The sequence below is a fragment of the Clostridium sp. JN-1 genome, assembly GCF_003718715.1.
Lineage (GTDB): Bacteria > Bacillota > Clostridia > Clostridiales > Clostridiaceae > Clostridium_AV.
Map to the genome: position 1 here is coordinate 1,499,460 of NZ_CP033465.1, position 57,671 is coordinate 1,557,130.

Annotated in this window: 46 protein-coding genes, 3 rRNA genes and 1 riboswitch (2 of these 50 cut by a window edge); of the genes, 11 read left to right on the plus strand and 38 right to left on the minus strand. The window is 30.5% G+C overall.

Annotation, left to right across the window (positions count from 1 at the left end):
• From EBB51_RS07150 to glpX, 6 genes are all read right to left on the minus strand, one after another.
• Positions 1–835 carry the 5' portion of an aminopeptidase gene (locus EBB51_RS07150; RefSeq protein WP_123053832.1) on the minus strand. The gene continues 566 nt to the left of window position 1, outside the view, so 835 of the gene's 1,401 nt are visible here — the first part of the coding sequence; the start codon lies at positions 833–835; its stop codon lies off the left edge, out of view.
• A 25-nt stretch (positions 836–860) separates the two neighbouring features.
• The gene (locus EBB51_RS07155; RefSeq protein ID WP_123053833.1) at positions 861–1,799 is read right to left on the minus strand and encodes a magnesium transporter CorA family protein; all 939 of its coding nucleotides are present in this window, start codon (positions 1,797–1,799) and stop codon (positions 861–863) included.
• A 45-nt stretch (positions 1,800–1,844) separates the two neighbouring features.
• On the minus strand, positions 1,845–2,393 hold the full coding sequence (locus tag EBB51_RS07160; RefSeq protein WP_123053834.1) for a 5-formyltetrahydrofolate cyclo-ligase: 549 nt from the start codon (positions 2,391–2,393) through the stop codon (positions 1,845–1,847).
• Positions 2,383–3,312, minus strand: coding sequence for an HPr(Ser) kinase/phosphatase (gene hprK / locus EBB51_RS07165; protein WP_123053835.1), 930 nt, complete (start codon positions 3,310–3,312; stop codon positions 2,383–2,385). The genes EBB51_RS07160 and hprK overlap by 11 nt, the downstream gene beginning before the upstream one ends.
• A 27-nt stretch (positions 3,313–3,339) precedes the next feature.
• A complete protein-coding gene (locus EBB51_RS07170; RefSeq protein WP_123055007.1) occupies positions 3,340–3,513 on the minus strand; it encodes a DUF896 domain-containing protein in 174 nt (57 codons plus the stop codon).
• Between the two features lie 165 nt (positions 3,514–3,678).
• Positions 3,679–4,650, minus strand: coding sequence for a class II fructose-bisphosphatase (gene glpX / locus EBB51_RS07175; protein WP_123053836.1), 972 nt, complete (start codon positions 4,648–4,650; stop codon positions 3,679–3,681).
• A gap of 451 nt (positions 4,651–5,101) precedes the next feature.
• On the opposite strand from glpX, the gene EBB51_RS07185 reads away from it, so the two are divergent.
• Positions 5,102–5,260, plus strand: a complete 159-nt coding sequence (locus tag EBB51_RS07185) for an aspartyl-phosphate phosphatase Spo0E family protein (protein ID WP_123053838.1) — start codon at positions 5,102–5,104, stop codon at positions 5,258–5,260.
• Between the two features lie 323 nt (positions 5,261–5,583).
• Positions 5,584–6,480, plus strand: coding sequence for an arginase (rocF, locus tag EBB51_RS07190; RefSeq protein WP_123053839.1), 897 nt, complete (start codon positions 5,584–5,586; stop codon positions 6,478–6,480).
• A gap of 51 nt (positions 6,481–6,531) precedes the next feature.
• On the opposite strand, the gene helD is transcribed toward rocF, so the two are convergent.
• The gene (helD, locus tag EBB51_RS07195; RefSeq protein ID WP_123053840.1) at positions 6,532–8,826 is read right to left on the minus strand and encodes an RNA polymerase recycling motor HelD; all 2,295 of its coding nucleotides are present in this window, start codon (positions 8,824–8,826) and stop codon (positions 6,532–6,534) included.
• 142 nt (positions 8,827–8,968) lie between these two features.
• Entirely contained in the window at positions 8,969–9,466 is a 498-nt protein-coding gene (locus tag EBB51_RS07200; protein ID WP_123053841.1) for an ECF transporter S component, read from the minus strand.
• A 176-nt stretch (positions 9,467–9,642) separates the two neighbouring features.
• Here EBB51_RS07200 and EBB51_RS07205 point away from each other — a divergent pair, with 176 nt between their 5' ends.
• Positions 9,643–9,942, plus strand: coding sequence for a hypothetical protein (locus tag EBB51_RS07205; protein WP_123053842.1), 300 nt, complete (start codon positions 9,643–9,645; stop codon positions 9,940–9,942).
• A 64-nt stretch (positions 9,943–10,006) separates the two neighbouring features.
• On the opposite strand, the gene def is transcribed toward EBB51_RS07205, so the two are convergent.
• Both def and EBB51_RS07215 read right to left on the minus strand, forming a co-directional pair.
• Positions 10,007–10,471: a peptide deformylase gene (gene def / locus EBB51_RS07210; RefSeq protein WP_123053843.1), complete on the minus strand. Its 465-nt coding sequence runs from the start codon at positions 10,469–10,471 to the stop codon at positions 10,007–10,009.
• A gap of 91 nt (positions 10,472–10,562) precedes the next feature.
• The gene (locus EBB51_RS07215) at positions 10,563–12,314 is read right to left on the minus strand and encodes a B12-binding domain-containing radical SAM protein (protein ID WP_123055008.1); all 1,752 of its coding nucleotides are present in this window, start codon (positions 12,312–12,314) and stop codon (positions 10,563–10,565) included.
• 152 nt (positions 12,315–12,466) lie between these two features.
• Between EBB51_RS07215 and ytaF the strand changes: the two genes are divergently transcribed.
• Positions 12,467–13,081 carry a sporulation membrane protein YtaF gene (ytaF, locus tag EBB51_RS07220; protein ID WP_123053844.1) on the plus strand — a complete coding sequence of 205 codons (615 nt, stop codon included), beginning with the start codon at positions 12,467–12,469 and terminating at the stop codon, positions 13,079–13,081.
• Between the two features lie 84 nt (positions 13,082–13,165).
• On the opposite strand, the gene EBB51_RS07225 is transcribed toward ytaF, so the two are convergent.
• The 3 genes from EBB51_RS07225 to EBB51_RS07235 all read right to left on the minus strand — a co-directional run bounded on the left by EBB51_RS07225 (position 13,166) and on the right by EBB51_RS07235 (position 15,864).
• Positions 13,166–13,717, minus strand: coding sequence for a class I SAM-dependent methyltransferase (locus EBB51_RS07225; protein ID WP_123053845.1), 552 nt, complete (start codon positions 13,715–13,717; stop codon positions 13,166–13,168).
• A gap of 103 nt (positions 13,718–13,820) precedes the next feature.
• Entirely contained in the window at positions 13,821–14,522 is a 702-nt protein-coding gene (locus EBB51_RS07230) for a zinc dependent phospholipase C family protein (protein ID WP_123053846.1), read from the minus strand.
• A 34-nt stretch (positions 14,523–14,556) separates the two neighbouring features.
• Entirely contained in the window at positions 14,557–15,864 is a 1,308-nt protein-coding gene (locus EBB51_RS07235) for a PQQ-dependent sugar dehydrogenase (RefSeq protein WP_123053847.1), read from the minus strand.
• Positions 15,865–16,034: 170 nt separating this feature from the next.
• On the opposite strand from EBB51_RS07235, the gene spoVB reads away from it, so the two are divergent.
• Positions 16,035–17,543: a stage V sporulation protein B gene (gene spoVB, locus EBB51_RS07240; protein WP_123053848.1), complete on the plus strand. Its 1,509-nt coding sequence runs from the start codon at positions 16,035–16,037 to the stop codon at positions 17,541–17,543.
• Between the two features lie 8 nt (positions 17,544–17,551).
• Here spoVB and EBB51_RS07245 read toward each other — a convergent pair whose 3' ends face one another.
• The 4 genes from EBB51_RS07245 to EBB51_RS07260 form a co-directional block, all read right to left on the minus strand.
• Positions 17,552–19,159 carry a polysaccharide biosynthesis protein gene (locus EBB51_RS07245; RefSeq protein WP_123053849.1) on the minus strand — a complete coding sequence of 536 codons (1,608 nt, stop codon included), beginning with the start codon at positions 19,157–19,159 and terminating at the stop codon, positions 17,552–17,554.
• A 31-nt stretch (positions 19,160–19,190) separates the two neighbouring features.
• Entirely contained in the window at positions 19,191–20,150 is a 960-nt protein-coding gene (locus EBB51_RS07250; protein ID WP_123053850.1) for an RluA family pseudouridine synthase, read from the minus strand.
• A gap of 297 nt (positions 20,151–20,447) precedes the next feature.
• A complete protein-coding gene (locus EBB51_RS07255; protein ID WP_190285355.1) occupies positions 20,448–21,623 on the minus strand; it encodes a M20 family metallopeptidase in 1,176 nt (391 codons plus the stop codon).
• 14 nt (positions 21,624–21,637) lie between these two features.
• Entirely contained in the window at positions 21,638–23,671 is a 2,034-nt protein-coding gene (locus EBB51_RS07260; protein ID WP_123055009.1) for a cell division FtsA domain-containing protein, read from the minus strand.
• 172 nt (positions 23,672–23,843) lie between these two features.
• On the opposite strand from EBB51_RS07260, the gene EBB51_RS07265 reads away from it, so the two are divergent.
• Positions 23,844–24,179 (plus strand): cupin domain-containing protein, encoded by a 336-nt coding sequence (locus EBB51_RS07265; RefSeq protein WP_123053852.1) that lies wholly within the window; start codon positions 23,844–23,846, stop codon positions 24,177–24,179.
• A 71-nt stretch (positions 24,180–24,250) separates the two neighbouring features.
• Here EBB51_RS07265 and EBB51_RS07270 read toward each other — a convergent pair whose 3' ends face one another.
• The 3 genes from EBB51_RS07270 to EBB51_RS07280 all read right to left on the minus strand — a co-directional run bounded on the left by EBB51_RS07270 (position 24,251) and on the right by EBB51_RS07280 (position 28,201).
• A complete protein-coding gene (locus EBB51_RS07270; RefSeq protein WP_123053853.1) occupies positions 24,251–24,544 on the minus strand; it encodes a hypothetical protein in 294 nt (97 codons plus the stop codon).
• A gap of 382 nt (positions 24,545–24,926) precedes the next feature.
• Positions 24,927–27,044 (minus strand): heavy metal translocating P-type ATPase, encoded by a 2,118-nt coding sequence (locus tag EBB51_RS07275; RefSeq protein ID WP_347560929.1) that lies wholly within the window; start codon positions 27,042–27,044, stop codon positions 24,927–24,929.
• Positions 27,045–27,238: 194 nt separating this feature from the next.
• A complete protein-coding gene (locus EBB51_RS07280; protein ID WP_123053855.1) occupies positions 27,239–28,201 on the minus strand; it encodes an NAD(P)H-dependent glycerol-3-phosphate dehydrogenase in 963 nt (320 codons plus the stop codon).
• Positions 28,202–28,498: 297 nt separating this feature from the next.
• On the opposite strand from EBB51_RS07280, the gene mltG reads away from it, so the two are divergent.
• Positions 28,499–29,503 carry an endolytic transglycosylase MltG gene (gene mltG / locus EBB51_RS07285; protein WP_123053856.1) on the plus strand — a complete coding sequence of 335 codons (1,005 nt, stop codon included), beginning with the start codon at positions 28,499–28,501 and terminating at the stop codon, positions 29,501–29,503.
• Between the two features lie 591 nt (positions 29,504–30,094).
• Here mltG and EBB51_RS07290 read toward each other — a convergent pair.
• Positions 30,095–31,513, minus strand: a complete 1,419-nt coding sequence (locus tag EBB51_RS07290; RefSeq protein ID WP_123053857.1) for an MFS transporter — start codon at positions 31,511–31,513, stop codon at positions 30,095–30,097.
• Between the two features lie 129 nt (positions 31,514–31,642).
• The gene (locus tag EBB51_RS07295) at positions 31,643–32,140 is read right to left on the minus strand and encodes a dihydrofolate reductase (protein ID WP_123053858.1); all 498 of its coding nucleotides are present in this window, start codon (positions 32,138–32,140) and stop codon (positions 31,643–31,645) included.
• 191 nt (positions 32,141–32,331) lie between these two features.
• On the opposite strand from EBB51_RS07295, the gene EBB51_RS07300 reads away from it, so the two are divergent.
• Positions 32,332–33,777: a DEAD/DEAH box helicase gene (locus EBB51_RS07300; RefSeq protein WP_123053859.1), complete on the plus strand. Its 1,446-nt coding sequence runs from the start codon at positions 32,332–32,334 to the stop codon at positions 33,775–33,777.
• 120 nt (positions 33,778–33,897) lie between these two features.
• Here EBB51_RS07300 and EBB51_RS07305 read toward each other — a convergent pair whose 3' ends face one another.
• Both EBB51_RS07305 and EBB51_RS07310 read right to left on the minus strand, forming a co-directional pair.
• Positions 33,898–35,109, minus strand: coding sequence for a right-handed parallel beta-helix repeat-containing protein (locus EBB51_RS07305; RefSeq protein WP_123053860.1), 1,212 nt, complete (start codon positions 35,107–35,109; stop codon positions 33,898–33,900).
• Positions 35,110–35,127: 18 nt separating this feature from the next.
• Positions 35,128–36,633 (minus strand): hypothetical protein, encoded by a 1,506-nt coding sequence (locus EBB51_RS07310; protein WP_123053861.1) that lies wholly within the window; start codon positions 36,631–36,633, stop codon positions 35,128–35,130.
• A 156-nt stretch (positions 36,634–36,789) separates the two neighbouring features.
• On the opposite strand from EBB51_RS07310, the gene EBB51_RS07315 reads away from it, so the two are divergent.
• Positions 36,790–37,335 carry a flavodoxin family protein gene (locus tag EBB51_RS07315; RefSeq protein WP_123053862.1) on the plus strand — a complete coding sequence of 182 codons (546 nt, stop codon included), beginning with the start codon at positions 36,790–36,792 and terminating at the stop codon, positions 37,333–37,335.
• A 114-nt stretch (positions 37,336–37,449) separates the two neighbouring features.
• Here the strand turns inward: EBB51_RS07315 and folK are convergent, their stop codons facing one another.
• The 6 genes from folK to EBB51_RS07345 all read right to left on the minus strand — a co-directional run bounded on the left by folK (position 37,450) and on the right by EBB51_RS07345 (position 44,075).
• On the minus strand, positions 37,450–38,265 hold the full coding sequence (gene folK / locus EBB51_RS07320) for a 2-amino-4-hydroxy-6-hydroxymethyldihydropteridine diphosphokinase (RefSeq protein ID WP_123055010.1): 816 nt from the start codon (positions 38,263–38,265) through the stop codon (positions 37,450–37,452).
• A gap of 6 nt (positions 38,266–38,271) precedes the next feature.
• A complete protein-coding gene (gene folP, locus EBB51_RS07325) occupies positions 38,272–39,081 on the minus strand; it encodes a dihydropteroate synthase (protein ID WP_123053863.1) in 810 nt (269 codons plus the stop codon).
• A gap of 36 nt (positions 39,082–39,117) precedes the next feature.
• The gene (folE, locus tag EBB51_RS07330; RefSeq protein ID WP_123053864.1) at positions 39,118–39,675 is read right to left on the minus strand and encodes a GTP cyclohydrolase I FolE; all 558 of its coding nucleotides are present in this window, start codon (positions 39,673–39,675) and stop codon (positions 39,118–39,120) included.
• A 57-nt stretch (positions 39,676–39,732) separates the two neighbouring features.
• Entirely contained in the window at positions 39,733–41,058 is a 1,326-nt protein-coding gene (locus EBB51_RS07335; protein WP_123053865.1) for a folylpolyglutamate synthase/dihydrofolate synthase family protein, read from the minus strand.
• Positions 41,059–41,224: 166 nt separating this feature from the next.
• Positions 41,225–41,986 carry a 5'/3'-nucleotidase SurE gene (gene surE, locus EBB51_RS07340; protein ID WP_123053866.1) on the minus strand — a complete coding sequence of 254 codons (762 nt, stop codon included), beginning with the start codon at positions 41,984–41,986 and terminating at the stop codon, positions 41,225–41,227.
• A gap of 85 nt (positions 41,987–42,071) precedes the next feature.
• Positions 42,072–44,075, minus strand: a complete 2,004-nt coding sequence (locus tag EBB51_RS07345) for an FAD-dependent oxidoreductase (protein ID WP_123053867.1) — start codon at positions 44,073–44,075, stop codon at positions 42,072–42,074.
• A gap of 115 nt (positions 44,076–44,190) precedes the next feature.
• On the opposite strand from EBB51_RS07345, the gene EBB51_RS13960 reads away from it, so the two are divergent.
• Complete coding sequence (locus EBB51_RS13960; RefSeq protein WP_279221768.1) at positions 44,191–44,316, plus strand: hypothetical protein; 126 nt, start codon at positions 44,191–44,193, stop codon at positions 44,314–44,316.
• A 136-nt stretch (positions 44,317–44,452) separates the two neighbouring features.
• Here EBB51_RS13960 and EBB51_RS07355 read toward each other — a convergent pair whose 3' ends face one another.
• From EBB51_RS07355 to EBB51_RS07385, 7 genes are all read right to left on the minus strand, one after another.
• On the minus strand, positions 44,453–45,451 hold the full coding sequence (locus tag EBB51_RS07355) for a lipoate--protein ligase (RefSeq protein WP_347560930.1): 999 nt from the start codon (positions 45,449–45,451) through the stop codon (positions 44,453–44,455).
• Complete coding sequence (gene lpdA, locus EBB51_RS07360) at positions 45,441–47,153, minus strand: dihydrolipoyl dehydrogenase (RefSeq protein ID WP_190285242.1); 1,713 nt, start codon at positions 47,151–47,153, stop codon at positions 45,441–45,443. The genes EBB51_RS07355 and lpdA overlap by 11 nt, the downstream gene beginning before the upstream one ends.
• A gap of 283 nt (positions 47,154–47,436) precedes the next feature.
• The gene (locus EBB51_RS07365; RefSeq protein WP_123053868.1) at positions 47,437–47,790 is read right to left on the minus strand and encodes a carboxymuconolactone decarboxylase family protein; all 354 of its coding nucleotides are present in this window, start codon (positions 47,788–47,790) and stop codon (positions 47,437–47,439) included.
• A 157-nt stretch (positions 47,791–47,947) separates the two neighbouring features.
• The gene (locus EBB51_RS07370; RefSeq protein WP_123053869.1) at positions 47,948–48,382 is read right to left on the minus strand and encodes a MarR family transcriptional regulator; all 435 of its coding nucleotides are present in this window, start codon (positions 48,380–48,382) and stop codon (positions 47,948–47,950) included.
• A gap of 197 nt (positions 48,383–48,579) precedes the next feature.
• Positions 48,580–48,696: ribosomal RNA gene (rrf, locus tag EBB51_RS07375) — 5S ribosomal RNA — on the minus strand.
• A gap of 294 nt (positions 48,697–48,990) precedes the next feature.
• A 23S ribosomal RNA gene (locus EBB51_RS07380) occupies positions 48,991–51,890 on the minus strand.
• Between the two features lie 547 nt (positions 51,891–52,437).
• Positions 52,438–53,950, minus strand: a 16S ribosomal RNA gene (locus EBB51_RS07385).
• The 16S, 23S and 5S rRNA genes sit together here, the layout of an rRNA operon.
• Before the next feature lie 634 nt (positions 53,951–54,584).
• Between EBB51_RS07385 and EBB51_RS07390 the strand changes: the two genes are divergently transcribed.
• Complete coding sequence (locus tag EBB51_RS07390; protein WP_190285243.1) at positions 54,585–55,457, plus strand: glycerophosphodiester phosphodiesterase family protein; 873 nt, start codon at positions 54,585–54,587, stop codon at positions 55,455–55,457.
• Positions 55,458–56,053: 596 nt separating this feature from the next.
• On the opposite strand, the gene EBB51_RS07395 is transcribed toward EBB51_RS07390, so the two are convergent.
• Positions 56,054–57,511, minus strand: coding sequence for an amino acid permease (locus EBB51_RS07395; RefSeq protein ID WP_123053871.1), 1,458 nt, complete (start codon positions 57,509–57,511; stop codon positions 56,054–56,056).
• Between the two features lie 129 nt (positions 57,512–57,640).
• A riboswitch (Lysine riboswitch) is annotated at positions 57,641–57,671 on the minus strand (it continues 146 nt past the right edge of the window).

Below are 57,671 nucleotides of genomic sequence, written 5' to 3' on the forward strand. Positions count from 1 at the left end.
TCATTATAGCTTCAAAGGAAGTGTATGCACAAACTTTATCATCATGACCATAAGCCATTACCATACTCTTATCAAGTCCATAATCTCTAGCCTTTCCAGCTGGTACTACCTCAAACTCAGATGATACAAAATCTTCTTCTACAATATCATATTTTTCATTTAATAATTTTAAAATATTTTTCTTTACTCTTTGTTTTGTATCCTTATCTTTAACAGGTATGCTGCCAATTAAAATATTTAAATCTTCGCCTTCAACTAACTTATCACCTTTCTTTTCCATTTGGTCATGTGCAAGGTGGATTAAAAGATCAGAAACTCCAAATACAGGATCATTTTCATCTTCTCCAATTGAGACTTTAATTTTACTACCATCCTTCTTTACTATAACCCCATGAATTGCAAGAGGAAGAGTAACCCACTGATACTTTTTTATTCCTCCATAATAATGAGTTTCAAACATAGCTAAATCTGTATCTTCATATAGAGGATTTTGTTTTAAGTCAAGTCTTGGTGAATCAATATGAGCACCTAATATACACATGCCTTCTTCTAGGCTCTTTTCACCTATTACAAACATTGCTAAAGATTTACCTTTGTTATTTACATATACTTTGTCTCCAGGTTTTAAGGATCTATTTTGTTTTATAGCATCATTTAAATCCTTGTATCCATTTGATTTTGCCCTTGATATAAATTCATCTACACATTCTCTTTCAGTTTTGCATTTTGACATGAAATTCTTGTACTTTTCTGAAAACTCAAATAATTCCTTCATATCATCCTTTGAATATTTGTTCCATGCGTATTCATACTTTTTTGTTAGATCTTTACTCATAATTAATTACTCCTTGTCATTTATTTTATATCCATTTCTTTTTTTTAAAAATGTAAATAAGAATTAAAGATATTGATATCATTGCTATAACTATATAATAATACCCATTGTCTAATTTTTCAAATGGCATACCTTTTAAATTCATACCATGCATACTTGTAAGTAAATTAAGAGGTAAGAATATAGTAGCAATTATAGTAAATATTTTCATTAATTCATTAGTTCTATTAGCAATTTCAGATTCAAAGGCTTCACGTACTAAGGCCAAATCTTGTACAAGACTTTCTAATGTAAGCATAAGCTTTTCTACTTTTTTATTCAAATTTATAAAAAGTATTATATTATCCTTTTCAATAATTAAGTTTTCATTGCCTACTAAACTGTCACCAATGTATCTTAAAGGACTTAAGTACTTTCTAATTTTATAAACTTCTCTTCTTAAATTTATTACACCGTTTATCTGATCACGTTTTAAATTTTTCAAAATACTTATTTCAATTTCATCTGCTTTAGTTTCTAGAGAAGCTATTATATCGTAATTATTAATTATTATTCTATCCAGAATGTAGTAAAGTAGTATTGAGACCTTTGGGGTTTTCCTTAAAGCAAAACAATTTTTAAAATTTCTTATATCATTAATCAAATCATCTAGAATATCTATATTTTCCTTATATACAGTAACTATATAATCTCCAGCCAAAAATATATTAAGCTCTTTGGAATTTACAGTTTCTTTATTATAATCCAATATATTTAAAACCATAAAGGTATATTTGTTAAAAAAACTTATTTTTGAAGATTGATTAAAGTTTTTACATTCAAGTACACTTTCTTCATCTATCAAAATAAGTTTTTTTAATTGATCTATTTCTTTAACATTTATATGTATCCAATAATGACTTTTACCCAACTCAAATTCATGTTTAACTTCCTTAAAGTTATTTACTATATCAAATATTTTCATAAATTACACCACCAGTGAATACAAATCCACTATTAGTGTTTACACTTAATTTGTAATTATTCCATCCATCCATACATCATACTTTTCCATGGGAACTTCATCAAATATTTGAAAATCATACGCTAATGCTATCTTTTTACACCATTCATTAGTATTTTTTAAAAATCTGTCGTAAAATCCACCGCCGTATCCTACTCTTCCACAGCTTTTACTAAAAGCAGCACCTGGTACAAATACCATATCTATATTACATGCATTTATTGTGCTTGAAGTATCAGTTGGTTCTAATATACCATATGTTCCAGGTTTTAAATCTTCAAATTTATCTATCTTTACTGAAATCATCCCTTCTTTTTTTGATATTACTTTTGGAACACACACTATTTTTTTATCTTTTAGTGCATATTTTATAATTCTATGTGTATCAACTTCTCCATTATAACTTACGAATATGAATATACACCTTGATGCTTTATAATAGTTATCATTTATAATTTTATTGAATACTATACCATCTAACTTTTCTTTATCACTATAACTCAATATACTTTTCCTTTTACTCACTATTTTTCTCAGCTCAAGTTTACTTTTCAAGGTGCCCCTTCTTCCTAGCTTCTTCATCTATTCTCTTGCTTATGATATCAACTGGGTTAGTATTTGAAATAAAACTATATCTGTAATTTGCTGCTGCAGCTTCAATTATGACAGCTAAATTTCTGCCGGGTCTTATTGGAATAGTAAGTTTTCTTACAGGTACGTTTAATATTTCTACGTACTCTTTATCTATACCCAATCTATCATAATTTTCGTCTGTCTTCCATTGTTCTATGTATATAACAAGGTTTATTATCTTTTTCTTTAATATTGAACTTAAACCATAAAGTGCTGGAATATCAATTATACCCATACCGCGAACTTCTATCATTCCAGATGTAATATATGGAGAAGTACCATATAGATTTCCTTCTATTTCTTTAATATCAACTGCATCATCAGCAACCAATCTGTGACCTCGCTTTATTAATTCAAGAGCAGTTTCACTTTTACCTATTCCACTTTCACCTATTATGAGAATACCAATTCCATATACATCTACAAGGACACCGTGCAGCCTTGTTTCAGGTGCCAGTTTAGAATCTAGATATCGCATAACCTTACTTATGAATCTTGTAGAAATGCTATTTGTTCTAAGTATCCATCTATCGTTTTCGATAGCACTTTCCATAAGTTCCTTATGCGGTTCTAATTTTCGCGTTATAATTGTAGCAGGATTATAAAATTCAAAGTATTTTTTTAATCGTTTGCGTCTTAAATCTGGCTGCATTGCATTTAAAAAACTCCATTCAGCTTTTCCAACAAGTTGTATTCTTGTATTAGCATAATAATTGTAAAATCCAGAAAACTGAAGTCCCGGTCTATTTATGTCACTTACCGTTATTTCATTATTTTCTTTACCTTCATTTAAGACCTCTAAGTTTAAGTCGTGTATTAGTTCTTTAACTTTTACAGCCATTTTTTTACCCCCTTCAACTTAATTAATTTAATTGGAACTTTTTTTTATAGTTTTTAATTGACTTTTTAAATTTCCCTTTATAAGATTTATATATTCATCTCTTAATTTTTTTTGTTCGTGAATTTCATCATTACTCAGTCCAGTTTCCTTACTTTTTTTATATAAAAAGTTTATTCTTTGTATTAATTTATCAATATTCATTTTATATACTCCTAATTTATTAAATATAAATTTATATTCGTTTACTATTATACTAAAATTTATATTAATTGTGAATGCTTCTTTTTTATATGACAAAAAAAGAAGGAGATATTGCAAAATTTTCATTTTACAATATCCCCTTTATATGAGATTTATAAATTATAACTAAATTATTAGACTGCTTTTTTTAATATTATGATGAGCTTCTATAAATCGTATAGTACCAGTTTTAGCTCTCATAACTATTGAATTAGTAACAGCCCAATCGTTTTGTGAAAATACAACTCCTTTTAAAAGATCACAATTGCTTATACCTGTAGCAGCGAAATAAACATCATCACCTTTAACTAAGTCATCAATTAATAAAGTTTTAGATACATCGGAAATTCCCATGAGTGCACATCTATCTATCTCCTCTTGAGTATGAGGTTCCAGCTTTGCTTGCATGTCTCCACCCATACATTTTATAGCTGCTGCTGCAATAACTCCTTCAGGTGCACCACCAGTTCCCATAAACAAATCAATACCTGTATTTTCAAAGCCACATGCTAATACAGCTGCTACATCGCCTTCACTAAATAGATTAACTCTTGCTCCTACTTCTCTGGCTGCATCAATTATATAATTATGTCTGTCTCTTTCCTGTACAATAACAATAAGTTCAGATACATCTTTTTTTAGAGCATGTGCTGTACTTAATATATTTTCCTTTGGTGACTTATTTATATCTATAGCACCTTTTGCCTTTGGACCAACTGCTATTTTTTTCATATACATATCTGGTGCATGAAATAAACTGCCCCTAGTACCCATAGCAACTACAGCTATAGCATTAGGTAATCCTTTTGCAACTAAAACAGTACCATCTACTGGATCAACTGCTATATCCATTTCAGGCATGTCATCGCTGCCAATTCCAACTTTTTGACCTATGTATAACATGGGAGCTTGGTCTAATTCTCCTTCACCAATTACAACAGTCCCATTAATTGGCATCATGCTAAAAGCTTTGTTCATGCCATCAACAGCTGCTTGATCTGCTGCAATTTTGTCGCCCTTTCCCATATATTTTGCACTACAAAGTGCTGCAGCTTCTGTAACTCTTGCTAATCCCATAGCTATATCTATATTGAGCATAAATTTTTCCTCCATTTATAATATATTATTACTAGATATTTTTTGATATAGTACAAATAATTATCAATTAGTATACTCTTTATTTGTATTAAAGCTCATTACAAGTAATTATTATATCACATTTATTAAATAAAACAAGCTTTAACAATATAAAATTAGTATTTATCAAATTAATTAATTTAATTATATATTTTTTTAAAGTCAAAAAACTTTTTGACAAAATTTTTTTAAAAGACTTTTTTTCAAACTGTTTTGTATCAACAGACAAAAATGCATTTTTGTAGTTTATCACATTTTTTCCACACAATAATTAACAATTTATCTACAGAAGTTATGTTTATTTCTGTAGTAAAGTGTATCTATTTGGATAAAAAAAGTTCTGCAAATTTAAAAAAACTCTGCTAAAATATAAGAGTATTGTTAAAATGTAACTACAGATGAGGTAATAAGTATGAATTTGGAATTAAAAAGTATAGACAAAAGAATTAATGATCTTAGGGAAAGTCTCTATATTTTATTAACTAACAATGATATTACAAATGACGTAGTTGTGAATTGCAGTCAAAAGTTAGACAAGCTTATTTTAGAGTACCAAAAACTTGTTAGCTAAATTAAAATTTATGGTTAAAACTAAATAAAATATATAATTTTATTTAGTTTACCAAACTATTTTTTATTATTAATGAAATTATAATTAAGATACCTTTAACTAATACTAACTATTAACATATTAATATAGTACATAAGTTTTATAAATTGAATAATAAATTTATATTTTAATATAATTTTGCATATTAAGCTGCAAAGTGAATATTTATAAAGTTTACGAATATTTAAAATTAAGTATTTTTTTAAAAACTACTTTTTATTTTTTACAATTGGTATATAATCAAATATCATATAGATAATTGATATATAATGGAGGTAATGACAATGAATATTAGTCTAATAGGCGTACCAATATTTTTTGGCTGTGATAAGAGAGGCGTCGAATATGGTCCCCAAAAACTTCGTGAAAAAAATATAATAGAAGTTTTATCTAAAAATCATACTGTATATGACTGTGGAGACATTTATGTCAAAGACATATTAGAAGAGGAAAAATATAAATGTCATCCTAGTTTAAAATATTTAAGTCCCATAACAAATATAAATACAAATTTAGCTCACCTAGTTTATAGTTCACTTACTGCTGGAAGCTTTCCACTCGTAATAGGTGGAGATCATTCATTAGGTCTTGGAAGTATATCTGGTGCTAGTAAATACTTTAATAATCTTGCTGTTATTTGGGTAGATGCTCATGGTGATATAAATACTGATAAAACTACTCCAACAGGTAACATACACGGTATGCCGCTTGCTTCTGCTATGGGAGTAGGATTTGATAAACTAACAAACCTATATTATAAAGGCAAAAAAATAGACTGTAAAAATGTATTTATAATAGGTGCAAGAGATTTAGATGAAGGAGAAAAAGTACTTATAAAAGAAAATAATTTAAATGTATATTCTACAGAAGATGTACACAATATGGGAATGAGTAGAGTATTAGAAGAAGTTCTTCACAAAGTTAAATTAAATAATGTGGATTCCATTCATTTGAGTTTTGACATAGATTGTTTGGATCCATCATTAGTTCCAGGAACAGGAACACCTGTAGAAAATGGATTATATTTAGAGGATGCAAAATATATTTTGAAATATTTGATGCAAACTAAACTTGTAAAGTCAATGGACTTTGTTGAGTTTAATCCAAAGTTAGATAAAGATGATATAACAGCAGATATGTGTATTGATTTACTTGACTGGACATTTAAATATCTTGAATAATAAAAAATTAAGCCGTGCGATAATTTTTGCACGGTTTAATTTTTTATATTATTATTTCAATAGAATTGGTGATATACTGCCTTGGAAAAATACATATTCTAAGTGTAATGCTCTGGTAAGTACAACATATAATATTTTCTTATCCAATTCACTATCCTTATAATCTTCATCATTACAGTTATATATTACAGTACAGTCAAATTCCAATCCTTTTGTCATATAAGATGGAATGATAATCCTATCTAGCTTAAAGTTTTTATCTGTTTCCTTTATAAGTTCCCATTTATAGCTGCTGTATTTTTTCAAATAATCTTTTATCCTTTTACATTCAGTATAAGTTTTTCCTATAATAGCCATACTATTTCTGCCCATCTTTTCTAACTTTTGAAGGATATCGTCAACATTTTTACAAAATTCCCTATTGTTTTTATATTTTATAATAGAAACTTCTTCACCGTGTCTTAATACAGGTTTAGTTGGGTTTATATCTGAAGCTTGTTTTTTAAGTACCTTATTTGAAAATTCCATTATTTCTACTGTAGAACGATAACTTTGAGTAAGTTCTACATAGTTACTTCTTGTCTTAAAAATTTGATCTATGAGTTTTTGCCACTTGTCTATGCCCTTATAATAGTAAATCCCCTGTCCTATATCTCCAACTATAGTTAGTGAATTATTTGATACCATATAATTTAATACGTATATTTGAAATATACTGTAATCTTGAGCTTCATCTATAACTATATGTTTATATTCACAATTTTGTGGGACACCTTCTATTTTAAATTTCAAATATAGAATAGATGCTAAGTCATCACTGTCTATCATCCCATTCTTAGAATTATAATTTAAGTCTTCCCTAATATAATTAGCTAAATCATGATCAATATGTTTATTTACAATTTTATTGAATATTTCTTCATCATTAAACAAGTTTAAATATATTTTATCTGTTTTAACTTGTTTCCATTCATTAAAATAATTTTCAAAATTAGATTTCGAATCAAGCTTAATTTGAGATTTTTTAGTATCCCTTTCGTCATATAATTGTATGAGCTTTTTTCTTCTTTCAATACTGTCTTCCATTGACTTCTTAATTCTTGCAACCATGTACTCATAGCAAAAATCTACTTTATCTAAGATTGATCTTATTTTATCATTTATTTTTAAACTTAAATATCTTTTTATTTCATCTTTTCTTTTATTTAATGATAAATTGGATAAATCCTTAGTATAAAGTCTTTTTATTTCTTCCTTATCAAACAATATATATTCCCTTACACTTATATCTTTAACGTTAGAGTCTTTAATCTCAATGAATTTTATATACTCATCAATGATGTCTCTATAAATCATGCTGCCCTTTAATTTACTGCTGCTTAATATGTATCTTAAATTTTCATCATCTGGATTTTCTAATATATAGGTTAACTTCTTGTCCTTTGTAATTATTTTATCCTTTAAACATAATATCTTGTGAGCCATTTCCTCAAATGTAGTTTGTTTAATATCATTTATTCCCAAGTCAGGTAGTACTTCTGATATATAATCTAAAAACAACTTATTAGGACCTATAACTAAGATTTCTTTACTATTTAATTTAGTTTTATATTTATATAAAAGGTATGCTAATCTATGGAGGGCAACTGTAGTTTTTCCTGAACCTGCTGACCCTTGTACTATAAGAGCTGTATTTTTTTCTGATCGTATAATATTATTTTGTTCTTTTTGAATAGTTGCTACTATGTCCTTTAATTTGCTGCTTACATTTTTTTCTAGATTTATTTGAAGAAATTTATCAGTTAATACATTTTCACTATCACTAGAAGATTTTAAAATTACTTCATTTACAGTATCGTCAAAAGCATCTTCTAGTTTGCCATTATTTATTAAAAACTTTCTTTTTAAACTCAGTTCTCCATTTATAACACCAATAGGTGCCTTATAATAGACCTCACCTATAGCTCCACTATAATATAAATCTGCTATAGGTGATCTCCAATCAATTACCTTTTCATCACCTGTAGTCATATCACCAAGTCCAAATTTTCCTATATAAAATGTCTCTTTTTCTCGTCTGTATTCTCTAAAATCTATCCTTCCAAAGTATGGTTGAGACTTAGATTCAGTATACTTTTCTAAATTTTTATGAGTTATTTCATATAACTTTTCTTTTGTCTCCAATTCTTCATTGTATTTACCTTTTGATTGTTTTCTTAAAACTTCAATTTTATTTTTTAACTTTGTATCGTCCTTTGTAATCTTTATTAGTGTATTTTTTATCCAAGATTCAGTTTCTTCTAAATTATTTATTTCTAATTGCATTTCGCTTGAATTTAAAGCCATAAAGGTACCTCCAATCTGTATACAAATTTTAATTTTATAATTAAGAATGAATGATGTCAAGTTAATTTTATATTCAAAAAAATAAAAACCCCTATTATCTATAGGAATTTTTATTTTTACTGAAGAAAATAAAGTATTTAATTTAAACTGATGCTTTTAAATGTATTTTTAAACTCTTTTCGAGTGCTTTAACTAGCGAAATTGCTATTGCTGCATCTACCATATGATGCAATAGAGATCCAGCTCCAACAACGACCAATACTTTATACATTGTAAATCCAAATGGTATTACAGCTATAGCTTCTAAGATTGCATGTATAGGAGCAGTTATTAAAGCAACCTTACCAAAAGAAACACCTTTTTTTAACAAGTATCCACCAGCAAATCCGACAAAAGTATGCATAAAAGCTCTAGCTGCTACTACAGCAGGAGATGTTACTAGAAATCCAAGTGCAGAACCAAGTCCAACAACAGCTGCAGAAAACGGTCCTAAAAACATTGCTATAAATAATGGAACATGTGAGGCGAGAGTAGCACTAAATGGTCCTATTTGTACTTTCAAAAATCCAAAAGCTAATGGAATTACAATTGCTAACGCAGTTAATAATCCACAATAAGTAAGTTTTTTTATGTTTTTCATAAAGTATACCTCCAAGTTCAATGTATATACACCAGTATACATTAAGTATATGCATTTGTAAATAGTTTATTGTCCTTATAAAAAATCATATTGCCTATGTTAAAATGTGTAAGTATAATATAATAAAAAGTAAGAATAATTGTGCAGGCAAAGTTTGATATAAGGAGGACTTATATATGTTAAAAATTGAAGATAAGGCTTTAAATTATGCAAAACAAAATAAAAAAGATTTTATTGTAAAAACGGTCTCGGCATCTGGCGGCTGCTGTGATATGCCAGTTTCAAGTATAGTTATTGAATTAGTTGATAATCTTAAAAATACTTGTAATTATAAAATCTATGAATATAACGGCGTGAAAGTATTTATTGATAAGTATTTAAAAACAGAAGAAAATATATTAATATATCAAAAAGCTAAATTACCTTTAATAGGAATATTGTTTGGAAGTAAAGGAATATATGTAAAATATATTTAAAAAAATAGCCGCCTTTAACAAACCTTGGCGGCTATTTCAAAATCAAATTAATAGTTTATTACGATTAATCTTCAATTTTATATACTTTTTTAGCTTTATCAGTATATAAAATACCATTTAAATGATCAATTTCATGACATAACGCTTTAGCAAGAATACCATCTGCTTCAAGCTCTACATCTTCTAGATTTTCATTTTTATAGGTTACCTTGACTCTTTTAGGTCTTACAACAACGCCTTCATAGCCAGGATAACTTAAACACCCTTCTACACTATCTTCTCTACCAATTTTTTTAGTTATTTTAGGATTTATGAGTAAAAGTGGTTTGTATTCATTATCTATATCTATGAATATAACTTTTTTTAAAACTCCTATTTGTGGAGCAGCTAATCCTATTCCTGAAGAGCTGTGAAGTGTATCTTTTAAATCTTCAATTAATTGTAAAACATCTTCATCAATAGATTCTATGTTTCTACTTATCCTTTTTAGTTTTTTATCCCCAAATTGTAATATTTTTTTTACTGACATTTTACGTTATAAATTTAAATCTCTATTAATAAGTTTAAATTTTTCTCCTTTCTTAAAACAATACTAATATAGTACAATTATACATTTAATTTTATATGACATCAACTAAATCAAATGATTGATTTACATAAAGCTGTTTATCACTTTTTTCATCAAATATGACATAACATACCTTCTTGTTTAATTTTCCACTTAATATTAAAGTCCTTATATCTATAAAAAATTTTTCAATATGATAATTTGCTGAAACTTGAATATTGTTTTTCTCTATACAAGTCTTTACTTGTTTTTCTTCATTTTTATTTCTCTCCCTAATTAAAAATTCAGGAATCCATTTTTTCTTGTTATACTTCAAATAATCAAATTTAATTACTTCCTTTAATTCCAATTTACTGCTGTCATCTATTTTAATTTCTTCTGATATTTTAATTTCTTCTGAAAATTCCAAGAAAACCTTATAATAATCAGCGGAGGATATACTTCTTCCTAAATATCCTTTTTTATAAAAAAACATGCCAAGAGAATAATAAAAGTCATAAGGTGAATCAAACTTTGGTAAAAAGTAGTTTAGTATGTTATTGAATTTTCTAGAATTATAATATTTATCAAGTACTTTTTCTATCCTTTTTAATACTATGATTTCCTTATAACTCATATTCCTTGTCTTTAAAATTTCATAAGGTGGATATGGAGAGTATACCATTCCCCATTTTGGAGCTTCATATCTCATTGAAGATCCTTTTAAAAGCTTTAAAAAACCAAGCTGTATTTCTTCAGGTTTAATTGAATAAACATCATTAAATGACTTCTTAAAAGAAGCCATATCTTCTCCTGGAAGTCCTGCTATAAGATCTAAATGCTGTTTTACATTTCCTATACTTTCAAGCTCATCTACCTTTTGTTTTATATCTTTAAAATTGACATGCCTATTTATATTACTTAATATAATGTTATTTGTAGTTTGAACTCCTACTTCAAATTGAAATCTTCCATTTGGTGCTTTTGATATAAGCTTTATTTCATCTTCAGTTAATATATCAGCAGATATCTCAAAGTGAAAGGTTGTTTTTGTATTTAATTCAATAAGATACTTCCATATTTCCATTGTAAATTTAGGGTTACAATTAAAAGTCCTATCTACAAATTTTATTAATTCAACCCCTTTATCAACTAAAAATTTAAGTTCCCTTTTTACTCTGTCTATATTTAGAAATCTCACCCCATGTATGGTTGATGATAAACAGTATTTACAGTTAAAAGGACATCCTCTTGAAGCTTCATAATATACTATTTTATTGCTTAAATCATCATTTTTATCATATGGAAATACTATGTTATTCATGTTCATGAAATGTCTTTCAGGATTGCAAATTACATTGTTATTATCTTTAAAACACAGTCCTTTTATATTTTTTAGTTTAGATAAAAATTCATCATTTAAATTATGTATATGATTGTAATCCAGCATCCAATTTATAAGTTCACTGTATGTTTCCTCTCCTTCACCAAATATTACGAATTCACCTGGGTTTTCCTCAAGAAAGGTTTTACTATCATATGATACTTCAGGTCCTCCATAGACAATAATTATGTTTTGATTTATTAATTTAATTAAGTTAGATATACGTTTAATATAGTCTATATTCCATATATAACATGAAAATGCCACTACATCAGGATCTTTATTTACAATTTCTTCAACTATTCTTTCAATTCTATCGTTTATAGTAAATTCTACTATACTACAATCGTAATCTAAATTTTGTGTATATGCTTTTAAGTATCTAACAGCTAAATTACTGTGAATGTACTTAGAGTTTACTGCTGTCAAAATTACTTTCATTTTATCATTTCCCTTCAATTATGCTAATTACTTTCCTCCATTTATATAGTATATATTATTAAAGGCATTTAAATCAATTAAATTATAATATCATTTTCAAGAGTCCTTTAATATATTAATAGTACGTAAAAATATATAAGGGGTAATATTTAATGCATTTTATTTACACTTTTTTTATTGCTTTAGCAAATAATGTTGACAATATAAGTGTTAGAATTGCTTATAGTGTAAGAGGAATAAAAATATCAACTTTAAAAAATATATGGATTTCCCTAATTACTTTTTTAATTTCTTCTCTTGCCGCATTTTCAGGAACTATAATTACTAATTTTTTTAGTGCAAGGATATCTTCTATATTAAGTATGGTTATCCTAGTATGTATAGGATTATGGATCATATTTGAACCTTATTTGAATAAAAAGAAAAATGTTGAAAAATATAGTGAAGTTAAAAAAGATAATTCAATATATGATATTTTAAAAAATCCAGAGAAAGCAGATAAAGATGATTCTAAAGACATAGATTTTAAAGAAGCAACTTGTCTTGGTGTTGCACTATCACTTAACAATGTAGGTGGTGGAATAAGTGCAGGTATGATTGGTTTAAGTTCACCTTTAGTGGGTTTTTTTTCAGCTGTAATAAGTTTCTTATCACTTTGGGCTGGAAATTATGTAACTGATTTTTTAAGCAAGCGGAACTTAAATGAAAAAGCTGCAATATTAGCTGGAGTGTTACTGATTGCTATAGGTTTAAAACAAGTAGTGTAAAAAAAGCTGACATTACTATATGTCAACTTTTTTACTTGAATTTAAGAGAATTCTATATATGAGGAAGTTAAATTTGCACTAAATCTATGCTGTATTAACAGCATTTTGACTATCTTTAAACTCTTTATTTACCTCATTAACTTTTTTTGCTTTTATGCAGTAAATTCCACCATAGGCTTTTATATCAATTATGCTAAAATACTTTTCTAAAGCTTTAATAGTGTTTTCTTTTGAATTGTTCTTTAGTAAATTAAAATCTCTCATTTTAATTCTTCTCATTTCTCTTTTAGGCATAATTATTTTCAAAGTACAATTAACTATTTTACTGTATCCTTTATCCATATCCCAAACATATATAACTCCATCTTCCTTTAAATACTTTTTTATATTTGATAGAAATTTTCTTTTCCTTATATTAGGCCAAAAGTTATTAAGGCAAAAAAATAATATACAGGTATCATAAAAATTTTCTTTTATTTGAACTTTATCTTCTTTCCCTATAAGGTATTCTACATTTATATTTTTATTATTTTTTTTATATATATTATATATTACTCCACTATTTTCAAAACCAATGTCAAGTACATTTCCGTCAAAAGTTACATTTTCCATATTAACAAGTATCTCTTTACTCACTCTTTATTTTCCCCCCATTGTATAGACATTTGTGTAATATACATATATATTATTTCTTCATTGTATGAAAAATTCCTCCATGACTGGAAATGCTTCCTTGAATTTACTTTTGAATTTCTTTGTAATATTTAACCATAAGACCTGCTGTTGTCCTTTCAGCTTCTTTTAATATGGTACTTGCAATTTTATTATATCTTTCATCTTTATCTTTTAGATTAATATGCTTTATATACGTACTATTTGCCATAATTGCGTTATTATTTATATAGTCTTCCAAGTTTTCATATATTACAGCACCTTCTTTTGCTATAAAAGAATAATCAGTCATGAGTCTGCTTATTATCCAGAGTTCAAATGATCTATGACTGCTTAACAATCTATTGTTTACATGCTGTGGAACAGTAGAATCTTGTACAAGATGGCAAGCAGCTCCAAAGTAAAATAATGCTTTTGGAAGATTATTTGCTTCAAGATAATCTAATGATTTATTATAATATCTTTTACATTCGGTAAGTGCATCTGAAAAACCATACAATCCTCTTCCCTTACTTACACTGTAAAAGTGATTAGAACTTTTAAAATCCTGATCTGCCCACATTACTCCATCATTTAAATTTTTTACATGTTCAGTATAAAATTTGTATTCTTCATCATAACCATCATTTTTCAATATGTCAATGGCTTGAATTATTATGAACTTATGCACAGTACAATATGTCTTTAAAAGTTTCTTTTTGAGAGGATTGACAGCAAACATTATTCCCCTTAAAGCATTTCCATAAGTAACTTCAAATTTATTTTTCATCTACAAATCTATTCCTTTCTAGGCTAAAATATCATTATTTTTTCTGTATAACTAGCATCATAACTATGCCTGAAATACATATTATAATTAAGTATAAATATACTTTCTTATCTATATTAAAGCTAGTATATTTATGCTTATTTATACTATATATATATCCATGATTTGAATCAAGTACTAAAAGAGAATTATCGTAAAACTTCATATCAGCTGCATATGCATTTTTTGAAAGTTTAATTTCCTCCTTACCTGAGCCAACACCATTAAAAGCGTATATTATATTATTTGATCTATCATAAAAGTACATACAATCTTTAGTGCCAAGTACGCCATTTTTATCTATAGCTAAAGATCTCATGGAATTCACTTTATTATATTGATATATTGGTGCAGGTGGATTAGTTGTAGGATGGTTTTCAAGTACAAATTGTAAATTAGAATTATAATTTAATCTAAATCTTGGAGAAATAATAGGATCTCCACCACTGTAGTCGGGCCAGCCATACCAATTTCCCTTTTTTATTTCATATATGTAATCACTATCACCTTTAACTGGTCTTAATCCCCTATTCTCCATACCACCAATTACAGTAAAAAGTTTTCCCTGACTATTAAAATCCATACCTGTTACATTTCTAATACCCCATGCAAATGTTTCACTATTACCTGTTTTAGTATTATATAACATTATAGAAGCATTTCCTGGGAAGTGTCCTGAAATTATCTGACCATTTGTACTTCTTGTATTATAACTTTGAAAAGCTCCTGTTTTATGCTCACCAAAGTTTATTCCCTTTAAGACTATGTCTTTAGGCGATATATCATGAGTAAAAGGATTATCTTTAAGATACTTATTATCTTCTCCAACTACTCCTGAATTAGTAGCAGCTCCTAATGTTATATAAATATATTCTCCTTCTACTCTTACAATACTATTTTTATAATCACCATAGTTTGGTAAGTTACTTACTATTTCTGTCATCTTTTTATTTTTTAAATCATAAGAATATACTTTAGTATCAGATGCAAAATACAACTTATTATCATTAAAATCTATACTAGAAATATTCAAATTCTTATTCTTAAATAAATAATAACTCTTTCCACTATTCTCTATTACTTGTATTTTATCTTTGTAAGCTATGTAATAGTTATTTAAGTTGTCTACTGTAAAATCAACTGCACCTTTCATTCCTTTATACTTTATGCTATAATCAAGATCTTTATCCTTATTTTGTAAGCTTAGTTTGCTTTGCGATAAATTCCCAATATATTTACTTATTAAGATTACTATACAAATGATTCCCACAATTAGCAGCAAGATCTTAAAAATTTTTTTCATATTATACTCTCCTTATACAGTATTCTTAAAATATATATATTTTAAAACATTGTCTTATATGATTATATAAGTCCATTTACTTGTAAGTTATATTAGAATATAATACGCTTGTCTTTCATAATTTTATATATAGCTTATAAAATAAACTATTAAGTGGGGTTTCGTATGATATGAAAAGAGATAGATTTTTAAAAAATTCTCTAATTATGATTTTTTCAAATTTAATTACAGGAATTTTTGGTTTTACATTTTCAATAATTCTCTCTAGAGAAATGGGTGCAGAAGGTATTGGACTCTATGGACTTATAATGCCAGTTTATGATTTGTTTATTTGTCTTATATGCGGAGGTATAATTCCTGCAATATCTAGAACGGCAGCAATTTATTACAGTAAAAATGATTTTAGAAATTTAAATAGATCAATAGATGTTTCATTGTTATTTGATTGCATATGGGCAATTATAGTAGCAGTATGTGTATTTTCACTTGCACCATTTATAAGTACATATATGATTAAAGATGTCAGGACAATACATGCAATACAAGTAACATGTCCTGCTATGATATGCATATCACTTTCATCAATATTTAAAGGGTACTTTTATGGTGTTTCAGATATAAAAACACCTGCTTTTATAGATATAAGTGAGAAGTTTTTTAGAATAATTATATTTGTTAGCTTGATAACTGTGTTTAACTTAAAAACCGTAAAAAATACTGTAACTGGTGCATATATAACTTTAACCATAGGTGAATGTATAAGTTTGACACTTTTATATACATTTTATAAAAAGAAAAAATCAAAGTTAGGTTTTAGTTATTCTCCAGCTGAAGACAAGCTTCAATTGTTATTTGATGTATTAGTTATTTCGTTTCCATTATGTATAACCGACTTTTTAACTATGCTTATTTCTACGACTTCAACTTTAATAGTTCCAAGAAGGCTATTGAGTTCTGGTATTGAATATGATACTGTACTATCTATGATTGGCAAATTCAATGGTATGGCAATGAATATAATTTTTTTCCCCATGATAATAGTGAATTCAATATCTACAATACTCATACCTGACTTATCTGAAAAGTTGAGTAAAAAAAATTACTGGCAAGTTGAAAACAGAATTTCTCAAGTTATAAAAATTTCGCTTTCATTAGGTATGACCACACTAATAATATGCACAATCATACCAAATGTTTTAGGAAAGCTATTGTATAATAGGAATGACCTTGGTAATTACATACTTTTTTGCTCTGTAGGAGCACCTTTAGCTTATGTAGATACTGCAACTTATGCAGTATTAAATGGATTAGACAAACAAAATTTTATGTTGAAAAATTCTCTAATAGTTTCAATTGAACAATTACTAATTTTGTATCTACTAACTCCTATAAAACAAATAAATGTCTATTCCTATGGTATATCCTTAATTTTAACTTCATTAACAAGTTTACTTATGGATTTACATGAAATAAAAAAAACATATACAATAGATTTTTCAAAATATGAATTTGCCTTATATATATTGGGCTCACTTTTACTGTATTTTTTACTTTCTTCTTTGAGCCATTTAATTCCAGATAACTTAATTGCATTTCAAAGTATTATAGTGGTATTTACAGGTTTTTTATTTACATTATTTTTTTTAATATTAGTAATCAAGAAGAAGAGCTTTTCTTGATTGCAGGTTTAAACTACTTTATTTAGCACAAATTTAGGGATAAGTCTTGTGATTTTATGAGGCATTGATTCCAAGTCTCCTTTTTTTATACCGCCAATTAATATTAATGCAATTGAATATGTAATAGCTCCAATACCAATTGAGATTACTGTTGAAAATGTATCTGCAAAATATCCTCTATGTACAATGTTAAAAATAAAATTCAAACTATAATGTGCTGCAAAAACTATTACTCCCATAACCCCTGATGCTAAAGCAGGTTTTATTGCATGAGATAAAAGATCTAATCTTATTTTTAATGATTTCTTTATTACCATGTGGTTTAACAGTATAGGTATCATAAATCCAATTGCACTTCCAACAATCGCACCCAATATGTTTATACGCGGAATAGCTATTAAAAAGTAATTTGCCATTATCTTGAAACATATACCAAGCACTGAATATATCGTTGCTATAAATAGTTTACCTATACTTTGAAGTATAGTGGTCTGTATTTGCATAACTGACATCAAAACAAGTACTATTGAACCATATGCCATGATATATGATCCCCCACCAAACTTCAACATTTTAAATATAGGATCACTTAAAACTGCTAGCCCGACAGCACATGGTACTGAAATTGAAAAGCACAATCTAAAAGAATAATTTATCTTTTGTTTTACAGTAGTTTTATCTTTTACAGCTACTGCTGCTGAAATTGCAGGCAAGATTGCCATGGAAAGTGATGAAATTATAGTTATAGGTACATTCATAAGCTGCTGATATTTAGTTAGAAATCCGTACAAAATAGTAGCTTTAGTATCAGAAATACCACCTGCCATTAATCTTACTTTAGTATTATAAATATCAACTAAATTTCCAGCATTAGTCACACCAACACACATAGTTATTGGAATTCCATACCTTATTATCCTTTTTATCAATTGATTTGTGCTAAGTCTTTTTACGTTTTTTCCTAAATCGCCTTTAGCCACATGAAACTTTCTATTCCTTTGATAATAAAACATTAAAAATACAGCTGATGCAAGTGCACCTAAAGATGTACCTATACTGCCTCCTGCAACTCCTGCTTCCACACCAAATTTTATTAAATAAAAAGCAAATATAATTGAAAATACTATATTTACAGCTTGTTCTATTACTTGAGATATTGCCGTAGGTGTCATATTTCCCCTACCCTGAAAATATCCTCTATATGCAGATGCAATTGAAGTAAATAAAATTGCAGGCGATAAAGTCAATATTGATAAATAAGCTTTTTTATAGTGTATTATATTTGATATTGGACGTGAAAATAAGAGCAAAGCTAAAAACATTATAATTCCCAATATCAGAAGAATAAATCTTGCTATTTTAAACCCCTTTACAGCATCCTTATAATTTTTAACAGCTGTAAGTTCTGATATTAATTTAGATATAGCTACAGGTATACCGGAGTTTGTGAGTACAAATATAAAGGTATATACTTGAAGCGAAACACTGGATATTCCATATCCTTCATCACCAATTATATGTCTAAATAGCGGTATATAAAGTAGTGATAGGACTTTTACTAACATACCTGCAGCTGAAAGTATAACAAAGCCCTTAGTAGTTGATTGTTCCTTCATCGTTAAAACCTCTCATTTTTTATAATATGGTTTAAAATTTTTCAAATATATCATTTTTAATCTTTTTAAGTACAGGTGGTAAACTTTCAGCTATAGTTTTATTTTCTAAATAAGATAATTTATCTGGACAATTTCCAAATATTAGTTTATATGCATATAAAAATTGATAATCAAGTCCGTACTTGTTGTAGAAAAAACTATTTAACTTATTTATCCCATATTTACTATCACCAACAATTGGGTTTTTAAGGTAACTTAAATGAGCTCTTAATTGATGGCTTCTACCTGTAATTAACTCTAATTCTAAAAGAGAATAAATTCCACAAGTTTTAAGAGTCTTTACCTCCATTGCTATTTCTTTAGCACCTTTTCTTGGCGTATCAAATACTTTTGATATATTTTCATCTTCATTTTTCATTATGTATGCTCTATAAATTCCGTCATTTATTTTTCCCCTTACAAGAGCTTGATAGTACTTCTTTATTCTTCTCTCTCTTATCATCTCATTCAACAACTTTAATGATTCAAAGTTTTTGCCATATATGACTACTCCTGAAGTATTTCTGTCAAGCCTATTGCATGGTGATGGAGTAAAAGTAAGCTCTTGTTCTGGTTTATAATCACCTTTATCATATAAATAAGATAATACATAATCTGTCAATGTATTTTCTTCTCTTTTACTATCCGAATGTACTAAAACACCGGGCCACTTTTCAACTATAAGAATATTTTTATCTTCATATGTAATTTTCAAAAAATCATTATCTATTCTGTTAAACTTTTGCTTTTTAGATTCTGTTACTATATACCTAGTTTCTACTATATCTCCTTCTTGTAAAAAGTATTTTTCTTTAACTTTTTTTCCATTTACCTTTATATCACCTTTTCTTATACTCCTATATATACCACTTAAAGGCATATCCTTAAGCCATTTTCTTAAAAACTTATCTACTCTCTGTTCTGCTTCGTTAATTCCTATTTCAATTTTCATATCAACACTCCTAATTAATTCTACAATTAATTTCATATATCTATTTATATTTGCAATTTTAGTTAAACAACATCTAATTATATAATATTACTATTTATAAAATCAATACATATAATTATCAACAATTTACAACTTTCGCATTTATATTAGTATTGCTTTCTAAAGTTAATCTATATACCTATTTACAAAAAAAATTAAAATAACTCTTTATGTTACGAAATTAGTTAAAATCTTAAATCATGATATAAAAACCGGCTTAAAATTTTAACTAAAAATTATAACATAAAGAGTCAAAATTTACTTTAAAAGTTCAAAGGCAGTTTTGCATTGAATTGCAGCTCCTATAGAAAGACAATCTTCATCAATATCAAAAAGACTTCCATGTGCTGGATTAACTATTCCCTTTGATTTATTTCCACATCCAAGGTAATAAAATGCTGATGGTCTAGCCATTGAAAAGTATGCAAAGCTTTCAACCCCCATACTTGGGCTTTCAAGCATTTCAACATTTTCCTTTTTTATTATTGAAGAAGCACATTTTACAATCATTTGGGCAGTATCATTGTCATTATATAAACATGGATAACTTTCTTCTATATTTATTTCACACTTACCTCTCATTGAATTAACTATACCTTCTGTAATTTCTATCAATCTATTTCTTACATAAGCTCTATGCTCTGTCCTAAGTGTTCTCATTATACCACTTATTGTAACTTCCTCCGGAATTATATTTTGGGCTGTTCCACCATGTATTGAACCAATTGTAATTACTGCTGGATCTGTAGGTGGAATTTCACGACTAACTATACTTTGCAGTGCAACTACAACTGAACTTGCTATTAAAACAGGATCAACTCCAGTATCAGGATGCGCACCATGTGCACCTTTACCTTTTATCTTTATTGTAAATGGATTTGAAGCTGCATTTACAACTCCCATTTTGACTCCTATTTTTCCAACTTCAATTGCAGGTTCTACATGAAGACCTATTATTTTATCTACCCTAGGATTTTCGAGAACTCCTTCCTCTATCATTACTTTAGCTCCGCCTGTAGTTTCTTCAGCAGGTTCAAAAAATAACTTTACATTACCATTGAGTTCACTTTTTAATCTATTTAATATTTTTGCAGCACCTAAAAGTATAGTAGCATGTGCATCATGTCCGCAAGCATGCATTTTTCCATCTACCTTAGAACTATAATCACACTTTTTATTATCCTTAAGTGGAAGAGCATCCATATCTGCACGTATTCCTATTGTCTTATCTCCACTTCCCCTTATTATACCACAAACTCCAGTTTTAGCAGTTTCTATATATTCTATGCCTTCTTTATCTAAGAATTCTTTTATTTTTTTAGAAGTTCTAAATTCTTCATATCCAAGCTCAGGATACATATGAAAGTCCCTTCTCGTGTTTATGAGTTCATCTTTAATATCTTGTGCCATTTTTAAAAAGTCTATTTCCACAATTAATCCTCCTATTGTTATTCCCATCCAATTTCTATTATGTCACCTTCTGAAAGTTTATCATAATAACCAGCATCTTTGTCATTTAATCTCAAGAACAGCTTTCCCTTTGAAATTGACAGATTGAATTCAATATAATTGAATATATCAACAAATACATAATTATCCTTGCCTTTTAATGTAATTCTTTTGCCATTTACAACTACATTCACCTCTACACCTTTAGTTATTTCATTCTCAAGAATTTTGTCACTTTGAGAAGTTTTATTATCTTTATCATTTTTATTTTCAACTTTTTCTTTTTTTATTCTATATAGTTTATTACCTTCCCTTATAACATAATTATTGAATATTTGTTTCCCATCTAAATAATATTCATAACTTTCTTCGTCTTCATTATATCCCAGAAAGTATTTTTTATATTCTTCAAGTGTTTTAGGAAAAAATATTTTAACATCATCATTTTCTTTTATGTCACAATCCAAATTTACTTTTTTATCATTAATAATGGCTACTGGTTCTAAATTTTCTATTATATCATTTACAAAGAAACTTACAGAATACAACTTTTGTATATAGTCTTTAACTTTGGGTTTTGCATCAGTACCATTTATAGCATAGTTTATACGTACTTTATCCCCTTCTTTTACATTATCATCTATATTAGACTTGATATCATCTATCTCTATTTCTGCTGGCTGTGAAAGTGAACCAAATGCTACTCTTTTTATGCCATTTAAAGTAAACCTCAAGCTTTTACCATTTCTGCCCATCAACACTTTTGGATTTATACCTGCTTGCATAATGACATCCATAACTGTATGCTTATGTGAATTAAAAAGGCTAATTACAGAATCATTTAAAAATACATCTATAAAATCATTTCCAAATCTTCTTATAGAAGTTAGTGCTATACCTAAAACTGTTACTCCAATGCTGCCTAATGAATTGTCTTCACATACACAATCTTTTATATCATCTCTTACCTTTATACCTATTCTCTGATTTGGTATATTAAGTTTTTCTGCTAAGAAGTCTTTAAGCTTCGGAGTATATGACCCACCTCCTACCATAAATATGGCATTAGGTGACTTGCCTCCATTTAATTCTATTATCTTGTTTCCTATTTCATCTGCAATCTTTTTAACTGTTGGTGATATAATCTTTATTACTTCATCACATGATACTTCATTTTCAATTCCAAGTACATCTATATATTTGCACTTTTCTTCAGAACCACAAGACCTCTTTATGACTTCAGCTGTATTAAAATCTACTAGACAATTTTGAGCTATTACTTCAGTAACCTCATCACCGGCTAGTGGTACCATTCCATACGAACATATTGTATCATTACTGCTTATAGCTATATCCGAAGTACCTGCTCCAACATCAACTAGTCCCAAATTTAAAATTCTTAAATTTTTAGGTATGGCAGCTTCTATAGCAGCAATTGGCTCTAATGTAAGACTTACAACTTGAAGTCCAACTTTAGCTATAACAGAATAAAGACTATCAACTACAGACTTTGGCAAAAATGTAGCTATAATTTCAGCCTCAATATTGTCTCCCTTATGCGATAACAAATTACTTATCAAATATCCATTTAAATAGTAGCTTTTTACGCTGTATCCAACACAATAAAGCTTTCCAGCCATTTCTCCATTGATCTTTTGTTCCGCCATTCTAACTGCTGTAAGTTCAAGACTTCTTATTGTATCCTTATCAATTTCCTTATTATCATCAATTTCAAGCTTAGCCTTAGATACCGTAGTCTTTAGAAATCTTCCAGCAGCTGCAATAGCAACATTTTTTAATTTTATATTTAATTTTGCTTCAAGATTATTTTTTACGATATTTACCGCATTAGCTACTAACGTGATATCATGAATTTGTCCATCAATCATTGCTCTTTCTTCATGTTCTACAAAATGTTCTGCTATTACATAAAATTTTTTATCTTTTACAATACCAACTGTTCCGATAACAGTACGGGTTCCTATATCTAATGCAAATATTACATCTTGTGGATCAATTTTAATGTTATCCATAATATTTACCTCTTCTTTGCTTTTATAATTTAAACGTTCATATTCTAACAATATGACTATTCTCCTAATGAATATTATAAATAATTGCAGAATGTTTGTAAACTGACGTACAACTAATAACTTTATATAAATAAGCTTATACTAATTGTGAATAAGTTTAAGGAGGTATCATATGAATAAATTGATTAAAAATATAGAGTTTTCAAAAGTACTTGATTTAAAAGAATTAATATCTTATCAGGAAGGTCAAGTAATAAGTAGAACAATTGCACAAATACCTTCTGTAAATATAACTTTATTTTCACTAGATTTAAGCGAAGGTATAAGTACTCATGTAACTTCTGGAGATGCAATAGTACAAATATTAGATGGTACAGCTGAAATAACAATAGGAGACGACGTATTTAATGTAAGAAAAGGTGAAACTATAATAATGCCCTCTAATGTTCCCCATGGACTTGAAGCACGTGAAAGATTTAAAATGCTTCTTACTGTTTTAAAATATTAAATTATTTAAATAAAGTTATGCTAGAAGCTTTACTTATAAAGTCTCCAGCATAACTTTTTATCAAATAAAAATTATTCTGCTATTTTAATTATTCCATTATTTTCACAAACATATGGTAAGTTTCTCATAATCTCATATATATATTTTGATTTACTATTGTTTAAGACTTCTTCTTTTGATACTTTATTAGGATACAACATATTGCACCAAAAATCTATAAAATCATCTTTAGTTATAAAATGAATATCTGCATCATCTTCTACTACAAATCCACTATCAAAATTTTCAATAATTTTTAAGTTCTCAATTGAATTTTTTGAAGTTATTTCACATATATCATCCCATATTTTTTTAAAAGCTATCATTTTTGTAACCTCCATATAAAATATTAATTATTGAAACTGCATTTAGTATATCATAATTAATATATATAAGTCAATTTAGATGTTTTAACGACTTAATAGTATACCCTATTTTATTTATAATTACATGTAAATTTAGATATTTTAACAACTCAAAAAAAATTACATATAATTATAAATAAAATAGGGTATACTATGTTGGTTTAGTTTACATTTAATGTTATTAACATAATATTTAATATGTTAATAACATATTAAAACATAAATACTATTTCAAATAATTTTCTTCCCATAATCAAAACTCCCTTCTTCATACACTTAGTATTTAAAAAAAGGAGCTTAATTATTCTGAATAAATTAAGTTTTTACTTGGGAACCACCTATATTAATTTTTCATATAAAGGATCCTTGTTGCATTTAATACAGCTATAAGTGCAACTCCAACATCTCCAAAAACCGCTTCCCACATTGTAGCAAAACCTATTAATCCAAGTATCATAATGCATAACTTTACTCCTAATGCAAATATGATATTTTGCCAAACAATATTTTTAGTTCTTTTTGCAATTTTCATGGCCGCTGATATTTTGGATGTTTTATCATCCATTATAACAATGTCTGCTGCTTCAATTGCTGCATCAGACCCTACCCCGCCCATTGCAATTCCTATGTCAGCTCTTGCAAGAACTGGTGCATCATTTACACCATCTCCTACAAAAATAAGTTTGCCATCACGTGATTTTTGATCATATAAAGCTTCAAGTTTCTCAACTTTTTGATGAGGTAAGAGTTCAAAATACACTTTATCTAATTCAAGTTCTTGAGCTACTTTTTTACTAGCCAGTTCATTATCACCAGTTAGCATAACAATCTTCTTAACACCAATATCTTTAAGCTCTTTTATTGCAAGTTTAGAATCATCCTTAACTTCATCGTCTATAATAATATACCCTGCATATTTTTTATCTACAGATAAATGAATAATAGTACCTTGATAATTAATGTGTGCATATTCAATCTTCTCCTTGTCCATTAATTTAGTATTTCCAGCAAGTACATTTTTCCCGTATACAGTTGCACTAATTCCAAGTCCTGATATTTCTTCGTAATCTTCAATTTTAGATTCATCAATATCTTTTCCATAAGCCTTACGTATTGAAATTGCAATTGGATGATTTGAATAAGTTTCTGCCATTGCTGCATATTCAATTAATTCTTCTTTTTTGATACCTTGAACTGTACTTACATCAACTACCTTAAATACACCTTTTGTAAGCGTACCTGTTTTATCAAATACTATTGTATCTACTTTATTTAAAGCTTCTAGATAATTTCCACCCTTAACTAAGATTCCATTTTTGGAAGCAGCACCAATTCCACCGAAAAAACTTAATGGAATTGATATAACAAGTGCACATGGACATGAGACAACTAAAAATATCAGAGCTTTGTACACACTTTGTGAAAAAGTTATATTTTTTATAAAAATCGGAGCCAAAAATACAACTGCTAGTGCTGCAAAAACAACAACTGGAGTATAGTACCTTGCAAACTTAGTTATAAAGTTTTCTGTAGGAGCCTTTTTGGAACTTGCATTTTCAACTAATTGTAATATCTTTGATATAGTCGATTCTCCAAATTCCTTGCTTACCTCTATAGTTAAAAGTCCATTTTTATTTATAAATCCGCCAAATACATCGTCATTTACTTCAACTTTTCTAGGTACTGATTCTCCTGTAAGATTTGAAGTATCAACCATTGATTTTCCTTCAATTATTTTTCCATCAAGAGGAATTTTTTCTCCTGGCTTAACGATAATGATGTCACCTATTTTTACATCATCAGGTGAAATTCTCATTATTTCATTTCCACTTTTCACATTTGCAAAATCAGGTCTTATATCCATGAGTGAAGATATTGACCTTCTTGACTTATCTACAGCTAGATCCTGAAAAAATTCACCTACTTGATAAAATAGCATAACCGCAACTCCCTCTGGATATTGCTTTATTGAAAATGCACCCAAAGTTGCAATAAGCATTAAAAAGTTTTCATCAAATATTGATCCTTTTTTAATATTGTTAAATGCCTTAAGTATAACCTCTCCGCCAACTATAATATAACTTATTAAATATAGTATAAATTCAATGTAATATTGGAACTTAAGAATCATAGCTGTGGAAAATAAAATACCACCTATTATTAGTTGGATCAATTTTAGTTTTCTACCATCACTTTCATTCTTAGAATCACCTTTAATCTTAATATTACTTTTAGACACTATATTTACATCTGGTTCTATTTCTTTTACTATACTTTTAATTTCTGTAATAATGCTGCTCTTATCATAACCTTCATCAGTTTCTATAATTAGCTTTTTAGAAACAAAATTTAAATTTGCACTTTTCATACCATTTATATTACATACTTTTCTTTCAATTTTAGATGCACAATTAGGACAATCTAATCCTTCCAATATGAATTCATCTCTTATGACCTTCATATCCTTCATCCCCTTTAAAATTAAGATTTATAAAGTTATAAAACTCTATATTTACATATGAATATATGTTCATATATCATGATATGAAAAATTTCACATTTTGTCAACTATTTAAACCTAAATATATAAATAAAACAGACTAGAAATCTCAACTTAAAGTTAAAGTTCCTAATCTGTTTTACTGTAACATAATTTTAAAATTCAAATTTCAAAGGTCTCATAAATAAATCAAGCAGTGTCCTTGAAACTTCCTTATTTTCAAATATAACTTTATACAAAGCATTACAAATTGGAAGTTCTATATCGTATTGCTTTGATAATTCTACTAAAGCTTTTATAGTTGAAACCCCTTCTGCTAATTTATCAAATTTTTTATTCTTTACAAAATCTTCTCCAAATCTCCTATTATGGCTGTGCTTAGAAAATAATGTTGCTTCATAATCTCCTAAATGACTTAGCCCATATATTGTAATATCATTTCCTCCCATAGCTCTTACCAATCGTGATATTTCTCTAGTTCCTCTTGCCATAAGTGCTCCTTTTAAACTTGTATATCCAAGTCCATCCAGCATACCAGCTGCTATACCAATGACATTCTTAGAAGCAGCTCCAATTTCATTGCCTATTAAATCTTGGCCATAGTAAAACCTTATCAAATCACTATTTAATACACCTACAAGCTTTTTAGTTATATCAATGTTTTCTGAACCTATTACCATGCAGTTTGGTATTCCTGCTACGAAATCTTGAACATGCCCTGGACCTACCCATATTGCAACATTAATATTACTTCCCATTTCTTCCTTAAAAACTTGTGTAAGTCTCTTACCACTTGAAGCTTCTAGTCCCTTCATACAAAGTATGAATATTTTATTTTCCTTATCCGGCATAGAACTTAATTTTTGTGCAAATCCACGTAATCCCTGCGAACTTATTGATATTATTATTATATCTGCACTAGTAAAGGCATCTTCTAAGGAATTACTTAAACAAATTTCTTGAGGTAATGTAAGATATTCATTTTTTCTATACTGTTTTAGTATGCTGTAATTATGTGAACCTTTTCTTCCCCAAAGGATTACATTATGACCTATACTATTACAGTAGTATGCTAAAAAACTTCCCCATCGTCCGCAACCTAATACTGAAATATTCATTTTTACCTCCTAATACATTTTTATTATTTTTTCCAAAATCAATTTTTATATTATTATTGGATAATTAATATAATTTACTTAATTTATTCTACCACACCACAAAGTGGATATGTACCCAACTTACTTATATATTATATAAATATAACATGATATCCTCCAGCATTTAATTTAATCTTCAAAAATTTTTTATTATAAAAAGTCCTTTAAAGTTTTAAATTTATAACAAAATGTTTTTTAATATTTTATTATTAAGTGTTAAAATAAAATAGAGATTATATAATAACAAGGAGAACAGCCATGAAAAAAAAGCATACCTTAACAGTCATAATAATTTTAATAATAATATTGGGAGGACTTTTTTATGTCAATAAATCATTGTGTACAACTAAAAATACTTCTACAATAAAAATACAAATACCTAAAAATTCTTCTACTGAAGAAGTAACTAATATTTTATATGGTAATTCCATTATAAAAAATAAAGATTATTTCATGTTTATGAAGAAAACATTTTATAAAAATAAAGTAATTCAATCAGGTAACTTTTCAATACCTGAACAAATATCATTTTCAGTACTTACTGATATACTGTCTAGAAATTATAAAGATGGCAATACAGTAAAAATAACAATACCTGAAGGCTATACAAATGAACAAATAGGGGAACTTTTAGAGGAAAATAAATTGGTAAGTAAATCAAGCTTTTTACATGCAGTACAAAACTGGACATCCAATGACTACTGGTTTTTAAATAATATACCGCAAGGTCCGCATAGATTAGAGGGTTTCTTATTTCCAGACACATATTATTTTGACAAAAAAACTTCAAATTCAGATGAAATAATAAAAACAATGCTGGGACAATTTGACGATGAAGTTTCTCCATACAAAGATTATATTATAAGTGAAAATTATAACGTAAGGAACTTGGTTACAGTTGCATCTTTAGTTGAAAAAGAAGCACGTAAAGATGTTGATAGGCCAAAAATTGCAAGTGTAATATATAATAGGCTAAATAAAAACATGCCTCTTCAAATAGATGCTTCCATTCTTTATGTTATTGGGCATAAGGACAAACTTTATAATAAGGATTTAACTGTGAAATCACCTTATAATACTTATACAAACAAAGGTTTAACTCCTTCACCAATATGTAATCCTGGAAAGAAATCAATAGATGCTGCAATATATCCATCAAAAACTAATTACCTTTATTATGTTTTAAATCAACAAACAAATGAACATGTATTTGCAAATACCTATGAAGAACACATGAAAAACGTAAAAAAATATGTAAAATAAGCATTTAGTAATTTTGTATAGTGTTTCTAGTTTGGAACTAGAAGCACTATATGAATATAATTTATACTCTAATACAAGTCCAGCTCTCATTTCTTTTAAGTTCTCTATAAATTATAACTTGACATACTTAAACTATAGTAATATAATATAAGAATTGATGGAAATAAGGAAAGAAGGTGGAAATTTGAATAAGAAATCTATATTAATAACTCCTGATGTTATAGAAGAATGTCTTTGTGAGTCACTTGATATTCTTGAAAAGAATACTCAATCATATAAGAAAATAAAGAAAAGCTCTAAATAGTTTAAACTTTTAATTTAATCATCAAGTTAATATGCAAGATGCATTTCGATAACTCATAACTCATTTTTAAGTGCATTATTTATCTAATCTTTTAATGTATTCTCATATTTTGAAATCCTATGATTTTAAATTTTTATATGGTTATTATTTTTAAAGTTAATTTGTGTTTTAATTTAAAAAACAAATTTTACTCATAAATTAACTTTAGCTAATAACCATATACCATAACCAAGTTTAATATTTACATTACATTATTATTTAAATCATCTAATTTGAGTTTGTTGTTATCATTTTTTACTATTATAAAATCTTAGTGCAGTTATTATAACCCCGAATAAGCAAAGAATTCCTGCGCTTATATATACACATCTCATTCCATACATAAATATATCATCTCTGCCCTTTATATAATCAGTTACCCTATATCCAACTTTATAACTCATCCTATTATATAATAGAGCAGTTGAAAGCGAAGTTCCTAAAACAAATCCTAAATTTCTAATAAGGGCATTTACGCTCCCAGCTATGCCAAGCTTATCTTTTGCCACAGTAGACATAACTAATGAATTATTTGGTGATTGAAACATTCCATTTCCTACAGTCATTATTACTATATACAAAATCAAAGTTATTACAGATGATCGTTCATTTAAACTAGATATTAAAAATAATCCCAAACTTGTAAACGTAAGTCCAATAAGTGTAAGTATTTCTGAGCCAATTTTGTCTGACACATATCCGCTAAAAGGAGCTACAACAGATAAAACGATTGGAGATACCATCATGAAAAAACCTGTTATTGCTGGCGAAAATTTTAAAGTATCTTGAAAATAAAATGGCAGTATTATATTAGATGCACTAATTGCAATGAATGAAATAAATGCACATAGTATGCTCACTGAAAATAAACTATTGTTAAATATACTCAATTGAAGCAGTGGAATCTCTATTTTGTATTCAATCATGATGAACAATACAAAGGTTATAAATGAAATAACAAAAGCAGAAATTATAATTGGATTATTATATCCTATAGTTTGTCCTTGTCCCAGCGCTCCAAATAAAAGTATAATAGATATTACAAATAAAGAAGCTCCTTTTGTATCGAACTTTTCTCCATGTACCATATGCGGCTTTGGAAATATTTTTATTGTTAGTACAAATACAATTATTCCTATTGGTACATTTATTAAAAAAATATATTTCCAGCTCAAAGCAGAAACTATAATACCACCAATTGGAGGACCAGCCATTGAACCCAACGCAACAAATGTACCTAAAACTCCAAGAGCCCTTCCCCTTTCATTTGCAGGAAAAACTTGAGTTATAATTCCTTGATTTGTAGCCATTGTAGCTGAGGCACCTACTGCCTGAATTACCCTTGCTGTTATAAGTAGTGGTAATGAATTTGTAAGTCCGCATAATAATGATCCAATTGTAAAAACTACTAATCCATATTTAAATACCCTTGTCTTCCCTACCATGTCCCCCAATCTTCCAAAAATTAAAATAGTTGCTGCAACAGTTATTAAAAAACTTGTAACAACCCATTCTATACCTGCCATTCCTACATTTAATTTAACTGCCATGTCAGGCAGCGCAACATTTACAATACTTCCATCTAAAGTTGACATAAAAGTTGCAGAAAGTACTGTAAATAAAATTAACCATCTCTTTTTATATACTTGAGTTTCAGCTTCGTTCAATCCTCTTTCATCCCTTCACAGATATTTTTTTATACTCTACTCCATTTTTTAACACCTTCTAGGAAGTTTATTGATACTTCTATATATTCATTACTACTTTCTTTTACTAGGTAAGATAATACAGTATAACTATACTGTGTAATTTCTTCTTAAAGTTAAAAATTTATAATCAAACGTGATATTCTCATCCATTTTACCATCTATACTCTCTATAACTGTCCAATTTTTATAATCTATACTTGGGAAAAAAGTATCTGCTTTAAATTCATAATCAATAAAAGTAAGGTACATTTTCTCAGTATATGGCATAAACTGTCTGTAAATTGATTCCCCGCCTATTACAAAATATTCTTCCTTTTCTTTTAAAAAACTTAATACTTCTTCAACCGAATGAGCAATAATTACACTATCATCTTGAACTTTAAAATATTTATTTCTTGTTATAACAATATGTTTTCTATTTGCAAGAACTTGAGGCAGCGACTCAAATGTTTTTCTTCCCATAATTATAGTGTGTCCCATAGTAATATTTTTAAATCTCTCTAAATCTTCTTGAATACGGCATAGGAGTCCATTATTATTTCCAATTGCATTATTTTTATCCACTGCTGCTATTATTGTTACCATAAATCCTCATATCCTCCAACTTACTTACTTTATTTCCTCCTTTGAAATAAACTTTATAACATAATATAAATTATAATACATGATGGCAACTTTTAAAATATATATTAAATTTGAATATTGTTTCCTGTACTTTATCAAAATATAATAGTATGATAAGTATTGTTAAACTAAAGAGTATACGAGGTAAGATTATGAATAAATTAAATTTTAAAGATTTTGGATTAAGTCAAGATATATTAGAATCACTTAAAAGACTGGAGTACAAAACTCCATCTGAGGTTCAAGAAAAAGTAATACCACTTATTTTAAAGAAAAAGGATGTAATAGTTAAGTCACAAACTGGAAGTGGTAAAACTGCAGCATATGCAATACCAATTTGTGAGGAATTAGAATTAGAAGAAAATAACGTTCAAGTGTTAGTACTCTCCCCAACAAGAGAACTTGCACTTCAAATAAAGGAGGATTTCTCAAACATCGGTAGATTTAAGAGACTAAGATGTGTAACCGTATTTGGCAAGGAACCTATAAGCATTCAAATAAATAAACTTAAACAGAGAGTTCACGCTGTAGTTGGAACTCCAGGCAGAACACTAGATCACATGAAAAGAGGAACATTAAATCTTAAAAATATAAAATATTTGATTATAGATGAAGCAGATGAAATGCTCAATATGGGATTTATAGATCAAGTTAAATCCATAGTAAGTAAACTGCCTAAGGACAGGATTACACTTTTATTTTCTGCAACTATGCCAGATGAAATACTTAAACTATGTAATGAGTATATGCTAGATCCAATAAATGTAGAAATTAAATCTAAAAGTTCTACATTAGATAGAATAAAACAAATTTATTATGAAGTAGAAAATGATAAAAAATTTAATTTGCTGAAGAAGATAGTATATACTCAAAGACCTATGAGTTCAATGATATTTTGTTCAACTAAAAAAAATGTAGATGATTTACTTGCAAAAATGAAGAATGAAGGATTTTTATGCGATTCTTTTCATGGTGGAATGCTTCAATCTGAGCGAATTAATGTTTTAAATAGATTTAAAAGAGGAGAATTTACTTTTCTCATATGTACTGATATAGCTGCAAGGGGAATTGATGTTGAAAATATAACACATGTAATAAATTATGACATACCAATGGAAAAAGAAAGTTATATTCATAGGATTGGCAGAACTGCCCGCATAGGTAAGAGTGGCACTGCTGTGACTTTTGTAACACCTAATCAATATAGATTTTTACAGCAAATAGAAGAAACCTTTAATTTAAATATACAAAGAGCAGAAATTCCATCTAATGAAGAGGTACAAAATGGAAAACTTATATTTGATAAAGAACTTAAATCCCCTATCAAGCTAAAGACAAACAAAGCTAAAAAAGTAAACAAAGATATCATGAAAATATACATAAGTGCAGGCAAGAAGAAAAAAATAAGACCCGGCGACATAGCTGGAACCATTGCAAGTATAGATGGGGTCAGCCCAGATGACGTTGGTATAATAGATATAAGAGACAATTTTTCTTATGTTGATATACTTTCTGGCAAGGGAAACATAGTACTTGATGCACTAAAACATAAAACTATAAAAGGAAAGACAGTAAGAGCAGACAAAGCACAAAAATAGTTATCACATTATCGTATCCTTTACACTGCAGTACAAATTTTGTGGTTAGCATATGTATGAAATGCATAGGCTAACCACAAAACTCAATACCTCATATTATTATACTAGAGCTGAATACAATTATATCAATCTCATGTTATCATCAAAAAGAGTATTATCTTTAGATTTAAAACACTCTCTATTTACTCCATAAAACAGTTCATCACTATCACTGTTGTTTTTTATATCAAAGTATCCAAAATCATTATTTTCTATAACCATACGTTTTGTTGAATTTCCACCATAAAATATTACTCCATATACCCTATCGTACCCATTTCCAGATTTGACAAAACAGTCATCAAATTTACACATTTTTATAGTTATTTCATTCAAGTTGTCGGAATAAATTATACCGCCATAAATATCGGAATATCCAACCTTACCGCAGTTCTTAAATGTTGATTTAATAATATTAAAATTATAACACGATTTAACTTCAAATGCTCCTTTAGTAAAATCATTAAAATTACATCCTGAAATATTTATATGTTTACAATTTTCAAATACAATAGGACCAACTCCACTGAAGCTGCAATTTATAAATTCAACATATTCACACCTTATGAATTTAAAATTTACTTTACTTAAATCAATCATATAATTTTCAAAAGCCACATTATTTTGTTTAAATTCTATTACACTGCCATCTTTATTACCCTGCAGATTTAGTTTAACTTTTTCTTTTGCAAAATAGTAAACTTCTGAATTTGTATCAACAAGTTTTCCTGTAAAAAACTGTTTGAAATAACACATAAAATTACCTATCATACCTTGTGCAAGATTTTTATCTGATATACTGCTGTATATATCACTATCTTGCTCAAGTATGCTCAATGTTACATGTACTAAAAACTCTACTTCTTTTTTATTTAGCAAAAGTATTTCACATATTTCCGAAATAAACTCTACTGAATGTTTTTCAGGAGTTCCTGCTGATGCAATTACAATAAGTGAATCAACAACAAAATTATACTTTAACTCGCTGTATTTAAATTGTTTCACAAATTCACTTGCAAAAGTTTCATCAGCACATAGTGCTTTTCTCATATACTCATTAAATTTATCACCTAATCCTATTCCCTCAAAAAGTCTTCTTATGAATAATATCTGTTCTGCCTTAGGTAGTTCACCATATTGAAGAATGATGCATAACATCTCCATATATATACTTTTTGTATAATTTTGACTTTCTTCAAGAGGATGACCCTTTATTGGATATGAAGCTGCCTTTTGATTTTTGAAATACTTTCTTATTTTGCTAAATGAATTATCCTTATCCATACCAATCATAATTTATTTCTCCCTATCTTAAAGTTTATTTATACATTCAATAAATTTATTAACATTATCACCTGGTTCATTGAACTTTATCTCGTCTTTTTTTAAAACTAAAATTTTTCTTATCATACTAGATAGTTCTGCTTTATATGCAAAACCTCCTAATTCTTTATTCATAATTGGATTAACATCTTTTAATGTATTGTAAATCATAATATTAATAGCTGGATCACTTTTTGCAAGATGATTTTTCATATATTCCTTTACAACTTTTAATGGATCTATAACTTGATCTTCTAAATCTGTCTCAGATATTTCTTGTATGATTATACCAAAGTTATTTGCTGCACCCTTTATTCTCATAAAAAATTCATCTTCAACTTTTCTTAAGCTCAAAATTGTCCTTTTCAAATTGTTTATATTTTTTTCTGTTTCCTCTGAAAGCAAGAAAAGAGACTCCTTTACACTTACATTGTCTGATAAATCAAGTGAATTAGTTAAAATATTTAATCTTTTACTCTCATTTTCTATAACATATTTATAATACTCCATACATTTTACAAATAAAAGTTTAAAATTGTAAACAAATTTAGACTCATACATTTCGTCATTCCAATTTTCAAGATATTCTCTTATTCTGTTATTATCAAATTCATCTGATATTTTACTTGAGTATGAAAGCACATTTAAATAGTCAATACCATTAGAATCGAATATATCTTTGAGTTTATTTATAATCTTGTTAATTTCTTCTTTTGTACAGTCATCATCATTGTTTACAATAATTAGCTTTGGCGTTTCTTTTCTCAACTTACTAATAAAGCTTATCTCTTCATCTATGCTGTCGATTGAACTTGATTGCATAAACCATATGACATAATTACTTGAATTTAATTGTACCACTGCAGTCTTTTCATAAAATCTATCACTATAATAAGTATTATAATTTAATGGAATATTTAAAAATGATATATTTTTATAAACTTGAATAGGTGTTGATATGAGAACACTTTTAAATATATCCTGCAAACCCAATCTATTTAATATATTTTCTTCATCTTCATCAAACAATTTACTAAAACTTTTTAAATTAGATAATTTTACTTGAATTTTTGAATAAGATGCGTTTAATCCGCATATTTCAGTATCTTGACCATTTACAATATATGTAGATATTAAATTTTCTGGATTTGACTTTAACGAAAATACTTGATTTTCCAAAAGAAAATTTAAAAAGCTTGACTTTTTACTGCTGTAACTTCCCCCAATTGCAACAATCTTTTTATCCATGAGTTTATCGTACATTATAAAATCTTTAAATTTACTTAATTCATACTTAAAGCCAAAATATAAGTCATGCACGTTTGACGGTGCATTTTCTTTAAATATATCAGGTAACCTTTCATTTATTATCTTTTCAATTTTAATTAAATCAACATTTAAATCCATGTCATCTTCATATTCTATGATATTTTCAAATAACTTAAATCCATTTTTAAGTTTTTGATACTCTAATTTCAATTCATCAAATTCCATTTAAAATTCCTCCTGAATACCTGCGTCATTATCTGTATAATTATACCATAATTCTACAAGTTGCTCAATCAAATAATACTTAATATTGATATTGTTCATATTTAGTATTATCATTATGTAATACCAATATATTTCAATATTAAGGAGATGTTATATATGAAAAAGGTAATATTATTAAGTGGAAGTCCAAATGCAAAAGGCAACACTATGCAAGTTCTTAAAGAATGCGCAAAAGTTATAGAACAAAATGGAGTTCAAGCTGAAATTGTATCATTAGCTGGAATGAGCTTAAAAGATTCAATGGATGTTCAAGGAGGATACAATGACGGTTTTAATAAAATAATTCAAAAAATAAAAGAAGCTAAAGGACTAATTGTTGGAGCACCTGTTTATTGGGGAACTGCAAGAGCTGAACTTATGACAGCACTTCAAAGAATAGCAATGGCATCTATGAAAGATGGAAATTTCTTATCAAGAAAAGTAGGAGGACCTATTGCAGTTGCAAGACGTGCTGGCCAAACATCATCAATACAAGAAATGCTAATGTTTTATCTTTACAATGATATGATTATACCAGGTTCAACATACTGGAATGTAGTTTTTGGTCAAAAACCAGGTGAAGCTTTAAATGATGAAGAAGGAATAAGAACAGTAAAGAGATTTTCTGAAAATGTAGCTTATTTGGTAAATAAATTGGATTAACATTTCAGAAAAATAAACATTCCAATTGGAATGTTTATTTTTTTAGACAAAAAGCTGCCGTACTAATTTTTTAGTGCGGCAGCCCCTTTTCTAACACTATGCAACAAATTAAATTCAACCTCTTATATTATTCATTAGGTCTGATACTGTTTTTGAATATATTGGATGTACAAAATAAGGCGCTATATCATTAAGTGGTTCAAGTACAAAAATTCTTTCATGCATTCTAGGATGTGGAATAACCAATTCATCATCTGAAAATATTAAGTTATCGTAGAATATGATATCTAAATCTATAGTTCTAGGTCCCCATCTTATTATTCTCTCTCTTTTGAGCATTTTTTCTATGTACATTAAAAATTCCAATAATTTTTGGGGAGATAATATTGTCTTTATCATACATGCTCCATTTAAAAAATTATCCTGATTTGTATATCCTACTGGTTTAGTTTCATAAAATTTTGATACTTTTAAAACCCTGCATAATGGATTATCTTTTATAAATTTAATTGCATTTAATAAGTTATCTTCCTTAACTCCAAGATTTGAACCCAGTGCAACATAAGCTGTATGCCAGCCCCTTTCTATAAATACAGATGCATATTTAAGCGGTTTTCCTATTGGTGCCCACGGTTTTTTCACCTCTACTATAACCTTTTTTACACTATTGTAATTAAGTAAAATAAATTCTCCAAGCTTTTGGGCTGCTTTTTCTATTAAATCATATTTATCCTTTTTAAATTCTTCCTCAACTTTGCTGCATAGTTCTGCATAATTAATAGTTTTAGATAAATCGTCACTTTCTCCCGCTTCATTTAAATCCAAAAACAGTTCCAATGATATTAAAAACTTTTGTCCCATATCTTTTTCCTGTGGATTAACTCCGTGAAATGCGTATACTTCTAGATCTTCAATATGTATCCTATCCAAATTCAATCACCTTCTCCTAACTATAGCATCTGCCATAATAGCTGCCCTTTTATTTTGGAGTACATCATGAACCCTTATAAAATCGCAGCCTTTTATTATCCCTATAACCGTTGTAGCCATAGTTCCCTCTAACCTTTCTTCAGTTGTCAAGTTAAGGGTTTTGCCAATAAATGACTTTCTTGAAGTTCCAAGAAGCATTGGAAATCCTAACTTTTTCAACTTTTCAAGCTCATTCATAACTGTGAGATTTTGTTCATAACTTTTTGCAAAGCCAATCCCTGGATCAATAATTATATTTTCTCTTTTTACACCAGCATCAAGTGCCAAGTTTATACTTTCTTTTAAATCAACTGCTATATCTTTCATTAAATTATCATAATTTTTGTTATCCCTATTATGCATAATACAGCATGGAACTTGATATTTTGCTGCAGCACTTGCCATAGTCTTATCTTTTTTTAAACCCCAAATATCATTAATCAAGCTTGCCCCAGCTTTAACTGCACTTTCCGCTACAGCTCCTTTATATGTATCAATAGATATAGGAACTTCTATTCTAGCCTTCAAAGCTTCTATAATTGGAATTACCCTGCTCAATTCTTCTTGAGCTGAAATAGGTGTATGATTAGGTCTTGTTGACTCTCCTCCAACATCAATAATATCAGCACCTTGCGATATCATTTCTTCTGCATGGGAAAGTGCCTTGTCTAAATTATTAAACTTTCCCCCATCAGAAAATGAATCAGGAGTTACATTTAATATTCCCATAATAAACGTTCTTTCTCCTAAATTAAAGGTTTTATTTCCAATATTCATACTAAAATCACTCCATTTTTAATAATTAACCACCATCTAAATTAAAATCATTTTATAAACTTCATCTTTAAGTTTTGAATCATTTAAGAATACACCCCTTGCTGCAGAAGTTACAGTTTTACTTCCAGGCTTTTTTATTCCCCTCATTGTCATGCACATGTGTTCTGCTTCAACAACAACTACAGCACCTTTGGCGTCCAAATATTCCATCAGTGAATTTGCAATTTGAGAAGTCATTCTCTCCTGAAGCTGCGGTCTCTTTGCAAATACCTCAACAGTTCTGGCAAGCTTACTTAATCCAGCTACTTTTCCATTAGGTATATATGCAATATGTACTTTACCGTAAAAAGGTAAAAAATGATGTTCACACATAGAATAAAATTGAATGTCTTTTTCAAGTACAATATCATTTTGTTCAATAGTAAAAGTTTTGCTTAAGTGTTCCTCTGGTGATTCACTAAGCCCCGAAAATATTTCACTATACATCCTTGCAATTCTTTCTGGAGTTTCAAGGAGACCTTCCCTTTCTGGATCTTCACCAATTGCCTCAAGCATCATTTTTACGGCTTTTATAATTTTTGCTTTATCTACCATAATTAACAGAACTAAAAAGTTCTACTGCACCCCCTTTTAGATACATATAATTTACTTTTATTTATCTTTATCTATTATTATCTTTCTCATACCGCCAATCATATATAGAGAACCGCAAATTAATAGTAAATCATCTAATTTACAAGATGAGACTGCTCTATCATATGCTTCTCTATAATCATCAAATGCCTCACAATTCAAATTATATTTTTTTACTGCATCTTTTAATTCACTAGCACTTTCTGCCCTAATGTTATTTGGTGTAACAGCTAGTACTTTTTGTGCCATAGGAGCTATCATTTCAAGCATCTTATTTACTTGTTTATCGGCGAGTATACCAATTATTAAAATCATATGATTATATTTAAAATGCCTCTTTACACTTCCAACTAAATTCTTAATCCCATCAACATTATGTGCACCATCAATTACAGTAAGTGGTTTTTTATTTAATACTTCAAGTCTTCCAATCCACTTAACATTTTTTAAAGCTTTAATTATATGCTCCTTTTTTATTTTCAATCCGTAATTGATTAATTCCTCACATGCTAAGATAACTGCAGCACAGTTTAATACTTGATGTTGTCCAAGCAATGATAATTCTATATTGTATACATCACTGCAGGTTTTTACAATAACATTTTGTTTAAAATTATCATTATTCCTTATAAATTTAGCACATGAATTTGGCACCTTTATAAGCCTGCTGTTTTTTTTATAACATTCATCCTGTATTACCTTTTGCACTTTCTCATCTTGAGGATATAATATAACAGGTACACCTTCCTTAATTATACCAGCTTTTTCAAAAGCAATTTTATCAATAGTATTTCCAAGTACTTTCATGTGATCACAGCTTACAGATGTTATAATACTCAATATTACACCTGCACTATTATTTAATACTTTAAAGGATTGAAGTACATTTGTAGAGTCGAGTCTTCCTCCAAGTCCAACTTCAATTACAGCTATATCAACTTTTTTCTTATAAAAGTATAAAAACATTGCACACGTTATTATTTCAAATTCAGTTGGATTATCATATCCCATTTTCAACACTTTTTCTGCTGCATGTGATACCTCGGTAACAACTTTACTTAAATCATCTTTTAAAATGTTTTGTCCATCTATTTGTACTCTCTCTTCAAATTCCTCAATATATGGTGATGTATACATACCAACTTTATACCCAGCTGTCAATAATATTTCCGTTATCATAGCTGCTGTTGATCCCTTCCCATTCGTGCCTGCAATATGAATACATTTTATCTTATCTTGTGGGTTATCAAGTAGTTTCAGCATCTTATATGTTCTATCTAACCCTAAGTTTACTCCAAACTTCTTTGTACTTGAAATATAAGATATAGCTTCATGATAATTCATATATAAGTACCTCTTTTCTACTCTCTTCAATATTTTATAATTTTCTTCAAATTGTACTTGAAACTTATTTTCTCATATAAATGAATTTCATGTCAATCACAAATAGGTAAAGAAAAAGTCTTTACCTATTTATAGTATATAGTTTCCCATAACTGATAATTATATTTTACTTATTAAAAATTTTGTTAGCTTCTTCAAGTAATTTAAAATTTGTGAAGTCATAATGAAGTGGTGTTAAAGCAGCATATCCTTGTTTTATAAAATATACATCTGTATCATCATCATGTAAATCATTTACCTTAGATTGTAATTTAAAGCCCCTGTCTTCACCTTGTGAATCAACTTCTGTAAAGTATCCACAAAAACTTCTTCCACCAATTCTACATACCTTAATACCCTTTATTTTTTCTGGTGGTAAAAAAGGTATATTTAAGTTAAGCACCACATTATTCTTTAAAAATTTGTATTTAACTTTTTCTAATACTTTTGCAGCATATTCCGCTGCGACTTCATAATCTCCTTCAATTCCATTTTTAACTTCCAAAGATACTGCCATTGATGGCACATTATTACTAGCAGCTTCTATAGCAGCAGAAACTGTACCAGAATAGAGTACATCCATTCCTACATTAAGTCCATTGTTAATTCCGGATAAAACCATATCTATTTTTTCATCTGCAAACTTATCTACTGCAAATTTTACACAATCTGCAGGTGTACCACTTAAACTATAAGCTTTTGACTTTAATCCTTCAAGCTGTACTTGTTTAACAAATAAGGTCTTCCTTATAGTTATAGAATGACTGCTTGCACTTCTCTCGCTGTCAGGTGCAGCAATAATTAATTCATGATTTTTTTCCAGTTCCTTAGCTAAAGCATATATACCTTTAGCATTAATTCCATCATCATTAGTCAATAATAATCTCATAAGTTACCTCCACAATTATAAACTGATTTTAATACTATTTTACCACATATATCTAATAAAATAGTATATGAGGCTATATCTACTTTTATAAGTTAAGTCCAACTTCGTTGGCACTCCAAATTGCATCCATTATATTTGCAGCCTTATATGCATCTCCAACCATATATAAATCAGCTATTTTTCCGTTAAGCTTGTTGTACAATTCTCTGTTTGATTTAAATCCAACAGCAATTGCAACAGTATCTGCAGACACGTTTTGTTTTTTAAATTTATTATCAATGATTACTGCACCATCATCTGTTACTTCTATTAAAGAATTATTTGTAACAACTTTTACATTGTACATATTCAAAAGGTCAATAAGCATAATTTTATTCATATGTGGAATTGGTTTTCCCGCACTTAATATTTTATCTTTTGCTTCAACAATAGTAACTTTTTTACCTTGCTTTGCAAGATAAAGTGCAGCTTCGCAGCCTACAAGTCCACCACCTACCATAAGTACATTCTCGCCAACTTTTTTAGTGCCGTTTAAAAGTTCTATAGCTGTTACAACTTTATCCTCTTCTATTCCAGGTACGTTAATTTTAATTTCTTTTGCCCCAGCTGCAATAATAACTACATCTGGTTTTTCTTTTTCTACAAGTTCTTCTGTTACCTTTGTATCAAATACAATGTTAACTTTAAGTTCCTTTATCTCATTTTTATACCATCCAATTAATCTTCTATCATCTACTTTGAAATCAGGTACTGAACCCGGTATAATTACTCCTCCAAGTTTATCCGTACTTTCGTAAATTGTAACATCATGTCCTCTCATCTTTGCTATTCTAGCTGCCTCCATTCCAGCAACTCCTCCACCTACTACCATTACTTTTCTAGGAGTAGTTACAGGCTTTATTTCATAATATCTTTCTCTTCCAGCAGCTGGATTTACCGCACAGCTTAAAGGTTTTCCTTCAAATCCTCTTCCAAGACATCCAGTGTGACATCCAATACAAGGACGAATCCTTTCTTCGCAATTTGAGAGAACCTTTTTAGGCCAGTATGGATCTGTTAAAAGTGGTCTTCCAAGTCCAATCATGTCTGCAGCTCCATCATCAAGGGCTTTTTCTGCAGTTTCAGGTACACCTAATTTTCCTGCAACTATAACTGGAATTTTTACAACCTTTTTAAGTTCTTTAGTATAAGGTAAATATAACCCATCCTTTTGATAAATAGGTGGATGAGACCAATACCATGCATCATAAGTTCCTACATCTGTATTGAGTTCATCATATCCCGCTTCTTCAAGAATTTTTGCTGCTTCAAGACCTTCTTTTAGATCACGACCTTTTTCAAGATACTTTTCTTCCGGAAGTCCGCCCTGTCTCCAATCCTTTATACAACTCTTTACACTATATCTCAAACCTACAGGGAAATCTTCTCCTGCCCTAGCCTTTATTCCTTGAACTATTTCTATAGGAAGCTGAAGTCTTCCTCTTAAATCTCCACCGTATTTATCTGTTCTTCTATTGAATATTGAAAGTGCAAACTGATCAAGTAAGTAACCTTCATGTACAGCATGTATTTCAACACCATCGAAACCTGCTTTTTGTGCAATTTCAGCACTTTCAATAAACTTTAAAACTATCCATTCTACTTCTGAAGTGGTAAGTGCTCTGCAAGTAACAGTTGGATCCCAATAATTTGGAATGTCTGAAGCAGACACAGGTTGAGACGCTAAAAGTGTTCCTGGTGCTCCACTTCTTCCAAATCCCATTGTCAATTGCAAAAATATTTTTGAACCATAAGCATGCACCCTTTCTGTCATTTCTGAGGATGTCATCAAAAATCTTCCTGGATTTATTGAAACAATTGGAGCTATGCCTGGCACAATTTTGTCTAATTCATTTTCGACCTTGGTAATACTTGTTACAATAAGACCTGTACCTCCTTTAGCCCTTTCTACATAATAATCGACAGCTCTTTGATTATAGCAGCCTTCATTATCTACAAGTCCAAAAGCCCCCATAGGTGCCATTGATATTTTATTTTTTATCTCTAATTTTCCTATTTTAATAGGTTGGAACAATGAATTATTTTTCATAGCAATTTACCTCCATCATTTTATATTTAATTATATTATTAAAGTTAGAACATTATTAACAAATTTCTTTAATCAAACCCAAACATGGTTATCTGATTATGAAAACAGTTGAAAAATGTCAGGAGATAAGTTTTCAATAGGTCCTGCATCATTATATACAAGTATAAAAAATCTCCTTGATACAGAACTCATAAAACCTACAAAAGAATTAGAGCAAAAAAATTTATATCATCGCAGATAAGGGCATAAAAATATGACGATTTTAAAAATCTTCTATAAGAAGGTTTTTTTAGTCGCCATATTTCTTGAAAAAGTTTTTACAGTATCAAAGGCTGTATGTATTTCCCAGACTGTAAGTTAAGCTGCAATCTATTATCTTAAATCTGTAATGTATCTATCCAATTTTTCAGGTCATTAACAATGTTTAGTTCTTTACAGTGTATATTATCAATAACTTTTAAAATTGTTCTTTTATCAAATAACTTACCTTTTAATTCAATTGAAATATTATTAATAAAATGAGGATCCATTGCATCTGAATATACTTTTGCCTCTGTTATATATCCATTATTAAGCTGCAATCCTAACTCTATTCCTCCCCATGAAAACCTTCTGTCAAAAATTACATCAAATTCTGGAGTCTCACCATATCTCCATTCCCATGAACTATACTTTTCATATAACTTTTTAAATTCATCATTATCTAAATTTACATCTATATAGTACTCAGAACTCATTCCATAAATTTTATTAAAGCTGCTTTTTAATTCTGCTGCTGCTTTATCTATTGTTATAGTTTTATTTATATCAGAAAGATTTATAACCCTAGATTGAACCGAATTAATACCTTTTGAAATTATTTTTTCCTTTGAAACCTGAAGGTATCTAGAAAGTTTTGAAAAATCAACATTTATTAACATCGTTCCATGATGATATGACCGACCATTATCAAAGTAAAATGCATTTCCAGAAAACTTTTTATCTTTATAAACAATGTCATTTCTTCCACTAAATCTTGCATCAACGCCTAACTTTTTTACTCCTTCTAAAATAACTTTAAGTTGATTTTGCAAATCGTATAACTTTTCATGCATAATAAAAGTAAAATTTAGGTTGCCCAAATCATGGTAAACAGTTCCCCCACCAGAAAGTCTTCTAGCAAGTTTTCCTCCTTCATCTTCCAATTGTTTATATCGACACTCTTTCCAAGGATTTTGGTTTCTTCCAATAACAACTGTATTTTTATTCTGCCATAAATAGAGTATTACTTCGTTATCCTTAACATTATTAAATAAATATTCTTCTATAGATAAGTTATACCAAGGATCATGACTTGAAGACTGAATTATTTTTGTATCCATATTTTTATTGAGCAAAATGTATTGCCCCTCCTTCTAAAGCAAGAGCTGCTTCATGTATTACTTCACTAGTTGTAGGATGAGCATGTATAGTTTCAACTATCTGTTTTGCTGTTAAATTATTCTTTACAGCTAAAGTTATCTCACCTATTAAATCAGTTGCATGAATTCCAATAATACTACCACCTATAACTCTACCTGTTTCCTTATCTTTTATTAATTTAATAAAGCCGCTGTTTTCTCCAAAAGCTAGGACCTTACCATTAGCTGAAAACGGAAATTTTCCAACTTCTATATCTAAACCTTCTTTTTCTGCACTCTTTTCTGATACACCTACCATTGCAATTTCCGGTTGTGTAAATATCGCAGCTGGTACAACTCCATAGTCCATTTCACAATCTTCACCCATAATATTATTTACAGCAACTATTCCCTGATGTGAAGCAACGTGGGCAAGCTGCATGACATTTGTAACATCACCAATTGCATAAATATTAGGTATATTTGTTTGCATTTTGCTGTTTACTTTTATTCCTCTTTTATTAGCATTTAATTCTACACCTAAATCTTCTACGCCTAAACCTTCAAAATGTGGAGCTCTACCTACAGCCATAAGAACCTTTTCTGTAGAAATATACTTTTTCCTTCCATTTTGAGTAAATACAACTAAACACTCTTCTCCTTCAGCCTTAATAATCTCCTCTACTTTAGCGCCTGTATATAATTTAATACCTTTAGCTGCTGCATTCTTAGCATTTTCACTGCATATATCCTTATCACAATTAATCAAGCATTCATCAAAATATTCAACTACTGAAACGTCTGCACCAAAGTCAGCAAAAATATATGCAAACTCCATTCCAATAACTCCGCCGCCAATTACAACTAACTTTTTAGGTAAATTGTTTATTGATAAAGCACCTTTACTATCCATTACATTTTTAAGGTCTGCACCAGGAATTCTTAAGGAACTAGATACTGAACCTGTAGCAATTATTATATTTTTTGAATTTATAGTTATGTCAGTCATTTTTTCCTTAACAGCTATTGTATTTTTGTCTAATATTTTAGCATTTCCATTTATAGACCTTATGCCGTTTTTTGACAAAAGATACTCTATTCCTTGTACAAGTTGTTCTACAACTTTGTCTTTTCTTGAAATAACTTTTTTAATGTCAACTCCTGCATCTTCTGCAAAGCATCCAAATTCTTCTGCTCTTTTTAATAATTCATATACTTCAGCAGAACGTACAAGAGTTTTGGTTGGTATACAGCCCCAATTTAAGCAAGTTCCTCCTACCTTATCTTTTTCAATAACAACAACTTTAGCTCCCATTTTTGCTGCTTCTATTGCTGCAACATATCCACCTGGTCCGCCGCCTATTATTGTGATATCTGCTTCAACTTCTTCTTTTAAAGGTTTTAATATATTTGCAAAATAGTTGAATTCACCTTTTGTTTTACTTGGGCTTGTTTCAACTTTTTCTCCTTCAACTACTGCCAATACTGTGTCTGCACCTACTTTATCGCCAGCTTTAACTTTTATACTAACAACTTTTCCTTCTACTTCAGATTTTACTGAAGCACTTCCCTTTCCTGCTTCAGAATCAAAAATAACATCTCCTACCTTTACAGTATCACCTTCTTTTTTATATATTTTTGTAATTTGAGCCTCTTTACTATATCCTAATACATTTCCCATATTAACGTTTATCTCCATATTAACCTCCTAAATAATTGTATGTTATGCTAACTATTAGTATAGCAAATAACTTGATATATTTCAACGTATATATTTTACATTTATAACTACTCCAGATAAAAATTCCTTTACTGATTTTAAAAAATTTACTGATTCAATTTTACGGGCATTAAAAAACAAAAGTCACCGTCAAATTATAAAATCGATAGTAACTTTTGTTTTTTAGCCAATTTACAAAAATAGAAAATATATTACAGCAATTTCTCATTTTAGCATAGGCTCTTTTTTATTTTAATTAATCCTATTTAAAATCCTTTTCGAATTCATCAATTGAATCTTTTACTAAAGTTACACTATATGCCATTGATGGACCTCCGCCAAAAGCTACTGCAACCATAGCTGATTCCAATATTTCTTCTCTAGTTGCACCTGCTTCTAAAGCCTTATAAACGTGAAAAGTTATGCAGTATTCACATCTATTGTATGCAGCAATTGCCACACTCATTAATTCTTTTGTCTTTGTATCAAGAGCACCTGGTTTGTAAGCAGCTCCTAAAAGATTCATAAAAGCATCTACTTGCTCACCATTAGTTTGTCTTAAACTTTGTAAACCTCCTGTAAAACTATTCAAAAGTTCTCTTGGATTTTTTGCCATTATTAAACTCCTCCTTTAAGATAATTGTCTTACCAACTATTAGTATAGCAAATATTTTAGTATATTTCAATATCTCATTATAATATTTTCAACAATAAATTAAGATGCTGATAAAACATCAGCATCTTTAATTTATTGTTGAGTACGGCAAACTTCATTAAATTTCCGTATTTTCAGCATTTTCAGCCATTTTCTTTAAAACTCTATTAAAAACTTCAAATTCTTCATCACTTATGTTCTTAGAAAAAACCTTGCTCATTTCCTCTCCAACAGAAAGTAATTCCTCAATTCTCTTTTTGCCCTTTTCAGTCAATGTCACATAAGTAATTCTCCTATCTTTAGAATTTTTAACTCTTTTTATAAATTCGTCTTTTTCTATTCTATCTATTAATCTAACAACAGTAGAATCCTTTATATTCATTTTTTTAGCCAGGTCACTTTGACTCATCTGACCGTCCTTTAACAAATAATACATAACAAGCCACTGAACTCTTGTAGATCCAACTAACATTAATCTTTCATTCATCTTATCTGCCATCTTCTTAGAAACTTTATTTGTAATAAAGCACACACAGGTATCCACATCAAACATTTAAATCTCTTCTACTCAAAATATGGACAAATATTAACGAGTAGTTTCCCCTTTCATTTTTTTATTTCTTAATTTTAAAATTTCGCATTTTTCCAAAAACCTTTGAAACCATTCAAAACCAAATCGTACATTCATCCTTATATAATTATATCATAAAAAAAGGCACTAAGTATAATACTTAGTGCCCTTTTTTACTCACCTGGCAGCGACCTACTCTCCCGCAGGGTCTCCCCTGAAGTACCATCGGCACTGTAAAGCTTAACCTACCTGTTCGGTATGGGAAGGAGTGTTGCCTTTACGTCATAACTACCAGATTTAGTTTAAAAATTGCTATAAACTTCTCAATACTGCTTCAAAATTCTCTCTGCGGTGCTCATTTACATTATAGTAAACTCCGCTCCTCGTTCAAGTTTTTCCTTGTACTGTTCGCTTCTATCAATTTTTAATTTCTTAATTGATACTTTATTTGAAAAATTCAATTTACATTGTACTGGGTAATTTTTAACGCTGCTGCCGCGGCTAAATTACCCATTAAAAGTCATTTAGACTTTTAATCTCTCAAAATTGCACAGTTAAGTTAAAAGTCAAATTAAATGATTTAAGTTAATTTGGTCAAGCCCTCGACCTATTAGTATCAGTCAGCTGAACATGTTGCCATGCTTACACCTCTGACCTATCAACCTTGTGTTCTTCAAGGGGTCTTACTAGCTTGCGCTATGGGAAATCTAATCTTGAGGTGGGCTTCACGCTTAGATGCTTTCAGCGTTTATCCCGTCCCGACATAGCTACCCAGCCGTGCTCCTGGCGGAACAACTGGTACACCAGAGGTCAGTCCATCCCGGTCCTCTCGTACTAAGGACAGCTCCTCTCAAATTTCCTGCGCCCGCAGCGGATAGGGACCGAACTGTCTCACGACGTTCTGAACCCAGCTCGCGTGCCGCTTTAATGGGCGAACGGCCCAACCCTTGGGACCTACTTCAGCCCCAGGATGCGACGAGCCGACATCGAGGTGCCAAACCTCCCCGTCGATGTGGACTCTTGGGGGAGATCAGCCTGTTATCCCCGAGGTAGCTTTTATCCGTTGAGCGATGGCCCTCCCACGAGGTACCACCGGATCACTAAGCCCGACTTTCGTCCCTGCTCCACCTGTATGTGTCGCAGTCAGGCTCCCTTCTGCCTTTGCACTCTTCGAACGATTTCTAACCGTTCTGAGGGAACCTTTGGGCGCCTCCGTTACTTTTTAGGAGGCGACCGCCCCAGTCAAACTGCCCGCCTAACAATGTCCCGTGGCCAGTTTCATGGCCTCCAGTTAGAATCTCAGTACTGTCAGGGTGGTATCCCAAGGATGACTCCGCTAGGGCTGACGCCCTAGTTTCTAAGTCTCCCACCTATCCTGTACAGACAATACCGAAACTCAATGTTAAGCTGCAGTAAAGCTCTACGGGGTCTTTCCGTCCAACTGCGGGTAGCAAGCATCTTCACTTGCACTACAATTTCGCCGGATTTGCTGTTGAGACAGTGCCCAAATCATTACGCCATTCGTGCGGGTCGGAACTTACCCGACAAGGAATTTCGCTACCTTAGGACCGTTATAGTTACGGCCGCCGTTTACTGGGGCTTAAGTTCATACCTTCGCTTGTGCTAAGTATTCCCCTTAACCTTCCAGCACCGGGCAGGCGTCAGCCCCTATACTTCAGCTTTCGCTTTAGCAGAGACCTGTGTTTTTGCTAAACAGTTGCTTGGGCCTATTCTCTGCGGCCGTCCGTAAGGACGGCACCCCTTATCCCGAAGTTACGGGGTCAATTTGCCGAGTTCCTTAACAGCAATTCTTCCGATGGTCTTAGGATTCTCTCCTCACCTACCTGTGTCGGTTTGCGGTACGGGCACCAGTTTCCTCCATAGAGACTTTTCTTGGCAGCGTGGAATCGGATACTTCTTTCTTAGAAAAGAAATCCCTGTAACACCTCAACTAATCCCAGCGGATTTACCTTCTGGGCACGTCTAAGTACTTAGACACACATCCAACAGTGTGCACATCCTATCCTCCTGCGTCATCCCATCTGTCAAATGGAAGCTGGCGGTATTGGAATGTCAGCCAATTGTCCATCACCTACGCCTTTCGGCCTCGGCTTAGGTCCCGACTAACCCTGGGAAGACGAGCCTTCCCCAGGAAACCTTAGGTTTTCGACCAATAAGATTCTCACTTATTTCTCGCTACTTATGCCAGCATACTCACTCCTGTACAGTCCACCGCTCCTTACGGTACAGCTTCAATCCATACAGGAAGCTCCTCTACCACTCTTTCGAGTCCATAGCTTCGGTGGTAAGTTTTAGCCCCGGACATTTTCGGCGCAGGATCTCTCGACTAGTGAGCTATTACGCACTCTTTAAATGAGTGGCTGCTTCTAAGCCAACATCCTAGTTGTCTTAGAAATCCCACATCCTTTACCACTTAACTTACACTTTGGGACCTTAGCTGATGATCTGGGCTGTTTCCCTTTTGACCGCGGATCTTATCATTCGCAGTCTGACTGCCGAGATACGAGTATATGGCATTCGGAGTTTGATAAGATTCAGTAACTGTTTTCAGCCCTTAGCCTATTCAGTGCTCTACCTCCATTACTCAATCTCGACGCTAGCCCTAAAGCTATTTCGAGGAGAACCAGCTATCTCCGAGTTCGATTGGAATTTCTCCGCTATCCACAGCTCATCCCATGGTTTTTCAACACCAACGCGGTTCGGACCTCCACGGAATTTTACTTCCGCTTCATCCTGTCCATGGATAGGTCACTCGGTTTCGGGTCTGCAGCATGCAACTAGTCGCCCTATTCAGACTCGGTTTCCCTTCGGCTCCATACCTTAAGTATTTAACCTTGCTGCATACCGCAACTCGCTGGCTCGTTCTACAAAAAGCACGCCGTCGCACTTAAATGTGCTTCGACCGGTTGTGGACACACGGTTTCAGGTTCTATTTCACTCCCCTTCCGGGGTTCTTTTCACCTTTCCCTCACGGTACTGCTTCACTATCGGTCACCAGGTAGTATTTAGCCTTGGGAGGTGGTCCTCCCAGCTTCCCACAAGGTTTCACGTGTCTCGTGGTACTCTGGAATAGATCTAACTTAAATTTCTTTTTATTTACAGGGCTTTTACCTTCTGCGGCGGAGCCTTCCAGCTCTCTTCAATTAGGAAATAAAAGTGTTTATGATCTACCCGCAACCCCAGGAACAAGTTCCTGGTTTGGGCTCTTTCTCTTTCGCTCGCCGCTACTTAAGAAATCGATTTTTCTTTCTCTTCCTCCGGGTACTTAGATGTTTCAGTTCCCCGGGTTTGTCTCTATAAACCTATGAATTCAGTTTAAAGTACATGACGTTAGTCATGTGGGTTTCCCCATTCGGAAATCTCCGGATCACAGGCTATTTGCGCCTACCCGAAGCTTATCGCAGCTTATCACGTCCTTCTTCGACTCCTGGTGCCATGGCATTCACCATGCGCCCTTTGTAGCTTGACCTTTAAGTTAAAAATTGCTATAAACTTCACATTACTGCGTCAATGCCATCCCTGCAGTACTCACTTACCTTAAGTAAGCTCCGTTCCTCGCTCAGGCATTTCCTTGTACTGTTCGTTTCTATCAATTTTTATTTCATTAATAATAAGTTATACACTATTATTAATTTTTGTTTGTTAGTTGATATATTATTACACCAACTATAACTATAAGAATCTTTTAATTCTACAAAGTACGATTAATTATATTAATCTTTATTCAGTATAAATATTCTTTTTGGAATAAATATACATGAATATGCTTTACTTTTAACTTATTTTCTCTGTGCAATTTTCAAAGAACAATTTTGAGAGTGATGACAGATAATTAATTCATTATCTGTTAAAAACTATTTAGGTTTAGCCTTTCGGCCCGGCATAATTTTAACTCTAAACTTCGTTTAGCTAAATTATGCGTTAAAAACTATTTAAGTTTTTAACCCCTCAAAATCAAACAGAGTATAATAAAACCAGTCTTTTAAGATAGAATTAACTATCTTACGACTCCTTAGAAAGGAGGTGATCCAGCCGCAGGTTCTCCTACGGCTACCTTGTTACGACTTCACCCCAATTATTAACCCCACCTTCGGCCGCTGGCCCCTTACGGTTGCCCCACGGACTTCGGGTGTTGCCAACTCTCATGGTGTGACGGGCGGTGTGTACAAGGCCCGGGAACGCATTCACCGCGGCATTCTGATTCGCGATTACTAGCAACTCCAGCTTCATGCAGGCGGGTTTCAGCCTGCAATCCGAACTGAGGTGAATTTTGAAGTTTGGCTCACCCTCGCGGGTTTGCATCTCTCTGTATTCACCATTGTAGCACGTGTGTAGCCCTAGACATAAGGGGCATGATGATTTGACGTCATCCCCACCTTCCTCCCGGTTAACCCGGGCAGTCTCACTAGAGTGCTCAACTTAATGGTAGCAACTAATGATAAGGGTTGCGCTCGTTGCAGGACTTAACCTAACATCTCACGACACGAGCTGACGACAACCATGCACCACCTGTCTCCCTGCCCCGAAGGGCTTCCCTAATTACAGGTAATTCAGGGGATGTCAAGTCTAGGTAAGGTTCTTCGCGTTGCTTCGAATTAAACCACATGCTCCGCTGCTTGTGCGGGCCCCCGTCAATTCCTTTGAGTTTTAATCTTGCGATCGTACTTCCCAGGCGGAGTACTTACTGCGTTTACTGCGGCACAGAAGGGGTCGATACCTCCTACACCTAGTACTCATCGTTTACGGCGTGGACTACCAGGGTATCTAATCCTGTTTGCTACCCACGCTTTCGTGCCTCAGCGTCAGTTACAGTCCAGAAAGCCGCCTTCGCCGCTGGTGTTCTTCCTAATCTCTACGCATTTCACCGCTACACTAGGAATTCCGCTTTCCTCTCCTGCACTCTAGATATCCAGTTTGAAATGCAGTCCCCAGGTTGAGCCCGGGGTTTTCACATCCCACTTAAATATCCGCCTGCGCACCCTTTACGCCCAGTAAATCCGGACAACGCTCGCCACCTACGTATTACCGCGGCTGCTGGCACGTAGTTAGCCGTGGCTTCCTCCTTTGGTACCGTCATTATCGTCCCAAAAGACAGGGCTTTACAATCCGAAAACCTTCATCACCCACGCGGCGTTGCTGCATCAGGCTTTCGCCCATTGTGCAATATTCCCCACTGCTGCCTCCCGTAGGAGTCTGGACCGTCTCTCAGTTCCAATGTGGCCGATTACCCTCTCAGGTCGGCTGCGCATCGCTGCCTTGGTAAGCCGTTACCTTACCAACTAGCTAATGCGCCGCGGGCCCATCTCAAAGTGGATTTCTCCTTTGGTTATTTTACCATGCGATAAAATAACTTTATGCGGTATTAATCTCCCTTTCGGGAGGCTATCCCCCTCTTTGAGGCAGGTTGCCCACGTGTTACTCACCCGTCCGCCGCTAGATCCATTCCCGAAGGAATTTCTCTCGCTCGACTTGCATGTGTTAGGCACGCCGCCAGCGTTCGTCCTGAGCCAGGATCAAACTCTCAATTTAATTTCTTATATATAAACTCTTTTCAGAGTTTCAAGTTCAATTTAAGCTCATTTACTTTTATACTTTTAAGCTGTTTTCACAGCTTTCAAAAGAATTGCTGGTTTATTATTCTCTTCTCTGTTTGATTTTCAAGGTTCATCGCTGTTTCACTCAAACAGCTTTTACAGTTTATCATGTGAATTTCAAACTGTCAAGAACTTTTTTAAAATTATTCTTAACTTTCATAAAGTTATTAATTTTCATATTAAAAGCTCTTTTGGTTCGCCGCCCGAATCTCTCAAGCGACATGTGTTATCTTATCACCTTTCATTATCCTATGGATTTCTTAATACTATTATTATCCAAAACTATACGCATTATTCTTTAATTTACTTAGCTTTTCTAACTTTTTTATATATGGACACTCCATGTTGAGTGTACTTTAAATTTACGCAAAATATTAGAGTTAGTTCATGTGATAAAGCGTATTCCCCTAGAATTTTGATCACAATTTTATTTGAATAAGTCATATCCTTTTTAAAAAGTCAAAATATTATTTTAATTTTCAACATCTAATATTGACACATTCCACGTACAGTGTATTATTATGTATATATCTAATAACATATTTTATTTCTATAAAGGATGGATTTACTTGAACAAAAAATTGAAATTATTTTATCTAGTATTTATTTTTATATTTACATCTTTATTAACATCATCAAAATTTAATGTAATCAAACCCACTAAACAACATGATTACTATGTTAACTGCAGTAATTTAAAAAATTTAAAAATTATTTCTCATAGAGCAAAATATGTCATGGATGATCCTGAAAATTCAATTACCGGAATAAGGGATTCAATTAAACACAAACTTGATTATGCTGAAATTGATGTCCAAGAAACAAAAGATGGAGTAGTAGTCTTAATACATGATAAGAATTTAAAAAGATTAACTGGTAAAAATGCTGATGTGGACAATCTTACTTATGCCCAAGTAAAAAGATTAAGAATTAAACCTCCAAATATTTTGACACATAAACCAGAAAAAATACCTACTCTTGAACAAGTCATGATAGAAAGTAAAGGAAAGATAAATCTTATCATAGAAATCAAACCATATGGCAACACTAGAGATCTTACTAAAAATGTAGTAGCTTTAATGGAAAAATATGATTTAGTAAATGGAAGCATCATTCATTCAATGAGCTATAATGTACTTTGTCATGTAAAACTTTTAAATCCAAAAATAGTGACAGGCTATATAGTAGTATCTCCTATGAAGCACTTACCAGAAATAAATGTAGATTTTTATAGTATAGAAGATAAATTTATTACAAAACGTTTAATTAAACAAATTCATAAAGACAATAAAAAGGTATATGTTTGGACTGTTGATAATCTACCATCCATGTACAAATTTACTAACTATAGTCCAAATGGAATAATATCAGACGACCCTGTACTATTATTAAATGCAAAGAAATTATACCTTAATAAAAATCAATCAGTAACTAATGAGTAACTGTAATTCGTAATATAAAAACAGAGGACAGAGGACAATTGACAGAGAAATAAGATTTTTCTCCGCTGCGCTTAAGAAAAATCTTTAATTATATTTTTGATAACTCGTTTCGCTAAAGCGAAACATTGCTAACTTATATAAATTTAAAGATTTTTTTGCGTTAGCAAAAAATCAACCTTCACTGTCCTCTGTGCTCTGTATCCTGTCCTATAAAAAATGCTTTGCATTTTTAGCATATTACGAATTGCAGTAATTGGGTAAAATGGTGAAGTGTCAAAGGCTGTATATATTTCCCTGCATGTAAGTTGATTTGCAAATTAAAATAACTATACATTTACTTTAAACTTAAAACTTAACTCATACGCAGGGATATATTTGCAAAATGATAGCACATTTAAAAAGTTTTTTACAGCTCTTAGTGAAGTATTTTAGAAAATCTTAGTAGGTTATATATTGTCTGAGCTTGCGAGTTTATATAATCTACTTAGATTTTCAAAATACAAGCTTAGAGCTGTTAAAACTTTTTAACGTGCTGAAGTTTGCAAATATATCCCGGAGTATGAGTTAAGTTTTGAATCGGGAACCCTATATTACAATTATTTTAAATCAAGATCTTTTAAATCAACATCTTTTAAATCAATAACTTTTGTCTTATACTTCAATTTATATGCAATCCATAAAACCAAAAATATTGGTAAACCAATATAAGTTGAGATTACTCCCTTCCAATCAACTTGAGAAGCCCCAAAATAAGTAATTCCTTGTCCTAAAATAACTATTATACATAATCCTAATGCTATTAGTGGACCTGCAGGGAAAAATTTTGCTTTATACTTTAATCTATTTAAGTCAAGTCCTTGAGCAACATAAGCTTTACGGAAACGATAATGGCATAACGCTATACCAAGCCATGCAATAAATCCTGAAAGTCCTGAAGCTGCAACTAACCATACATAAACTGTATTTTCTGCATAAAGACCTGTTAAGAAACATGCACATGCTATTATAGTTGTAATTATCAATGAATTTATAGGAACCCCTCTTTTATTTACCTTTGCAAGAAACTTAGGAGCTTTTCCAGATTCAGCTAGTGCATATAACATTCTAGTTGAAGCATACATTCCAGAATTACCTGCAGATAAAATTGAAGTTAAAATTACAACGTTCATCAAAGATGCAGCTCCGGCAATACCCATTTTTGTAAATACCATTGTAAATGGGCTAGTTTGAACCCCTGCTTCCGTATATGGTATTAGCGCTCCTACTACGAATATTGTTCCTATATAAAATATTAATATTCTCCAAAATATTACATTGATTGCCTTAGGTATATTGTTACCTGGGTCTTCACTTTCTCCAGCTGCAACACCTACAAGCTCTGTTCCTTGAAACGAAAATCCTGCTATTAAGAATATCATAAATATAGATTTTACTCCTCCAACAAAAGGTGCGTCCTTTATTGTAAAGTTTTTAAATCCTACGGGATTTCCATTAAATATCCCAAAGATAGCTGCAAGACCAATTAAAATAAATACTATAACCGTAACTACCTTAATACTTGCAAACCAGAATTCTGATTCTCCATAACCTCTTACTGATAACAAATTTATAATAACTATTATTCCTAAAAATAGAGCACTCCATCTTACAGAAGGCACACTTGGAAACCAAAATCGCATTATAAGCGAAGCTGCAACCATTTCAGCTGCAACAGTAATAGCCCAATTGTACCAATAGTTCCATCCCAGTGCAAATCCCAATGCTGGATCAATAAACTTAGATGCGTAAACTTCAAATGAACCTGCTACAGGCATATGAGTTGCCATTTCACCTAATCCCGTCATTAAAAAGTATACCATAACTCCTATACATGAATATGCAACTAGTGCACCACCCGGCCCAGCTTGTCTTATGGTATCACCTAACGCCAAAAATATTCCTGTACCAATAGCTCCCCCTATTGCAATCATATTAAGATGTCTCGATTTTAATCCCCTTTTAAGATTTTGTTTTCCTTCTTGTTTCTGTCCTAAATTTTGTTCTAACTGTTCCATTTTTTACCTCCTTATCGGTATTTCTTATTCCGATAAGTAAATAACTAAGATAATACTAAAAAATGCCCTGAGCACACACTCAGGGCATTAAAGTTGTGTATTCACTACACATTAAACAATAATTCCACATTGAATGATAGCGCTCCACAAACTTACATTT

Bases quoted from the DNA above. Each gene is read 5' to 3' on its own strand.
- EBB51_RS07345 (WP_123053867.1), bottom strand. From the start codon at position 44,075: ATGAAAAATAATTCATTGTTCCAACCTATTAAAATAGGAAAATTAGAG.
- EBB51_RS07265 (WP_123053852.1), top strand. From the start codon at position 23,844: ATGAATAAATTGATTAAAAATATAGAGTTTTCAAAAGTACTTGATTTA.
- helD (WP_123053840.1), bottom strand. From the start codon at position 8,826: ATGGCTTTAAATTCAAGCGAAATGCAATTAGAAATAAATAATTTAGAA.
- EBB51_RS07205 (WP_123053842.1), top strand. From the start codon at position 9,643: ATGTTAAAAATTGAAGATAAGGCTTTAAATTATGCAAAACAAAATAAA.
- EBB51_RS07395 (WP_123053871.1), bottom strand. From the start codon at position 57,511: ATGGAACAGTTAGAACAAAATTTAGGACAGAAACAAGAAGGAAAACAA.
- EBB51_RS07230 (WP_123053846.1), bottom strand. From the start codon at position 14,522: ATGAAAAATAAATTTGAAGTTACTTATGGAAATGCTTTAAGGGGAATA.
- EBB51_RS07215 (WP_123055008.1), bottom strand. From the start codon at position 12,314: ATGAAAGTAATTTTGACAGCAGTAAACTCTAAGTACATTCACAGTAAT.
- EBB51_RS07250 (WP_123053850.1), bottom strand. From the start codon at position 20,150: ATGAAAATTGAAATAGGAATTAACGAAGCAGAACAGAGAGTAGATAAG.
- EBB51_RS07200 (WP_123053841.1), bottom strand. From the start codon at position 9,466: ATGAAAAACATAAAAAAACTTACTTATTGTGGATTATTAACTGCGTTA.
- EBB51_RS07185 (WP_123053838.1), top strand. From the start codon at position 5,102: ATGAATTTGGAATTAAAAAGTATAGACAAAAGAATTAATGATCTTAGG.
- def (WP_123053843.1), bottom strand. From the start codon at position 10,471: ATGTCAGTAAAAAAAATATTACAATTTGGGGATAAAAAACTAAAAAGG.
- EBB51_RS07305 (WP_123053860.1), bottom strand. From the start codon at position 35,109: ATGATTGGTATGGATAAGGATAATTCATTTAGCAAAATAAGAAAGTAT.
- EBB51_RS07155 (WP_123053833.1), bottom strand. From the start codon at position 1,799: ATGAAAATATTTGATATAGTAAATAACTTTAAGGAAGTTAAACATGAA.
- EBB51_RS07295 (WP_123053858.1), bottom strand. From the start codon at position 32,140: ATGGTAACAATAATAGCAGCAGTGGATAAAAATAATGCAATTGGAAAT.
- EBB51_RS07245 (WP_123053849.1), bottom strand. From the start codon at position 19,159: ATGAAGGAACAATCAACTACTAAGGGCTTTGTTATACTTTCAGCTGCA.
- EBB51_RS07270 (WP_123053853.1), bottom strand. From the start codon at position 24,544: ATGATAGCTTTTAAAAAAATATGGGATGATATATGTGAAATAACTTCA.
- rocF (WP_123053839.1), top strand. From the start codon at position 5,584: ATGAATATTAGTCTAATAGGCGTACCAATATTTTTTGGCTGTGATAAG.
- EBB51_RS07335 (WP_123053865.1), bottom strand. From the start codon at position 41,058: ATGAATTATCATGAAGCTATATCTTATATTTCAAGTACAAAGAAGTTT.
- ytaF (WP_123053844.1), top strand. From the start codon at position 12,467: ATGCATTTTATTTACACTTTTTTTATTGCTTTAGCAAATAATGTTGAC.
- EBB51_RS13960 (WP_279221768.1), top strand. From the start codon at position 44,191: ATGTCAGGAGATAAGTTTTCAATAGGTCCTGCATCATTATATACAAGT.
- EBB51_RS07300 (WP_123053859.1), top strand. From the start codon at position 32,332: ATGAATAAATTAAATTTTAAAGATTTTGGATTAAGTCAAGATATATTA.
- EBB51_RS07235 (WP_123053847.1), bottom strand. From the start codon at position 15,864: ATGAAAAAAATTTTTAAGATCTTGCTGCTAATTGTGGGAATCATTTGT.
- hprK (WP_123053835.1), bottom strand. From the start codon at position 3,312: ATGGCTGTAAAAGTTAAAGAACTAATACACGACTTAAACTTAGAGGTC.
- EBB51_RS07170 (WP_123055007.1), bottom strand. From the start codon at position 3,513: ATGAATATTGATAAATTAATACAAAGAATAAACTTTTTATATAAAAAA.
- lpdA (WP_190285242.1), bottom strand. From the start codon at position 47,153: ATGGAGATAAACGTTAATATGGGAAATGTATTAGGATATAGTAAAGAG.
- EBB51_RS07280 (WP_123053855.1), bottom strand. From the start codon at position 28,201: ATGAATATTTCAGTATTAGGTTGCGGACGATGGGGAAGTTTTTTAGCA.
- spoVB (WP_123053848.1), top strand. From the start codon at position 16,035: ATGAAAAGAGATAGATTTTTAAAAAATTCTCTAATTATGATTTTTTCA.
- EBB51_RS07315 (WP_123053862.1), top strand. From the start codon at position 36,790: ATGAAAAAGGTAATATTATTAAGTGGAAGTCCAAATGCAAAAGGCAAC.
- EBB51_RS07275 (WP_347560929.1), bottom strand. From the start codon at position 27,044: ATGAAGGTCATAAGAGATGAATTCATATTGGAAGGATTAGATTGTCCT.
- folP (WP_123053863.1), bottom strand. From the start codon at position 39,081: ATGAATATTGGAAATAAAACCTTTAATTTAGGAGAAAGAACGTTTATT.
- folE (WP_123053864.1), bottom strand. From the start codon at position 39,675: ATGGTAGATAAAGCAAAAATTATAAAAGCCGTAAAAATGATGCTTGAG.
- EBB51_RS07365 (WP_123053868.1), bottom strand. From the start codon at position 47,790: ATGGCAAAAAATCCAAGAGAACTTTTGAATAGTTTTACAGGAGGTTTA.
- EBB51_RS07310 (WP_123053861.1), bottom strand. From the start codon at position 36,633: ATGGAATTTGATGAATTGAAATTAGAGTATCAAAAACTTAAAAATGGA.
- surE (WP_123053866.1), bottom strand. From the start codon at position 41,986: ATGAGATTATTATTGACTAATGATGATGGAATTAATGCTAAAGGTATA.
- EBB51_RS07260 (WP_123055009.1), bottom strand. From the start codon at position 23,671: ATGGATAACATTAAAATTGATCCACAAGATGTAATATTTGCATTAGAT.
- mltG (WP_123053856.1), top strand. From the start codon at position 28,499: ATGAAAAAAAAGCATACCTTAACAGTCATAATAATTTTAATAATAATA.
- glpX (WP_123053836.1), bottom strand. From the start codon at position 4,650: ATGCTCAATATAGATATAGCTATGGGATTAGCAAGAGTTACAGAAGCT.
- EBB51_RS07370 (WP_123053869.1), bottom strand. From the start codon at position 48,382: ATGTTTGATGTGGATACCTGTGTGTGCTTTATTACAAATAAAGTTTCT.